The following is a 56,354-nucleotide window of genomic DNA, read 5'->3' on the forward strand; positions in this document are numbered from 1 at the left end:
AACAACATCAGTTATGAAATCATCAAAAAGCGCATAGACAAGGCCAACGTGATGGGAACGCAGGAGCGCCTGACGCAGCCGGGTAAGATCGCCATTGTGTATACCCAGCAGAAAGCAGCCCAGGAATACCTGCGCTACCTGGAGTTTCTCCGCTCGGAGGGATACATTCAGGATGAGGTGGAGCACCTGGACGTGGAGGATTTGCAGGGGGTGCAGGGACTGAAGGCGCTGCGCGTTACCGTGAACCTGAAAGAAGAATTACGCCATAATATCGATGCCGGCGACGAGCTCCTCAACATCGCCCAGTCTGCCAGTTTAAACTAAAAACACGAAAGTATAAAATATTTAGAATATCATATTTTTATAAAAAAGACAAATTTTTATAATTTTTTATTCCAGCCAAGTAATGATACTAATTAATTAATAAACAACAACTTGAATAGTTATAACATACTTCCATAGCGTCACCGCCTACGAATTTATTTAGCCTAAGTGCAATTATTTAAAATCGATTAGCGTTCTCAGGAAAACTTGCAGGCAAAGGCAGCCGGCAAGTGTTGTTTCATCAAATCAACTTTTAGCCCACATGAAACTGAGAAACAAATTTATGCCTGCCATGCTGATGTTAGGCGTGGTGGCGTTTAGTTCCTGCGAAAAGCAGGAAGGAGAAGCATCGATTGAGCCAATGCTGGAGCAGGGTATGATCTCGCACATTATGGCAGACTCTGCCGAAGTAACCTCTTATAATTTTTCCGGCAAGCAGCTAAGCCAGGTAAACCACTACGACGTGGAGACCGGTGACCTGGAAAGCTTCGAGAAGTATGAGCGCGACTCCAAAGGCCGCATCCTGAAGAGCAGCACCTACACCGGCGACAGCAAGGCCCTGCTCTCGCAGCAGACCTTTGCCTACAACACCAGCGGCGAGCTTACCAAAAGCACCATGGCCTACTACAGCGGCAGCAAGCTGGAGTATACCGCCTACGCCACCTACGACTACGACAGCAACAACAAACTGGAGAAGAAATCGCTGTTTGAAGGCGCAGACTCCGGGGAAGAAGGAAAGCTGAAGTCCTTTACGACCTACGAGGTACTGCCAAACGGCAACTATACGCAGGAGAAGCAGTTTGTGATAGACGATAACAACGACTCTAAGCTGTTCTCTACCACCACCAACTCTTTCGATGCCAACGCAAACCCTTTTGCGGCACTGGCCGAGCCCGGCACCGCCAGCAGCCCCAACAACCTGGTGGCCGCTACCACGGTGGTGCACGCCAGCAAGAAAACCTACAAGTATAGCTACGCCTACACCTACGATGAGCGCGGCTATCCGCTGACCCAAACGGTCACTTCACCGAACGGGGAGCGCAAAACGTACCAGTACCTGTACAGCAACTAATACCGTATAAGGTTCTTTTATTTTATACAGTGGCCTGGGGTGTTTGTCCCGGGCCATTGCTGTTTATACCGGTCATGGCTGCCCCGCGCGTTTTGTAGAGATGTCCGCGGAATTGAGTATATTGGGATACCAAAACAACACAACACCATGGCAAAAACAAAGATTACAGTAAACAACAACGGATCGCTGCGGATAGAAGGCGATGATTTTGAGATCGTGGACAAGGAGGGCAACAGCTACGGGCTGGGCGGCCGCACCCTGGTGTCGATCTGCCGCTGCGGCCTGTCTAAGAACAAACCCTTCTGCGACGGCTCGCACAAAGGGCATTTTGAGCACGAGGCAAAGGCTTTTGACCTTCCGCCAAAAAAATAACCCCTCATGGCTGAACGCTTCGTAACCATTGCCACATTTAACGACCTCACCGAGGCGCATATCCTAAAGGGGCGCCTGGAGGCCGAAGGCATCCTCTGTTTTCTGGGGGATGAGCACATTGTGGGCGTGCAGCCCTTTTACTCGGTGGCGGTGGGAGGCGTAAAGCTAAAAGTAACCGAGGCCGACGTAATGGAGGCCAAGGCCATACTTGCCCGGATTCAGGAGGGCTCCGGCCATTTCGACTACGATACTATTGAGATGGCCCCGCCCATGCAGGAGCACACGGCCCAGCTTACCTGCCCTGCCTGCGGCTCCGACCATGTGGCTGTGGAGAAGTACAACAAATCGGTGTTCTCCATCAGCTACCTGCTGCTGGGCTTCCCGGTGCCGTTTATGAGCCGCAAGTATAAATGCTACGACTGCGGCCACCTCTGGAAAGTTAAAAAGTAAAAAAGGCAGCTCTTTGTAGCTGCCCTTTTTGATTCGCTATCCCAGCATAGGCTTAGCCCACCAACTCGTTTACAAACTGCACATACTCCTGGCGGGCCTCCTCCTGCGGTTTGCCTTCCTGCTGTTTCCAGGCATCCCACTTGGCAATGTTCTTAAAATCGAAGCCGCCCGGGCGCTCAGTGTTCACGTCGCCTTCGGTGGCCTGCTTGTACAGGGCGTACAGCTTCAGCAGCACGTCGTTGCTGGGGCGCTGGGTAAGGGTTTTAGATTTAGCTACTGCACTCTCAAATTCTTCTTGTGTGGCCATAGGTTACTTGTTGTTCTGTTTTAAGTTGATGAGCTCAAGATACAGAAAAATACGCTGCATGCATAACTTTATACTTCTTTTGTTTACCGCAGAATTTCTATAAATTTAGAGACCTGTGGCGGCACCAGCCTCCCGATTAAACAGTATCTACCTTAACCAAATGCATACGATGAAATACCTAAAACCCAAGGCCTCTGCCGTGCTGGCGCTGGCCTGCCTGGTGGCCGGCTCCGGCTGCTCCACAAGCAACCAGAGCAGCCCTTCCGCCGCCGATACCACCCAGGAAGCGACAGTTGTCAGCACTGCGCCACAACCTCCGGTAGCCGCCAAAAAGCCCAAGCAGCTCACCACCCACGGCCATACCCGCGTGGATAACTACTATTGGCTGAACGAGCGCGAGAACCCGGAGGTGATTGCCTACCTGGAGGCCGAGAATGCCTATACCGACACCATGCTGGCCTCTACCCAGGAGCTGCAGCAGCAACTATACGATGAGATCGTGGGCCGCATCAAGCAAAATGACGAGTCGGTGCCTTACAAAGACAACGGCTACTGGTACTTTGTGCGCTACGAGCAAGGCAAAGAGTACCCGATCTATGCCCGAAAAAAAGGGACGCAGGAGGCCGACGAGCAGGTGATGCTCAACGCCAACGAGCGCGCCGAGGGCCAGAGCTACTATGCCGCCACCGGCCTGAGCGTGAGCCCGAACAACCAGATCCTGGCCTTTGGCGAGGACACCGTGAGCCGCCGCAAGTATACTATCCGCTTTAAAAACCTGCAGACCGGCGAGCTGCTGGCAGACGCTATTCCCAACACCACGGGCGGGGCCGTGTGGGCCAACGACAACAAGACCGTTTACTACTCGGTAAAAGACCCGGCGCTGCGCTCTTTCAAGATTTTCCGCCATACCTTGGGCACGCCCGCCGCACAGGACAAGGAGATCTACCACGAGGCCGACGAGACCTTCAGCACCTACGTGTTCAAAACCAAGTCTGATAAGTATATCATGATCGGGAGCTACAGCACCATGGCGCAGGAGTACCGCTACCTGGACGCTGACAAGCCCAACGGCACTTTTCAGGTAATCCAGCCACGGGAGCGCGGCCTGGAGTACAGCGTAGACCACTTCGGCGACAACTTCTACATTGTAACCAACAAGGACGGGGCCACCAATTTTAAGCTGATGCAGACGCCGGTCACCAAGCCGGGCAAGGAGAACTGGAAAGAGGTGATCCCGCACCGCGAGGACGTGCTGTTGGAAGGCATCGAGATCTTTAAAGACTACCTAACGTTGCAGGAGCGCAAAAACGGCCTCACCAATATCCGTATCAAGAGCTGGAAAGACCCCAACACTGATTTCTACATTGATTTTGATGAGGAGGCCTATACTGCCTACATCGGCAACAACCCTGATTTTGACAGTAAAGAGCTGCGTTTCGGCTATACCTCCCTCACCACCCCCTACTCTACCTACGACTTTAACATGCAGACAAAGGAGCGTGAGCTGCTGAAGCGCGACGAGGTCGTGGGCGATTTCGCCCCGAGCAACTACGAGGCCAAGCGCATCTACGCCACGGCTGAGGACGGCACTAAAATCCCGATCTCGCTGGTATACCGCAAAGGCCTTGCCCTGAACGGCAATAACCCGACTCTGATCTACGGCTACGGCTCCTACGGCAACAGCATGAACCCCAGCTTTAGCTCTGTGCGCCTCAGCCTGCTGGACCGCGGTTTCGTGTATGCCATCGCCCACATCCGGGGAGGGCAGGAAATGGGTCGCCAGTGGTATGAGAACGGCAAGCTGCTGAAAAAGAAAAACACCTTCACCGATTTCATCGACGCCTCTGAGTACCTGATCGAGCAGAAGTACACCAACCCGGACAAGCTGTTTGCCATGGGCGGCAGCGCCGGCGGCCTGCTGATGGGCGCCGTGGTGAACATGAAGCCAGAGCTCTATAAAGGCGTGATCGCGGCCGTGCCGTTTGTGGATGTGGTGACCACCATGCTCGACACCAGCATACCGCTGACCACCGGCGAGTTCGATGAGTGGGGCAACCCGGCCGAGAAAGAGTACTACGATTACATGCTGTCTTACTCGCCCTACGACAACGTGGAGGCAAAGCCTTACCCGAACATGCTCGTTACCACCGGCCTGCATGACTCGCAGGTGCAGTACTGGGAGCCTGCCAAGTGGGTGGCCAAGCTGCGCGAGATGAAGACGGATGACAACATGCTGCTCCTGCACACCAACATGGAGGCAGGCCACGGCGGTGCCTCGGGCCGTTTCCAGCGCTACAAGGAGACTGCCCTGGAGTATGCGTTTATGTTAAACCTGCTGCAGCAGGAGAATCAGTAAGGATTTACCAGATTTAGCAAGTATAAAAGAGGGGAGTCGGCTTAACAGCCGGCTCCCCTCTTTTATACTTTATACTTGTGCAAACAGTCCTCTTAAGGGAGCGTCATACAACATCACTTTAATAGGAGTATTTGATATGCTCCAACTTTAGGAGGATGCCTTTGGAGAACCTTTTAAGCCCAGATCCGCTGTTCTTTTCCGTATCTTTTTCATGAAGGCTTTTCCCGGGTCTACTTTCTGCGTTCTATAGCCTGCGTCCGCCTCTTTCCAGAGCGGGTGGCCCTCAAAGTCCTGGTACTCGTAATGCCCGATCAGGTACTCAATGTCATACTTGCGCACCAGGTAGCGCACCAGCGCCTCGTTGGCTTTCAGCTGCGCCTTTGTCAGGCCTTCCTTTCCTCCTCCCACATTCTCTACCCCGATGGCGCAATGGTTCAGGCCGATCACGTGCCGGGCAAAAGCTGTGTCCGGCAGTTGCCTGAAGATGGTCCCGTCGCGGTCTATTAGAAACTGGGCGGCCACGTTTAAGCTGCTGGCAGAGCCGATGGCGGTTCTGGAGCCGGGCAATAGCGTAGGGTTCATGGCATCGAAAGAGCTCTCCAGCGTGGGGATGGCCGTCCAGTGCAGCACGATCATCTTCGGCTCAATGGAGGCCACTTCTTTTTGCAGATCATACCTGCTTTCCATGTACTCCAGCGAAAGCTGCTGCCGCTCCTCGTCAAAAACAACGGGCTTCTCCAGTATGCGAAACGTCGGACCCGAGCAAGCACTTAAGAGCAAAAATCCTACGGCAATGATTCCTTTGCAAGGCAAGGTATGATACGTCATGTTGGGGTATGGTTGGTTCCGGTAAGTATGCTGCGCCAATGGCTGCCCCAAATTAAGTATTTATACGTATACTTCCTGCCCCACCTGCAGCACGATCTTGCCAAACTGCTTGCCTGCCTCCATGTAGCGCATGGCCTCCTCGGCCTTCTCCAGCGGGAACACAATGTCTACCACCGGCCGTATCTCTTTCTCCTCCACCAGCTTAACCATACTGGCAAAGTCCTGCATGGTGCCCATGGTGCTGCCAAAAACAGAGAGCTGCTTCCAAAACAGCTCGGCTGGGTTTATTTGCCCGATCATGCCGGTGGTGCCGCCGTAAATGCCGATGCGCCCTCCCGGCTTGGCCAGCTTTACCAACTGCACAAAGCCCTCGCCGGCCGCACTGTCTATGATCACATCAAAGCCGCCAGTCAGCGCCTTCAGCTCCTTTCCCCAGTTTTCCTGCGTATAGTTTATGCCTCCTGCCACGCCCAGGTCTTTGGCCAGCTCAATTTTCTCCTCCGTCCCGGACGTAACCCATACCTGGGCACCTGCCGCCAGGGCAAACTGTATGGCGCACAAGGCCACTCCCCCGCCGGCACCAGTCACCAGCACCCGCTCGCCGGGCTGCAGCTGGCATTTGGTAAAAAGGGCGCGGTAGGCAGTTACGCCGGCCAGGGGCAACGCAGCGGCTTCGGCAAAGCTCAGGTGCAGCGGCTTCTGGTACAGGTTGGCGGCAGCCACTTTCACATATTCTGCAAAGGCACCATCGCCGGGCATGCCCATGATCTTATACTTCTCGGAGTGCGCGCGCGGGTTATCGCCCCAGTCGGTGGAGGGGTCCACGATCACCTCCTGGTTTTGCCAGTCCGCATCCACACCCTCACCCAATTCTGTCACCACGCCGGCACAGTCGGAGCCAAGTATGGCGGGATATTTTTTGATGAAGTAGCGGCCCTTCTGTATCCACACATCGCGGCGGTTAAGGGCGGCGGCCTTTACCTGCACCACTGCCTCGCCCGGCCCCGGAACCGGCTTCTCCTTTTCTATGATGGTAAAGGGCTTGTTGATATCCTCTAAGTATACTGCTTTCATACTTTCTGCTTTTTTTGAGTTGATACGCACGCTTACCAGACAAAGATAGGATTTCCGGGGTGAGTTGAAAGTATGGCCTCCGTTGGCATTTATACCCGCAGCCCTTATCTTGCACCTGTCGCTAACCTATACCCATGAGCAGCTCAACCTACCGCATCCGCCCGGCCTCGGAGGCCGACATCCCTACCCTGATCCAACTGGCAGAGGCCACCTGGGAGCCCACCTACCGCAGCATCCTCACCAAAGAGCAGATAGACTATATGTTTGAGGTGATCTACAGCCACGATGCGCTGGCAAAGCAGATGCTGGAAGGCCAGACCTTTCTGCTGGTAGAGGATGCCCGGCAGGCCCTTGGCTTTGCTTCCTTTTCGGAAAAGGACGCAAGCGCCAAGCTTTATAAGCTCAACAAGATCTACCTGTTGCCGCAACTGCAGGGGCAGGGCATGGGCAGGCAGCTGCTACAGGCCGTGGAGCAGGAGGTACAGAAACGCGGCGCCCGGGCACTGGACCTGAACGTGAACCGCTATAACAAGGCTAAAACCTTTTATGAACGCTGCGGCTACCAGGTGCACGAGCAGGTAGACATCGCCATAGGGCCCTACTGGATGAACGACTACGTGATGCGGAAGCAGCTAAAATAAAAAAGGGCGGCCAATGGCCGCCCCTCTTAAAGCTCACTTTAAACTTTATACTTAGTGGTGTGCGATCGGGTCTGCGTTGCCGTCCGGGTCGTTTTTCACATACCCGTCGGTGGCGATGTTGCCGAGCAGTAACAGACCTGCCACGTGCGGCGAAGCCATAGACGTACCGCTGATGGTGTTATAGCCTCCGTCTTTCCAGGTAGAGTTGATGTTCACGCCTGGAGCGCAATAGTCTACCGGCGGGTTGCCATAGTTAGAGAAGTAGGCAAAGGTATCGGTGTTATCCATGGCAGACACGGTGTAAATGTTAGCATGGTTGGCACGTGCCGGAGAAGACTCGCCTGCGTGCGCGCTTTCGTTACCTGCCGCCAGGGCAAACTTAATGCCTTTAGAGGCCGCTGCCACCACGGCGTCATCCAGCGCCTGTGATATCGGCCCGCCAAGGCTCATGTTGGCAGCGTCGCCAGACTTGCCATTAGAAGCCACATAGTCCACACCGGCAATTACACCGGAGTAAGAGCCGCTGCCGCGGGAGTCCAGCACCTTCACGGCCACTACGGTAGCGTCGTAGGCCACGCCTAACACGCCTTCGCTGTTATTTTTGCCTGCAATGGTTCCTGCCACGTGCGAGCCGTGCCCGTTCATGTCGTCGGCTGTGCCTGCATCTCTGCCTGAGGTGAACATACTGACGCTACGGGCCACGTCAACATTCAGGTCTGGGTGGTCCAGGTCGATGCCTGTGTCGATTACCCAGGCTGTTTTGCCTGCACCGCTGGCGCTGCCCACGCGGGTAATGCCGTAAGGCACGGTTTGGCCGGTAGAGCCGCCGCCGCCACCTGGCTTGGATGGCTTCGCCAGCATCACGATTCTGTCCGGCTCTACGTAGGCTACACGCGGGTCCTGGCCCAGTTTGGCAGCTTGCTCAGCCGTAATCTTCAGGGCTACGCCCTTAATCGCTTTTCCAAAAGCCTGCTCTACTTTATAGTTGCTGATGCCGTTCTCGGCAAGGATGCTCTTGCTCGCCTCGCGCACCATTTCCACGCGCTTTTCATACGATGCGTCATCGCTGAGGCGCAGGTTGGCACCATCCTTATATACAACTATGTACTGCCCCTCTATAATTGCACCATTCTGACTTTCAGCCTGAAACTCAGCCATCGGTTCAGCCACATCTCCCGACTCATTGTCGCAAGCCGTGAAAGTGCACGAAAAGGTTACGGCAGCTGCTCCCATCATCATGGAGCGCATTAAACTTTTGAAGTGTAATTTGTTTTTCATGTGAGAAAAAAAATTAAGGTGAGATAATAATTTAGTAATAGAACATAATTCTAATGTAACAATATAGGATGTTATCACCAAACCACCTCCTGAAAATAGTTATCCACATTTGAGCAAAAATGCCCTGGCTCCCCTGACGGCTATATTTTCTTGTTAAAATATTTGCACTCACAATTTGTGTTTTATCCGCCTGCCTTGCCTGCTGCACCCCCTGTTACAAACACCGCAACCGCATCTGTACGTGTTTGCATTTAATTGGGATAACATCAATTTAAAGATATTAGATGGGTACAATTTGTAAAGTATACACCTGCTGCGCCCGAGGTAAAACCTGCTGCTGTGTGGGTAAAAAAGCTTATATTTAAACACACAAGACCATCGTAGCACCATGAAAAAAACACTTTCATCCTGTTTTAGCCGGGCACTACTGCTGGCGGGCTGCCTGCTGCCGCTGCTTAGCTGCCAAAACTCCTCCGATAAGGCCGACGCTGAGGCAACAGATTCCGTGGCCGCCGAAGAAGAGCCGGACACCCTGGAGCCGCTGACAACCGAAAACGTGGTGGAGAAGCTGGAGGCCTACGGCCAAAGCCACCCCGACAGCCTGGCCGTGATCAGCACCCGCCACGGCGACATAAAAGTGCGCCTGTACAAAGACACGCCGCTGCACCGGGCCAATTTTGTCCGGCTCACCAAGTATGGCTTTTACAACCAGGGCGAGTTTTACCGGGTGATTAAAGGCTTTGCCATCCAGGGCGGCGACTCCGACGGGCGCACCATGAAACAGGGCGCCTATAAAATTCCGCAGGAGTTTAACCCCAAACACATCCATAAGCGCGGCGCACTGGCCATGGCCCGCTACGGCGACGACCGAAATCCTGAGAAGGAGTCCTCGTCGCATAACTTTTATATTGTGACCGGGGAGCCCGTTAGCAAAGAGCAGCTGCTTGCCTACGAGCAGAAGCATGGCATAGACTATACGCCGGAGCAGGAACAGGCCTACCTGACCCTTGGCGGAGAGCCCGGCCTGGATACGGAGTATACTGTTTTTGGGGAAGTAGTGGAAGGCATGGATGCGGTAGAGAAAATAGAGAAGGAACCCGTAGATGGCTCTGACTGGCCGCGCCAGGTAGTGCCCCATACTATAAAAACCGTGACCGAGTAATTTATACTTGCGCCAAATAAAAAAGGAGCTGCCCCAAAGCAGCTCCTTTTTAGTGGTGTACTTCTTACGTTTACCAGATCTTGATGCGTTCCTCGCCGTTGCGCACCATGGCATCAGACTCCTTGCAGCCAAAAGCCTCGTAGAACTGCGGCATGTTCGCCACCGGCCCGTTGGTACGGAAGCGGCCTGGTGAGTGCGGGTCTGTCAGGATCTGCTGGTTCTGCGCCTCGTCGCGCATGTTCACGCGCCAGATCTGTGCCCAGGCCAGGAAGAAACGCTGCTCCGGCGTCAGGCCGTCTATCTTGCCCGGGTTCTTTTTCTCCAGCGCCTTCTGCAGCGCAGTGTAGGCGATGTTCAGGCCTCCGATGTCAGCAATGTTCTCGCCCAGCGTCAGTTTGCCGTTTACATGCAGGTTGTCCAGCACCGTGTACTGATCGTACTGGTTCGCCACGGCCTCGGCGCGGGCGTTAAACTTCTCCAGGTCCCCTTCTGTCCACCAGTCTTTCAGGTTTCCTTCAAAGTCATACTTGGCCCCCTGGTCGTCGAAACCGTGCGTCAGCTCGTGGCCGATCACGGCGCCCATGCCCCCGTAGTTTACCGCGTCATCCGCGTTCGGGTCGAAGAACGGCGGCTGCAGGATACCTGCCGGGAACACGATCTCGTTCATCGTAGGGTTGTAGTAGGCGTTCACCGTCGGCGGCGACATGAACCACTCCTGGCGGTCAACCGGCTGGCCTATTTTACCGATGTTATCCTCAAACTCGAATTGGCTGGCGCGCATCACATTCGCGGCATAAGAGTCGCGGTTGATGTCCAGGCCTTTGTAATCCTCCCACTTATCCGGGTATCCGATCTTCACGGCAAAGGACTCGAGCTTTTGCAGGGCGCGCTCCTTTGTCTCCTCTCCCATCCAGTCCAGGTCGCGCACGTGCTCCTTAAACGATTCCTGCAGGTTGGTTACCATGTCCAGCGCTTTCTGCTTGGCCTCCGGCGAGAAGGTCTTCTCTACGTACAGCTGGCCCAGCGCCTCGCCCAGGGCCCCGTCGGTGGCACGCAGCACGCGTTTCCAGCGAGGCTGCATCTCCTTGGCTCCGCTCAGCACTTTGCCGTAAAAGTTGAAGTTCTCCTGCACGAAGTCCTGGCTCAGGTAGGGCGCCATGGTGCGGGCCAGGTGCCACTGGGTATAGGTTTTCCAGTCCTCCAGCGATACGTTTTTCAGCATGCCGTTCAGTTCCTTAAAGAAGGCGGGCTGGCCCACGATCACTTCTTTGGCAGCCGTGGCCCCCATGCCGTTGAGCAGCAGGTCCACCTTCAGGTCCGGGTTTTGGCTGGTAAACTCCCGGATGGTCATTTTATTGTAGTTGGCGTAAGGGTCGCGCAGCTCCACGCGGGGCTTGGAAGCCTGCGCCAGCTTTGTCTCGATGCGCATCACGGTCTGCGCCTTTTTCTGTGCCGCAGCCGCGTCGTCGCCCATCAGTTGGAACATGTTCTGCAGGTGCTTGGCATACTCGGTGCGGATGGTTTTGGAGCGCTCGTCGTCCTTCAGGTAATAGTCGCGGTCCGGCAGGCTCAATCCGCCTTGCCCGGCCTGCAGGGCATACTGCGTGCTCACCTTGTCATCCTGCGACACATACATGCTAAAAAAGCCGCTGACGCCTTTGGTTTTCAGGTCGGCCACGGTCTTCACGAGCTCATCAGTGCTCTTAGCCGCCTTTATTTTCTCCAGCTCCGGCTTTATAGGCGTCAGGCCGGCGTTGTTGGCTGCCACAGAGTCCATGCCCGAGGCGTAGAAATCGCCCACCAGTTGTGCGGCAGAGCCTTTGGTGGAGGCGGCGTTGGAGGAGGCCTCAGAGAGAAGCTCGCGCAGCACCGCGTTGTTCTTCTCGGCCAGCTCGTTAAAAGAGCCCCAGCGGCTCTCGGAGGCAGGAATCGGGTTGTTTTTGACCCAGCCGCCGTTGGCGTACTGGTAAAAATCCTCGCAAGGGCTTACCGTGGTGTCCATGTTGGCTATGTCCAGGCCGCGGCTCTCCACGGTTTCGGCCGTATCGGTATTCGCCCCCTCGTTGGCAGAGGAGCCGCAGCCCCCCAGCAACAGGCCGGTAAGCACTGCCGAAAACGGCAACAAGTATGTTTTTTTCATAAAGTGTATGTAGGTTAGATAATACATTTAAAGTATAAATTGCAAAATCAGTTACAATAAAACAAGCCTGGGCACTTCGTTTTCAACTTCGCAGCTATCATACGGGAACGTCGGCAAACAGTAGGACATAAGCTTAGGCCAAACCGCCCTCCCTCCTGCCATCAAGAATTTCCATACGTAAATATGTTTTATACTATATAATTAGTATCTTAAGTACCAGCAAGCACCTCCCTAAACCCCGCAACGCATGAAAAACGAGCTACTCCTTTTTATAGCCGCCGCTTTTATCTCTGCTTCAGCTTTTGCCCAACGTATGCCTAAGCTGGAAATCGGGTATGGGGAAGTATACACCGTAGCAGCGGAAAACACCCTGTATGTAGACACGCTCGTGCTTCGGGATAAGGCCAGCATTAAATTTGCCCCTGCCAAACAAGGTGTGCTGGAAGCGAAAGTAGCCTATGTAGGCAAGGACTGCACGGTAACGGCAAAGGGAGCAGATGGCGCGGCTGGAAGCCGGAAAAGCGCCGGTGAAAGCGGCGAGGACGGCGGCAGTTTAAGCGTGGTGATGCATTTCGCGCAACTGGGCAGCCTCACGCTTGACACGCGGGGCGGAAAAGGTGGCAGAGGCGCAGACGGGAAAGACGGCAGGCGCGGCAAGCGCGACAGCCATGAGAAAGTTGTGAGCCGTGGGGCTAACGGCTAGCCGGTCGCCACCTTAGTGCATCATCCGGGCACGCCGGGCACCAGTGGTACTGATGCGACCATGGGCGGCGGAGGCGGTAACGGCGGAAACCTGATGCTCCTTTACAGCACGCAGGGCTTTATTGCCAATATCAACCGCGCTAGCCAGGTGCACAGTATCAACATACTGCATACCGCCGGAGAAAGTGGCCAGCCGGGCACCCCGGGCAAAGGCGGCTACTTGAGCACGGATGGCACGCTCATCCTGTCGGAGTTCACCCCCGGCAGAAATGGCAACATACAGCTGAGGAACTTAAATCAGCCACAGTATGGGCAAAGCAACCAGCCCTAAGGCAAAGGGATTGCGCCCAGGATTTTCTAGGTTATACTTTATAAGCTTACCCATGTAGGCTTCATCAAGCCATTTATACTTATACCAACGCCAGTAGCTCTTCAGCCATACTTTGCTTATCTTTGATGAGGCAAAAGCAGGCCTGATGCATGACAAAAATAGCTGAACTTACATCCTCCACCGGTAAGGTGTACCTTACCATTACCTACGATGAAGCCAATCACTGGATCTGCAACGAGTGGGAGGGCTATGTGAGCCCTGAGAACGTAAAGCAGGGCTCTTTGGCTGTGCTGGAAGCCTTCCGGAAGTATAAAACCGCCTACGGCCTGAATGACAACACCAAACTCGTGGGCCGCTGGGACGACTCTGTCAACTGGATTGAGAAAGAATGGATGCCCCAAGCCATTGCAGCCGGCCTGCGCTACTACGCCCATGTGGCCAACCAGGAGTCGTTTGCCGCCGCCTCTGCCGCCGATATGGAGACCCGTACGCACGGGCTGTTTGAAATGCGCATATTTGATGACGTTGAAAGTGCCAAAGACTGGCTGAAGGCGTGCCAGAAGCCAGACCAGGGATAGGATATTTTCTGATTCAGAGGCTGGCGATACTCCCGCTTCCCCACAGACCATCAAAACGACCTTCGAAACTAATCGGCCATACTTCAGCTTATAGAGGCCGCATTCCCGTATTCTTACCCATGAGCAAAAGTTTTAATACACCAGATAAAGTGATTTATGTGTGCACGGGCAGCAAGTGCAAAAAGAAAGGCGGCAAGGACCTGAGCAAGCTCTTCAGGGGGATGATAAAGGACTTGGGCCTGAAGGGGCAGGTGGAGGTAATAAAAACCGACTGCACCGACCGCTGCGACTACGCCCCCGTTACCTGCATGCAACCCGACAACGCCTGGATGCCCTACACGGATGAACGGAAGGCGAAAGAAGCTTTCCAGGAGCACATCCTTAATAACACACCTAAACAGGAAAACCCATAAAAAAAGCATCGCGGCCCCGGAAATACGCCTGGGACCGCGATGTTTATATTTATCTATACTTTAGAGGCAGCTTAGTCCTCGTAGGTATCTTCATAGGTGATCTTCGGCACGCGCTTGTCTATCTCGTACTGGCCGGTACCTTCCTCGCCGATCACCTCGAACAGCTCCAGCGCACGGCGGGCCACATACTCTTCCTCGATCTGCTCTGTCAGGAACCACTGCAGGAACGTAAAAGTCACGTAGTCTTTCTCTTTCTGGCATTTGTCGGCCATGCGGTTAAACGACTGCGTAACCGAGATTTCCTGCTGCAGGGCCTGCTCAAACACGTTTCGGAAAGAGTCAAACTCCACCTGTATGTTGGTCACGCTCGGTGAGACGGCGCGGCCGCCCATATCAGAAACATACTTAAACAGGCGCAGCATGTGCTCCCGCTCCTCGTCCGCCTGCTTTTTAAAGTAGCCGGCGCTGCAGTCAAAGCCGTTGCGGTCGCACCAGCTGCTCATGGCCAAATACATCGCCGAGGCCTCTGCCTCCATTTTTATCTGATCGTTCAGTATCTGCTCTATCGTTTCGCTTAGCGATGTTCTAAGTCTTAGTAAGTCTTTCATAATTTCGGGCGTTTAGTAGATTTGGCTTAAGGTGATGGTTTTCACCTCCTCTTTCATACCTGAATATAGTTGCTTTGGTTGTGCTTTTGCAACAGCGCCCGCAAATTCGGAAGAAGTCTAAATTAAAAAAGCACCGCCTTTTGGGGCCGTGCTTTCCATACTGTTATGATAGGCTAAATTCTCTATACCAGCGTGCCGCTCAGGCACTCGTGCAGCATGCGGTTGAGCTCCAGCACAAATTTGGTTCCGGCCAACAGTTCCTGCAGCGCATGCAGCTCGGTCAGCGTCAGCACAAAGCAGCGGTCGCAGCCGCACACGGTGATGATGCTGAAGTCGGAGGAGCGGTCGGGGTTGCTGGCCATCGCGTCCAGGTCTATACTATCCACCGCGCGCTTCAGGCGCAGAAAAGCATCAAGTTTCAGCACTGTCAGCTCGCCAGCAAAGTTTAGCATCAGGCGGTTATGGCGGTCGCACTGGTAAACGGTTCCTGCCTCAGAAGTATAAATTTCGGGTAATGGCGTGGCTGTATGCATCATGTGGTGTAACTTAGCTAACCGGCTCTGCGATTGTACTGCAAATCTAAATACTATTTAGAACCAGTCCAAATAAAACGCAGTGTTATTTAGAATAAGTTCAGATAAAGTGTAAAAGCATGAAAGATCATCTGGAAAAAGTAAACCTGGCCGAGAAGTTCAGCCAGTTCTCCGACCACTGGAACCCGCGCATCGTAGGCGAGCTGAACGGACAGCAGGTGAAGATCGCTAAGTTTATAGGCCCTTTTGAGTGGCACCACCACGAGCACGAGGATGAGTTTTTCCTGGTGATAAAAGGCGAGTTCGAGATGCACCTGCGCGACAAGGTAGTAACGCTGAAGCCGGGCGAATTCATGGTTGTGCCGCGCGGCGTGGAGCACAAGCCCGTGGCCCATCAGGAGGCGGAGGTGCTCATGTTTGAGCCGGCCAGCACCGTAAACACCGGTAACCTGGAAGGCAGCGAGCGGACGCGAAAGGACCTGGAGCGGTTGTAGTTTGGTTGCTAGTTGCTGGTTTATACTTTGCTGCGTCCAACCTCCGCTTCTCCTCTGCTCTTTCGGATTTGCAATCCGAAAGCATATTATTTATTATTAAGATTTGTAATCCGATTTTATACTTTGCCAGCTGTGGGGCTGTGGCCAAAAAGGTAGAAGTCAGATTGTAAATCCTCGTATTATGTGCTTCGGGATTGCAAATCCCGAAGAGCAACTGGAATAGGGGTGGTTGATATTCCACAACACCTAAAACCCCTTCACCTTATGGGCTTTGGCAAGTATGACTTTGAGGTTGAGGCGCACGAGGTCGCCCATGTTGCGGCACCTCAGAAAAATGTCTGATTTGTGGTGCTCCGACAGCTCCTGCTTTAGCTGTGCTACCTTTTCCGGCGTGGAGATGGTGTCCTGGCGCATGCAGTCGATGAGGTCTTTGAGGCGGTAGCGGGCTGATTTGAGGCGGCGGAACATGAGCGTGCGCTCCTCGTTCTGGTACTGCTTTACCACATCCGGTTTTAGCAGCTTCAGCACCAGTTCCACAATCATGTTGTTGTCTTTAAAGAACTGCGGCAGGTACATCGTCTTTTTGCCCTCGTAGGACTGCTGGTCGAAGTCGATGGGGCGCACGCGGTACTGCTCGTCCTCAAAATCCGGCGTTACGTCCACCACATAGTTATAAGAGCGCATATCGCCCAGCAAACGCACAAAGCAGCGCTCGTTAAACTTCACAAACTCCTTGGCAATCCGCACCTTGTTGGTGGAGGGCCGCGCTATAAAATCCTTGATAAACACGTCGCCGGGGATGCCCGCGATATGTTCTTCTATCAGCGTGTCGCCGTCTACCAGGTAATTGATGCGGCTCGGCGACAGGATGTGCTCCAGCTCCAGCCCGTAAATCCGCGAGGCATCGGCGCGCTTCACATAAAAATAATCGTAGTTGTCGTTGAGCTGGTTCATGATCTGCACCCGGAACGGATTGGAATTGCCAAAGGTGCAGTAGTCTATCCGGGACACGTACAGGTGCTCCATCACCGACATATCACCGTCCGTTTTCAGCAGGGCATAGATCATCGTCAGCCCCTCGTTCAGCTCCTGCTGCGTCTGCTGGTCATACATCACCGACTCCCACAGCGTGTCGTGGCCCTGCTTATCGAAGTATGGAAAGGAATCGGAGTAATGCAGCAGCCCCTCGTACAGCACCGGCAGCTTCGTTTCTCGGTCGTAGTGGCGCAGGTACTTGCGCAGCCCTTTGCTGATGGGGTAAAACTGCTTCTTTTTAGAGATGTACACCTTGGAGTTTAGGAGTTAAAGAGTTTGGGAGTTGGAGAGGTATTCATTTAGAACCAGCCATACTTTAACCTCTTTTATTACCTGCAGATAAGTTACGGGTAAATTCAGTAAATAGCTATACCTCCTTATAGCCCCACACATTTAACTCTCTAATTCTCCAGCAGGTTATTTTGGTTGAGCACCTGCAGCACTTCGTTTTTGTAGAAGCGGCCGATCGGGATCTCGGTTTTGCCGATGTCTACGGCAGAGGCCGAAAAAGCCTGCACTTTGTCCAGGGCAATGATAAAGGAGCGGTGGATGCGCAGGAACTTCTCCGGCGGCAGCTTCTCCTCCAGAAAGGATATTTTCTGGTACGAGATGATCTCTTTTGTCTCGGTTTTCACGCGGATGTAGTCTTTCAGGCTCTCGATGTAGAGAATGTCGGACAGCATCACCTTCACCATTTTTTTATCGGCTTTCAGGTAGATAAAGGCATCCTTGTAATCTGGCGGGGCAGCGGCAGGAGCTGCGGCTGTTGGCGCCGCCAGAGCTGTTTGCTGCGCCTCCGGCGCCGATACTTTGGAAACAGCCTTCAGAAAGCGCTCAAAGGCGATGGGCTTGAGCAGATAGTCCACCGCATTCAGCTCAAAACCCTCCACGGCATAGTCGCGGTAGGCGGTGGTAAAGATCACCTTGGGCGGGTGCGCCAGCGACTTCAGGAAATCTATGCCCGTCAGCTTGGGCATCTGAATATCCAGGAACAGCAGGTCGATGTGCTCGGTTTGCAGGCAGCTGTAGGCCTCCACGGCGTTGTTGCAGCGGCACGCCAGTTCCAGGTTGTCCAGCCTTTGGATGAAGGTTTCCAGCACGTCCAGCGCCAGCGGCTCGTCATCCACAATCATGCAGCGGATCTTATTCATAGTTTTGATGAGGTACTAGGTGTTAGATATTAGATGTTAGATGTTAGATGTTAGATGCTAGATTTTATGACTATGAGCCACACAAGCTATACTTTCGTCTATTAATTATCAGCTACATTAAAATCTTCTAACCTTCGGAGATCTAATATCTAGTGTCTAAAATCTAATGTCCATTTAAAACGTTATTTCCAATCTGGCGGCGTAGCTGTCCTGTTCCTCCTCCACTTCCAGCTCGTAGCGGCCTTCGTAAAGCAGCTCCAGGCGGCGCTGCAGGTTTTTCAGGCCAATGCCCGAGGCCATGTCGCGGGAGCTGCTGCTGGCTTTGTCCGTGCATTTGCAGTTCTCCACGAGCAGCACCAAATGCTCGTCCGTTACCTTCACGTCAATTCTGATCCAGGCGCCCTTGGTTTCGGTGCTCACGCCGTGCTTAAAGGCATTCTCCACGAAGGGCAACAGCAGCATGGGCGCAATCTGCTTGCCGGCTATACTTCCGGTAGCCGAAAACTGCACCTCCACCCGCTCGCCGTAGCGCATTTTCTCCAGGGCAATATAGTTCTTTATATACTCCAGTTCCTTATCCAGCGGTACCATGGCCGCATTGGCATCGTGCAGCATGTAGTCCATCAGCCCCGACAGCTTCAGCACCACCTCGGGCGCATTGTCCGACTTCTTGAGCGTGAGCGAGTACAGGCTGTTGAGCGTGTTGAACAGGAAGTGCGGGTGTATCTGCCCTTTCAGGAACTTCAGCTCCGCCTCCAGCTTGTCCTGCGTCAGGTCGCGGGCAGCCCGCTGGTGGCTGTACCAGTTTTTGAGCAGTGCTATCACCGCCGTAATGGCCACCACATAGTTGATGTTAACGATGTTCTTGATAAAGCGGTACAGCGTCAGGTTATCTTCGGTGCAGGTGGTGGGGCAGAAAATCGGGTGGATCAGGAAGGGCAGCAGCACAAACTGCATCAGACCGGCAATGGCCCCCATCAGCAAGAGCAGGTACACAAAAAACTCCAGGTAGCGCTTTTGCAGCAGGTAGCGCGGCATCAGGTAGTACATGTTAAAGTATACCAGCGCCATTTTAAACGGCAGCTCCACCAGCTCCACCATAAAGGCGTTGTAGTAATCATCAATGTAACTGCCGTACAGCAAGCCAAAGAAAACCACATACACCGTCCAGAACGCCAGGTGCAGCAGCATACGGTTCTGCGTCACGTTACGCACTTCGGGCAGGCTCCAGGTGGCGCCGGTTTCCAGGGTATTGGCCGTGCTCAACTTTATCTCCATAGTACAAAGGTATTGTTTATCCTGCAGTGTGCTAGTGACGACGTATGTCTTTTAGACGGTTGGCAATTGTCACAGGTTAAGTAACAGTTTCTGCCAGTTTAACAGTTCTCAGTCAAAGTAAGGTTCTAGTTACATAGCATGACATGGGACTACTAAGTAAATTTTCGATAGAAGGGATGTACTTAATGAGGTTCCTAGAGCTTCTAGTGTTGGTGGGTTTTGGTTAAAGTTATTTTAGCCAACTTTAATGAATGGGAAGTAGCACTTATAATATTCTAACTATATAGTATATTCGTTAGACCAGTTACGTTTATCCTCCTAACGTTGGCTAAACGTAATAATTACTTATACTCAAGTTAGCTCTTAGTCAAAACAAGTAAGGAAATGATCGCTGTGTTATTTAGACTGCTTTCCATTATTATGGTTTCATGGTTATTCGGCCTGCTGCTTACTTCTTATCTTAAAAGACAGAACTTTTACCACAAATTATCAAGCCTAAAGCTCATTGGCAACGACAGTATCTACAAAGCAATTGGAATAGAGTTGTTCAAGTGGTCTGTAACGAAAACGTTTTATCGGCATCTAAATAAAAACATTAAATTCAGCCGAAGACCCTCTTTGGGTGAGCTTGTGGCAGTTCGTAATGAAATGACAAACTCTGAAATTCTACATGCCATAGCCTTTGTGCTTGTACTAATCATTGGTATACCTTTTACTGTAGTTCAGAAGGGGCACAATTCAGTAGTGTTACTCCTTGTACACAATATTATTTTTAATCTTTATCCTACATTACTACAGCAGTACAATAAAACCAATCTGGATAAGATAATAGACAAAATAGACCATCAGCTAACCACAGCTAAACTTTAGCTACGCCACAGTTTAGCACAGTACGTTACTCCCACCCACACCTCAATCATTATGATACTTCTCCCCTCTCAGGATGGTGAAGCCGCGGTATAGCTGCTCAAAAAAGAACATGCGTACCATCTGGTGCGTGAATGTCATTTTGGAAAGGGAGAACTTGTCGTTGGCGCGCTGGTATACCTCCGGGGAAAAACCGAAGGCGCCGCCCACCGCGAAAACCAGGTTGGTGGTCACAGCATTGAGCCTTTTCTGCAGGAATGCTGCAAATTCCGGGGAGGTGAAGCTCTTGCCCTTCTCGTCGAGCAGGATGAGGTAATCGCCCTCCTGCACCTTGCCCAGTATCAGCTTGCCTTCCGCCTCTTTCAGTTTATCGGCCGTATACTTTCCGCCCTGCTTGATGTCGGGGATAACGATGAACTCGACTGGGTGGTAGTGCTTCAGCCGGTTCAGGTATTTCTGAATCCCCTCCTCCAGAAACTTCTCGTCGGTTTTGCCTATTACTAGGAGCTTAATCTTCATCTCAGCGTGGTTTTGCGCCAATATCGGGCTAAAACAGGGAGTTTACAAGAAGTTAGGCCGACACAGGCAGTCCTGCGCTCAGGCTCTGTACTTTCGTTTCAGCCTTACCACCTTATACTTTACAGTGTCGTACACGAGGCCGGCTATAAGTATGGCGGCGGCCAGCAGCAGGGTTTTCATGGCGTAAATGGCGTACAAAAAGCCGCCGGCAATGATCCCGAGGAAAAAGAAACTGATGATGGTGAGGCGCAGCCGGATGGAGTTTTTTAGGTTTTGCTGCTGCTCGGGCTTGTGGTAAAAAAGAAGCTGCGCTATTTCAATGCCCAGGTCGGTGAAGAGGCCGGTGAGGTGGGTGGTGCGCACCACGGCGTTGGAGATGCCGGTTACCAGCGCGTTTTGCAGGCCCATGGCAAACAGCAGGCTACAGGCCACGGCAACAGGGTTGGCACGTATAACCTCCTGGCTCAGCAAGGCCACCCCTACCAGCAGCAGCACCTCCAGCCCCACCGGCGGCAGGTATACCAGGCGCTTATCCCGTCGCAGCATTGCCTCCAGCAGCGCCCCCGACACCACAGCCCCGAACAGAAAGGCAAGTATAAACAGCAGATAGCCCCAGGCGCTCTCAAAGTTGCGGCGCGCTATTTCATCGGCAAAAAAGGAAAAATGCCCCGTAACGTTGGTGGTAAGCTGGTGCAGCGCAAAAACGCCTGCCACGTTCACAATACCCGCCACAGCCGACAGCAGCGAGGCCAGCTTCAGGTTATGCTTCAGGGTGCGGTGTTTGCCTCGGTGTCGGAACATGGCGGGTGCAGGGCTTAAAAACCGCTGCTAAAGTATAAAACCCCGCGGAAGCAGGCTATACTTACAGCAATTCTTTCGCCGGGTCCCAAAACAGTTTTTCAAAATCCTGCACCTGCCCGCTCTCCACGCGCACGCCCTCCTCCTCCAGTCGCTCCTGCATGGCTTGGGGCGTGTCAAAGTGCTGGCTGCCGGTTAGCATGCCGATGCGGTTCACCACGCGGTGCGCCGGAATCCGGGCCATCGGATGGGAGGCAATCAGGGCCCAGCCCACCATGCGGGCAGAGCCTTTGGCCCCCAGGTAGCTGGCAATAGCGCCATAAGAGGTGACACGCCCGCGCGGAATCAGCTGCACTACTTCGTATACATGCTGGAAAAAATTCTCTTTGCTGTCTTTTTTTGCCATTTTCGATCTATGCTGTTTAAACCTTCGCCCCTGTTGTCTGTCTTTTAATTGTGCCAGTTTGTAGCCATTAAGTTACGGCAACTTTTATACTTCGCCATATTGGCTGTATATTTAAGCTGGGGCCTATTACCGCCCCGGTACATCAGCTTGCTTTTAGCATAACAGACACCTACCTATCTAAACCTGTGTTAAAACACAAATGAACAAAACGTTAAAGACTATTTTGATTTTAGTAGCCGTAACAGCAGTGGGCTACTTTGTTTACAGGCAGCTTTCGGCAGAGCCGGAGAAAATGGCCGCCCAATCCGGCGGACCGATGGCGCAGCAGGTTGCAGTGGATGTGTACGTGGTATCCCCTAGCGGGTTCCAGAACCGGATTACGACCACCGGCACCGTGCTGCCTAACGAGGATGTGGAACTGCGCAGCGAGATTTCCGGCCGCGTGACAGGCATCAACTTTGAGGAAGGCAGCCGCGTGCGCAAAGGGCAGCTGCTCTTAACCGTGAACGATGCTGACCTGCGGGCCCAGTTGCAGAAGCTGGAGTCGAACCAGAAGCTGTACCGTGAGATGGAGGAGCGTCAGCGCACCCTGCTCGAGAAAGAATACATCAGCGCCCAGGAGTATGACCAGGTGAGCAACCAGCTGGCCACTGCCACCGCCGACATCCAGGCCCTGAAAGCCACCATGGCCAAAGCCTACGTGCGCGCTCCCTTTGATGGCGTGGTTGGCCTGCGCCAGGTAAGCGAGGGCAGCTACGTGTCGGCGACCACCCCTATTGCCCGCATAGTGGACGTGAGCCCGGTGAAAATAGACTTTGCCATCCCCGGCCGCTACAGCAGCCAGGTAAAAGAGGGCACCAAGATCAACTTCACCGTAGAAGGCGACCCCAATACCTACCAGGCCTCAATTTACGCTATTCAGCCAAGTATAGACCCTGCCACCCGCACCCTGCAGATCAGGGCACTGTATGAGAACGCAAAGCAGGAGGTGAAACCAGGCGCCTTCGTTAACGTGAGCCTGGCGATAAAAGAATCCGATGACGCCCTCCTGATACCGACCGAGGCTATCATACCGGAGGCTACCGGCCACAAGGTGTTTTTGGTTAAAGACGGCAAGGCGGCCCCGCAAATGGTGAAGATCGGGCAGCGCTCCGAAACACTTATCCAGATCATGGACGGCATTGCCCCCGGCGACACGATCATCCGCTCCGGCATCTTACAGGTGCGCAACGGCTCTGCGCTGGACATCCGCAAGGTCATGACGGCCTCCGAGGCATTGGCAGGTCCTGAAACGCCGCAGCCACCTGCTAAAGATACAGCCCTGTAGGGATGCGGCTGTAACCCGGCAGCGCGTTATACTTTTACTCCCCGAAGCTTGGTGCCGAAAAGCACAGGTTGCCAAGTTACCCCTCCTGCCACCAAGCGGCAGGTGATGTAAGGCTTAAAACATACTTAACTCTGCTTATAAGCGATGGGCAGAAGGCGAACCGGAACGCTCCCAGCGAGCTTCCGCCCCGCCAGCTCCCGGACCTGAGACCACATAATATATGGCAAGTTTATCAAACATCAGTATAAAACGACCCGTGCTGGCCATCGTGATGAGTATCGCGATTATCGTGTTCGGGTTTATTGGCATTACTTACCTGGGCGTGCGCGAGTACCCCAGCGTGGACCCGCCTATCGTGAACGTGCGCACCTCCTACACGGGTGCCAATGCCGAAACAATAGAGTCTGAGATCACCGAGCCGCTGGAAGAATCCATCAACGGCATTGCCGGCATCCGGACGCTTACCTCCACCAGCAGCGAGGGGAGCAGCAACATTACCGTGGAGTTTAACCTGGACGTGGACCTGGAAACAGCCGCCAACGACGTGCGCGACCGCGTGGCCCGTGCCCAGCGCCGCCTGCCCGAGGATGCCGAGCCACCCACGGTGGCCAAAGCCGACGCCGACGCCAACCCGATCCTCTTCCTGGGCATCCGCAGCGAGAACCGTACGCTCCTGGAGCTTTCTGACATTGGTATGAACGTGTTTAAAGAGCAGCTGCAAACCATACCGGGCGTGAGTGAGATCATGATCTGGGGCGACAAGCGCTACTCCATGCGCCTGTGGATGGACCCCGACAAGCTGGCTGCCCTGCGCGTGACGCCGCTGGAAGTACAGAATGCCCTGGCGCGCCAGAACGTGGAGCTGCCCTCGGGAAGTATAGAAGGTGCCACCACGGAGCTTTCGGTGCGCACCATGGGCCGCATTTCCACGGCAGAAGAATTTAACAACCTGATCGTGCGGCAGGACGCGGACCGCCTGATCCGCTTCCGCGACATTGGCTTCGCCCAGCTTTCGCCGGAGAATGAGAAAACGGTGCTGCGCTACAACGGCATCCCGATGATTGGCGTGGTGCTGGTGCCGCAGCCGGGCTCTAACCAAATAGAGATTGCCGACGAGTTTTACCGCCGCCTCGAGCACATCAAAAAAGACATCCCCGAAGACCTGCAGCTGACCATTGGCTTTGATAACTCCCAGTACATCCGGGCTTCCATTGCCGAGGTGCAGGAAACTATCTTCGTGGCTTTTGGCCTGGTGGTGATCATTATCTTCCTGTTCCTACGCGACTGGCGCTCTACCCTGATTCCGGTGGTGGCCATACCCGTGTCGCTTATCGGCTCCTTCTTTATCATGTATGTGATGGATTTCTCCATCAACGTGCTCACCCTGCTGGGCATCGTGCTGGCCATTGGCCTGGTGGTGGATGACGCCATCGTGATGCTGGAGAACATCTATACCCGGATCGAGAAAGGCGAAAAACCGCTGCAGGCCGCCAAAAACGGGGCGAAAGAAATATACTTTGCCATCATCTCGACCACAGTGGCCCTGGCGGCGGTGTTTATGCCGGTGGCCTTCCTGGAGGATACCACGGGTCGCCTGTTCCGGGAGTTCGGTATCGTGGTGGCCGGTTCGGTGATCATCTCCTCCTTCGTCTCGCTCACGCTCACCCCGATGATGTCCTCGCGCATTCTCAAGCACCGCGAGCGGCCTAACTGGTTCTACCGCAAAACAGAGCCTTTCTTTGTGGCCCTCAACAACGGGTACCGCAGCAGCCTGGAAGCCTTTATGCGCGTGCGATGGATGGCTTTCGTGCTGATTGTGGCGGCGGCCGGTGCCATCTGGTGGCAAATGACCACCCTGCAGTCGGAGTTGACGCCGGACGAAGACCGCAGCGGCTTGCGCATTAGCACCACCGGCCCGGAAGGTGCCTCCTTTGAGTTTATGGACGGGTACATGAACGAGCTGACAGCCCTGGTGAATGACTCTGTTCAAGGCATAGAAAGCATCACCTCCATGACGCGTAACTCCAACTCGGGCTTTATCCGCCTGCGCCTGGTAGAACCGGACCAGCGCGAAAAAACGCAGCAGCAGATTGTAGAGGACCTGCCCAGCCTGATCAACACCATTCCGGGTGCCAGGGCTTTTGCCTCCGGCGACAAAGGCCTGGGCGGCGGCCGTGGCTCGGGGCAGCCGGTGCAGTTCGTGGTGCAGTCGCAGAACATGGACAAGCTGCGCGAGATCATCCCTCCGTTCCTGGAGGCTGCTCAAAGCGACCCGACCTTCAACTTCGTGGACGTGAACCTGAAATTTAACAAGCCCGAGCTGCGCGTGGAGATAGACCGTGAGAAGGCCCAAAGTATGGGCGTGACCGTGCGCGACATTGCCCAAACCATCCAACTCGGCCTCAGCGGGCAGCGCTTCGGTTACTTTGTGAAAGGCGGTAAGCAGTACCAGATCCTGGGGCAGGTAGCCCGCGAGAACCGCAGCGAGCCGCTGGACCTGCGCAGCCTGTACGTTAAAAACAACACAGGCCAGCTCATACAGCTTGACAACCTCATCGACCTGAAAGAGGAAAGCGCCTCGCCGCAGGTATACCGCTTTAACCGCTTTGCCGCCGCTACCTTCAGCGCCTCGCTGGCCAAAGGCAAAACCATCGGCGACGGAGTGGCCGCCATGGACGCTATCGCTGACAAAGTACTCGACGAAACCTTCCAGACATCACTCACCGGCCAGTCCAGGGATTTCTCTGAAAGCTCGGGCAGCCTTCTGTTTGCTTTCCTGCTGGCCCTGGGGCTGATCTACCTGGCGCTCTCTGCCCAGTTTGAGAGCTTCCGCGACCCGGTGATCATCATGTTTACCGTGCCGCTGGCCTTGTCAGGTGCCCTGCTCAGCCTTTGGGCTTTCGGGCAAACGCTCAACATTTTCAGCCAGATTGGTATGATCATGCTGGTGGGTCTGGTTACGAAAAACGGCATCCTGCTGGTGGAGTTTGCGAACCAGCGCAAAGAAGAGGGCCTTTCGAAACTGGAGGCAGCCACCGATGCAGCCGTGTCCCGCTTCCGCCCTATCCTGATGACCTCGCTTTCCACCATACTGGGTACGCTGCCTATTGCGCTGGCCCTGGGTACGGGTGCTGAGAGCCGGGTGCCGATGGGTATTGCCGTGGTAGGTGGCCTGGTGCTGGCCACCGGACTGACGCTTTACGTGATTCCGGCGATCTACTCCTACTTCTCCTCTGCCGAGGCCAACGTGCTCGAAGGCGAAGAAGAGGAAGAGAAAGCCGCCGCCGAGAAGCCGCGCCCGGAGTATGCCTGATCATACTTCAACCAGCCACCTCATTAATTTAGCTAAAGGATTTTAACGCACACTACGAGTATACATGTTTTCATACAGAGCCGCGGCGCTATTCCTGATCGGACTAGCCATACTTATGCCAGGCAAGGCCCTGAGCCAGGAGCAGCTTTCGCTCGAGCAGGCTATCCGCATAGGACTACAGACCAACTATGACATACAGATTGCCAGCAGGCAGGAAGCAGTTTCTGAAAATAACGTCACCCTGGGCAATGCCGGGTTTCTGCCTGCTGTAGACGGCAGGGCTACCCGCACCTTCAGCGAGAACACCTCCCGCCAGGAGTTCCAGACCGGCCCTGACCGGGTGCGCAACGGGGCCAGCTCCAACAACATCGGCTATGGCGTGAGCTTAAACTGGGTGGTGTTCGATGGCTTGGGCATGTTCATCAACCTAGAGCGGCTCAAAACACTGGAGAAATCGGGGGAGCTGTTTACCAAGCAGACGGTGGAGAACACCGTGGCCGACATTACCGCCAGCTACTTTGAGGTGGCGCGCCAGTCTTTCAAGATCAAGGCCCTGCAGGATGCCATCGCTATTTCAGAGGCCCGGGTGGAGATTGCGCAGGCCCAGTACGAGGTGGGCGTGAGCGCCAAGGTGGAGATCCTGCGCGCGCAGGTGGACTATAATGCCGATAGATCAGAGCTGCTGCTGCAGGAAGAGGTGCTGCAGAACGCCAAAATCAACCTCAACCAGCTGCTGGGCCGCGACCCGGACATTGACTTTACCGTCACCGACAGCATCGTGGTGGACCCTACCCTGGAGTATGGTAACGCCAACACCAACCTGTACGCCGCTAACCCGCTGCTGCAGCGCCTGCAGCTGGACAGGCAGCTGGCCCACCTCGACCTCAGGTCCATCCGCGCCAGCCGCTTCCCGACCATCGGCGTGACGAGCAACTATAACTTTAGCCGTAACGAGGCCGAGCCGCTGAACGAGTTCCAGGCAAGGTTTAACCAGAACAGAGGCTACAACTATGGCCTGACACTGAGCGTGCCCATCTTTAACGGCTTTAACCTAAACCGCCAGGCGCAGAATGCCCGCATTAACCTGGAAACCGCCGAACTGGAGTTTAAAAGGGAAGAGAACCGCCTGCAGGCTGACCTGGCCCGGGCCTACAGCCAATACGCCAACCGCCTGAAAATACTGGAGCTGGAGGAGGTAAACGTAAACCTGGCCCAACAGAACGCTGAAATTGCGCTGGAGCGCTATCGGCTGGGGCTGCTGACGGCCATCGAGCTGCGCGAGGCGCAACGCAACGAGCTGGTTGCCTCTAACCGCCTGATTGACATACAGTACCAGGCCAAAGCGGCAGAGGTGGAGCTCAAGCGCCTCTCCAGTACCCTGCTACAGGACCAAGAGCCATAAGGAGCACTTCCCTATCTATTTACAGTATAAAAGTATAGCCGACTGCTATACTTTTATACTGTAAGGCAGTACCTTCAGGGAGCAAAAAAGGCAATGGAATTAGAACTGTTTCAGACACTCGGGATATCGTTGGGCCTGGGCCTGCTCGTAGGCCTGCAGCGCCAGCACGACCAGTCGGAGCTAGCGGGCATCCGTACCTTTCCGCTTATTACGCTGTTTGGTACGGTTAGCGGCTTGCTGGCGCAGGCGTTTGGCGGCTGGATACTGGCCATAGGCCTCCTGAGCCTGGCAGCGCTGGCTGTGGCTGCCAACTTTATCCGCAGCAGGTCCCCTCATTATGATGCCGGCCTAACCACCGAAACGGCGGCCCTGCTGATGTATGCGGTGGGGGCTTACCTGGTGCTGGGCAACAGCACGGTAGCCGTGGCCGTGGGCGCAACTGCCGCCGTGCTGCTCCACCTGAAGGCCGCGCTCCACAACCTGGTCGCCAAGATCGGGGCCGCTGACCTGAGGGCGATCATGCAGTTCGTGGTCATCTCGCTGGTTATCCTGCCTATCCTCCCGGACAAGGCCTACGGCCCTTACCAGGTGCTGAACCCGCACAATATCTGGCTGATGGTGGTGCTGATCGTGGGCATCGGCCTGCTGGGTTATTTTGCTTACAAGGTTTTTGGGCAGCGGGCCGGCACGCTGCTGGGCGGAATACTGGGAGGGCTTATTTCCAGCACGGCTACCGCCGTGAGCTATGCCCGGCGCACCAAAGGCCACCAAAACACCAGCACCATGCTGGCCGCCCTGGTCATTTACATCGCCTCCACCGTTTCTTTCTTCCGCATCATCGCTGAGGTTGCCGTTGTGGCCCCTAAAACGCTGGGCACGGTGGCCCCTCCTTTAGCCGCGGTGCTTCTGCTCATGCTCCTGCTTGGCGGGGCGGTATACTTTTTCAAAGGATCGGATGCCGATAAAATGCCTGAGCAGGGCAACCCGGCCCAGCTTAAAACAGCCCTGGTTTTCGGGGCAGTGTATGCGGCGGTAGTGCTGGCGACGGCTTTTGCCCAAGATAAACTGGGCCGCGACGGACTCTACATAGTGGCTGTTATCTCGGGGCTGACAGATGTGGATGCCATCACGCTCTCCGCCTCCCGGCTGATGCACACAGGTAACATCGAAATGCGCAGCGGGTGGCGGCTCATATTGGTGGCCGCTATGGCAAACCTGGTTTTTAAAGCGGGGCTGGTAGGCATGTTGGGTAGCAGGGCCGTTTTTGCCAGGGTGGCGCTCTTGTTTGCCCTCGTGCTGGCTGCTGGCCTGCTCATCCTTTGGCTGTGGCCGGAGAGCCTTCAGCTGCAACTGGGTATGGCACTGGGCGATGAGCACTAAAGCGATGCCTGCGCTCAATTTGAGGGTTATAACAACAGAAAGCAGATAAGACCTCGGATAATTTCAAAATAAGCTTATCTTGCATATCAGAAGTTCATGTGCCTGCGCCTGCGCTTAGGCTCCAACGAAGCTTCGGAAGCGAAACGATTAACCCTTATACAAACACACCATAACCATAAGCATTCATAATCTCTATGGCAAACACGTCCACACAGTCCAGGCAAGCCACCACCGCGGAGCTTGGCCACAAGTCCGGCTCTAGCAGCGCGATGGCCATCATTGGCTCGCTGTTCTTCATCTTTGGCTTTGTTACATGGCTCAACTCCCTGCTGATCCCCTACCTGGAGATCGCCTGCGAACTCACCAAGTTTCAGTCCTTTTTTGTAACATTCGCCTTTTACATCGCCTACCTGCTCATGGCACCGATCTCTACAAGAGTGCTGAGCAAGTTCGGATTTAAGAACGGCATGTCGGTGGCACTGCTCCTGATGTCTGTGGGCGCCATGCTCTTTATACCTGCCGCCATGACGCGCGTTTACCTGCTTTTCCTGGCCGGTTTGTTTATTCTGGGTAGCGGCCTGGCCATTCTGCAAACGGCTTCCAACCCTTACATCACGATCGTGGGTCCGCCGGAGAGTGCCGCCAAGCGCATCAGCATCATGGGTATCTGTAACAAGCTGGCTGGCGCCGTGGCCCCTATCATCCTGGGCATGTTCCTGCAGCTTGAGAACGCCGACAGGCTCCGCGCCGATATCGCCGGCATGACGACGGCGGCCCGCGAGGCAGCCCTGGACGAGATGGCCCTGCGCGTGATTCCGCCCTACATTGGCATTATCGTCGTATTGGCTGTGCTGGCGATCTGGGTATACAAATCCAGCCTGCCGGAAGTAGACACCGATGAGGAGGATGAGGCAGTGGCCGCCAGCAATACCGGCAAGAAAAGCGTGTTCGACTTTCCGCATGTAATGCTGGGCGTATTCACGCTGTTCCTGTACGTTGGCGTAGAGGTTATTGCCGGCGACTCTATCATTAGCTACGGCTCTTCGCAGGGCATCCCGCTTACCACGGCCAAGTTCTTTACCAGCGCCACGATGGTGTCTATGGTAGTGGGCTATATTATCGGTATTATCGCCATTCCAAAGTATATCAAGCAGGAAAACGCCCTGAAGCTATGTTCCATTGTAGGGGTTGTCTTCTCTGTAGGGGCCATCATGACCTCGGGCTATGTATCGGTTGCCTTTATTGCGCTGCTGGGTCTGGCTAACTCGCTTATGTGGCCGGCTATCTGGCCGCTGGCGCTGGCCGGCGTGGGGCGCTTCACGAAAGCCGCTTCCTCGCTTCTGGTGATGGGCATTGCCGGTGGCGCTGTGTTGCCGCTGGCCTATGGCGCCCTTGCCGACAGCTGGGCACCGCACCAGGCCTACTGGATCATGGTGCCATGCTACCTGTTTATCCTGTTCTATGCCACGGCAGGCCACAAGGTAGGACGAAAACTATAAGGATTATACTTCTTATACTTGAGAGAGGACGGCTCTGCACACGCGGGGCCGTCTTTTTTTATACGTTCCCTTTAGCGATTATACTATCCCCCTTAAATGAGTGGCGGTTAACAGGCACCTCCTAACCTATACTTAACCCAACTTAACTCCGCACAGGCCTCGTATAGCCCTAGAAAAAAGCGATGAAAGAAAAGAATGAAGGGCGCGTCAGGCAAAACACCTCGGAAGCAGTAAACAAGGGAATAGACGCGCAAACGCTTCAAAACATAGACCATTACGGGCACAACGGGCCGGAGCAGATCGCTGCGCGGCTGGAAAGCTTAAACAAGGAGTGGGACGTGGAGCGCATGCTGGAGATACACGGTTCGGCTCTCACGCTGGCTGGCCTGCTGCTCGGCGCTAAAAAAGACAAGCGCTGGCTCCTGCTTGCCGGCATCGGGGCGGGATTTGTGCTGCAGCATGGCCTGCAGGGCTGGTGCCCCTCACTCCCCATCTACCGCAGGCTAGGCTTCCGGACACGCGCCGAGATTGATGAGGAACGGTATGCCCTGAAAGCACTGCGCGGTGACTTTAACCGGGTATTGGGTGCCACTACCGCCGAAGGCGTGATGAACGTCGTCAGGTCCTGACGCTGTCGCGCTGCGACAATTTAGCGCAGGCAAAAAAAGAACAGGGCTTGCCACGTAAGTATGGCAAGCCCTGTTCTTTTAAACGTGAAGTATGGCTACAGCAGATTCTCTTTGATATAGGTATAGCTCTGGCTGATACTCTTGAAAGGATCCATGGAGAAGTTTTCCTGCTCTACGAGCGCATGCTTCAGGCCGGCTTCTTTGGCGTGCTCGAAAATCTCCTTATAGTTGATGGAGCCAGACCCAACCTCGGTGTTCAGTTTCGGGTCGTTCTTATCCATGTCTTTTACGTGCCATAGCTCAAACCTACCCGGATGGGCCTTGAACATGTCTGCCGGCTTTTTATTGCCTCTTACGGCCCAGTACAGGTCCAGCTCAAACTTTACCAGCTCCGGGTCGGTTTCCTGCAGCAGGATATCGTAGCCGGTGGTGTCGCCAAACTGCTTAAACTCAAAGTCGTGGTTGTGGTAGCCCAGCACCAGCCCTTCTGCCTTGCACGCCTCAGCCGCTTTGTTCAGGCGCTGGGCAATGCGCTTGTAATCATCTGCGCTCTGCCGCAGGCCCTCTCCCAGGTAAGGCACGACCACATACTCCATCCCCACTGCCTTGGCGGCGGCAATGTAGCTTTCCAGGTCCTCGTCTTTGCCCTCGCCAATATAGGCGTCCATGCCGAAATGGCCGCTCGGGGATGTCAGGTTATTCTCTTTCAGAAGCTTTGCGAAATCCTCGGCACTGAGGCCCCAGAAGCCGCCCTCTTTAGAGTAGCCGTAGGTTTCCACCTCTCTGTAGCCTGCTTTGGCTACTTTCCCTATCACACCTTTTACATCGTTCGGCAGCTCGTTGCGCAGCGTGTACAGCTGTATACCCACGTTCTTGTTGCCCTCGGCCATTACACAGCCGGGCAGCAGCAGTACGCCGGCCGTCAGGAGGCTTGCCTGCTGCAAAAAATTTCTTCTTGTTGTCATCTTTGGTCTTGCTTGAGGTTGTTTATTTAGGATGAGAGGTTAGAACATAAGCAACGTTTATACATCGCAGATGCGGATGGCTTCCCGCAAAGAGCCCAGTTTGTCCTCGTGGGTTGGGCTGAACTCCTGTGCCACAAAGCCCTTGAAGCCGGTCGCCGCAATGGCTTTCATAATGGCCGGGTAATTCAGCTCCTGCGTGTCGTCTATCTCGTGGCGCCCCGGTACCCCTGCCGTGTGGTAGTGGGCAATGTAGGGGTGGTTATCCCGGATGGTCCGGATCACGTCGCCCTCGTCGATCTGCATGTGGTAGATGTCGTAGAGCAGCTTGAAGTTATCGGACCCGAGCCTTTTGGCCAGTTCCACGCCCCAGGGGGTCTTGTCGCATTGGTAGTCCTGGTGGTCTACTTTGCTGTTGAGCAGCTCCATCACCAGCGTTACCTTGTGCTTTTCGGCCAGCGGCAGCACCTGCTTCAGCCCTTCCTCACAGTTCTGCCAGCCTTCCTCATCGGTTTTGCCCCGGCGGTTGCCGCTAAAGCAAATCAGGTTCTGGTAGCCGGCCTCTGCCACTTTGGGTATCATCTCAGTATAGTTCTTGATGAGTTGGGCATGGAATTGCTTGTCATTCCAGCCGTCCACCAGGTTCAGCTCGGCGCCGTTGCACATGCTCGAGGTGAGGCCATACTTCTGCAACACAGGCCAGTCTTTCGGGCCAACCAGGTCAATGCCTTTCATGCCCATTGCCTTAACCTGCTGGCAAAGCTCCTCCAGCGGCAGATCGCCAAAGCACCAGCGGGCCACCGCGTGGTTGATGTTCCCTTTGAGTTCGCTCATACTTTCTTTGCTGTTTTGGGCGCAGGCCGTAAGTGTCGGCAGTATGCTGGCCGCCGTAAGGGAGGCGGTGCCGGCCATAATCTTTCGGAGCGTGCTTCTGCGGCTCGTGTTGTGTGCCATACTTCTACAATGCTGGTTAAGGTAAGCTGGTCAGTTCCTGTCTTTCCGTTTCGGCGCCGTAGGGCTTGTCTGTCGCCAGGCTGGCCGTGTCTTTTTCATCCCTAAAGAAGATGATGAACAGCACGGCCACGACCGCGGCAATGCCCGCCGGCACCAGCCACACGCTCTGCCAGAAGTTCTCTGCGCCAGCCCCTTTGTAGTACTCACTGATATAGCCGGCCACCCAGAAGCCGATCAGCATGCCCACGCCGTAGGTAGCCAGCGTTACAAGGCCCTGCGCCGAGCTTTTATACTTCTCCCCTGCCCTGGCATCGGTGTAGATCTGTCCGGACACGAAGAAGAAATCGTAGCAGATGCCGTGCAGCGCAATGCCGATGATGAGCATAAAGGAAAGTTCGCCGGCGTTGCCATAGGCAAACAGCACATAGCGCAGCGCCCAGGCCAGCATACCCACCAGGATGGTTTTCTTAAAGCCAAAGCGGGAGAAGAACACGGGCAGCAGCAGCAGGAAGAGTACCTCGGAAATCTGGCCGATCGTCATCTTGCCGGTTGGGTTCTCCAGGCCGATGTCCGTCAGGAAGGGGTTGGCGTTCTGGTAGTAGAAGGCCAGCGGAATGCAGATAAGGATGGAGGCGATAAAGAAGATCAAAAAGTTCTTGTTCTTGAGCAGCTTTATAGCATCCAGGCCCAGAATCTCGGAAATAGAGTTGGCCTTCTCCTGGTTTTTAACGGGCGGCGTTTTGGGCAGCATAAAGCTGTAGATACCAAGTATAAGCGAGGCGATGCCGGCCATCATAAACGTGTTGCGCAGCAGCCCGTCTCCTATACTTGCCGCCGAGTCCCAGTGAAAAATGTAGCTGATCGACAGGCCCGCCGTGATCCAGCCGATGGTGCCCCATACACGGATCACCGAAAACTCTTTCTCCGGGTTCTTCATCTGCCGGAACGAAACAGAGTTCACCAGCGCCAATGTCGGCATGTAGGCGATCATGTAGGCCAGCACGTAGGGGTAAAACTCGCTCACGTCAGCCGAGTTATACATCTGGTACATCAGGAAGGCGCCCACCAGGTGCAGCAGGCCCAGAATCCGCTCCGCGTTAAAATACTTATCGGCAATGAGGCCGATGATGAACGGTGCGATGATGGCCCCAAACGACTGGGTGGAGAAAACACTGGCAGTTTCCAGCTCAGTGGCCTGCAGGTTGTTGCCCAGAAAAGTGCCTAAGGTTACAAACCATGCGCCCCAGATAAAGAACTCCAGGAACATCATGAACGATAATTTAATGCGGGTCAGCGAATTCATGGCGAATGCGTTTAGTGTGAAGGGTAGAGAAGGTGAAAGCTATAGTCGCTTGATGCGGATGTTGCGGTACCATACATTGTCGCCGTGGTCCTGCAGGGCTATTTTGCCGGACTTGAACGTGCCCCAGTTCGGCATGTCTGCAAACTTGCTCTTGGACACCATCTGGCGCCAGTTGTCGTCCCACAGGGTGGTTTCCACTACTTTCTGCCCGTTCTGGTAAAGCTCCAGGTGTCCGTCTTTGCTGATGATCTCTACCTGGTTCCACTCGCCGGCCGGCTTCACGGTTTCTGGGCTGCTGGCAATCAGGTCGTACAGGTCGCCGGCGCGGTGCTTCTCAATCTTGGCGTCCGGGTGCCCCTCGTTGTCGAGCACCTGCATTTCCAGGCCGGTGTTCCAGGTGTAGTGATACTGGGAGGTATCCTCCTGCACATAAAAGATAATGCCGCTGTTGCCGTTCTTGGCTACTTTCCACTCCAACTGCAGGTCAAAGTCGCCGTACTCCTCCTCTGTTACAAGGTCGCCGCCATCGCTGGTTTGCCAGTCTTTTTTATTCGAGGCGTCCAGGTGCAGGGCACCGTCGTCTATTACCCAGGCCTTGCCCACGGAGTCGCGGCCATAGGTGTGCCAGCCTTCGGTTGTTTTGCCGTCAAAGAGCGTGATCCACGCTCCGTTTTCGGCCTTGGTGCTGTCGGCGGATACCTCGGTCATGGCTTCGGATGTGTTTTCAGCGTTTTCGGATTGGCAGGACCACAGCGCGGCCACAGCCAGTATCGGAAGGAAGATTTTTTTCATGTCAGTGGGTTATTTCTTTAAGGATAGAATATAGCGTACCATCTCTTTGGCGTCGTCCTGGCTCAGGTCCGGGTGCGGCGACATAGGCACCTGGCCCCATACGCCGGAGCCGCCCTCTATGATCTTGCCAGCCAGATAATCTATGTTTTTATCGTTGGCCTCATACTTCTCAGCCACCTCTGCGTAGGCCGGGCCCACCAGCTTCTTTTGCTCCTGGTGGCAGGCCAGGCAGTCCGACATGGCGATGAGCTTCTTGCCGTTTTCGTGGTTTTCGGCAGTTGCGGCCTCGCCCTCAGCGCCAAGGCTTCTGTCCGTGCCGATGTTCATGCGGTTGGTGTCTACCTCCGACTGCTTGGCAGCTGCGCTCACAGCCGCCCCGGAGGCCGAGTCCTGCTTGCCGGTAACACTGTAGGCGCCGTCATCTCCTGCTTTGTTTTCCTCAGAGGCGTTGCCGCAGGCCATGGCAAAAACCAAGCAGCCTATCCATAGTATATTCTTTTTCATGCGATGTAGGTGTTGTGGTGGTATGTTATGATAAGCCCAGTATATTTTTGTTCATGCTTTGGTCGATGCCGGAGGCGGCAAAGTCGTCGAAGGCCCGCTCGGTTACCCGGATGATGTGGTCCTGGATAAAAGGCGCGCCTTCGCGGGCGCCGTCTTCGGGGTGCTTCAGGGCACACTCCCACTCCAGCACCGCCCAGCCCTTGTAATCATACTGGGTGAGCCTACTGAATACGCCGTTAAAGTCAACCTGCCCGTCGCCGAGCGAGCGGAAGCGGCCGGCCCGGTTTACCCAGCCCTGGTAACCGCCATACACGCCCTGCCTGCCCGATGGGTTAAACTCGGCGTCTTTCACATGGAACATGCGGATGCGCTCATGGTAAATGTCGATAAACTCCAGGTAGTCCAGCGCCTGCAGTATAAAATGCGAAGGATCGTAGAGAAGGCAGGCACTCGGGTGCTGGTTCACCTCGTCCAGGAACATCTCGTAGGTGATGCCATCGTGAATGTCCTCGCCGGCGTGGGTTTCGTAGCAAAGGTCCACGCCACAGTCCTGGTACACATCCAGGATCGGTGTCCAGCGCTTGCCCAGCTCCTGAAAGCCCGTCTCTACCAGGCCAGCGGCACGCTGCGGCCAAGGGTATACGTAGGGCCAAAGCAAGGCCCCGCTAAAGGTGGCGCAGGCGTTCAGTCCCAGGTTTTGGGAGGCTTTGGCGGCATATTTTAGCTGCTGCACCGCCCACTCCTGTCTTGCCTTCGGGTTGTTGCGGTACGCTTCCGGGGCAAACCCGTCGAACAAGGTGTCGTAGGCCGGGTGCACCGCCACCAGCTGTCCCTGCAGGTGCGTCGACAGCTCGGTTATCTGCACGCCCGATTCCCGCACGATGCCGTTGATCTCGTCGGCGTAGGTTTTACTCTCGGCTGCTTTCTGCAGGTCGATGAAGCGGGGATCGTGTGTCGGGATCTGGATACCTTTATACCCTAAATCAGCGGCCCATTTACTGATGTCTTTCAGGTTGTTGAACGGGGCCTGGTCCTGTACGAACTGGGCGATAAATACAGCGGGTCCTTTTATGGTATTCATAGTTGATGATTACATTTTAAGTGTGGGAATGAGCTTGGCGTGAAGTTCCAGTTACACGTTGCCTCACTCCCTTATGCTTCTATGCTAAAGTTTATCCACTTCTGGTCTGACTTACCGGAAGCGATCACGCCTTCGATAAAGGCCATGCCCCGCACTCCGTCTTCCACGCCCGGGTAGTCTTCCCACTCCGGTTGGGTGGGCTGGCCGGCCAGGTCTGCCTTTACGCAGAGGGCAAAGTTGCGGTACAGGTTGGCGAAGGCCTCCAGGTATCCTTCCGGGTGACCTGCAGGGGTGCGGCTGTTGTGCTGGGCGTAGGAGCTGACGTAGCCCGTGCCGGTGCGCCGGATTTCAGCAGGCTTGTCCAGCCACCTTACTAGCAGCGTGTTCTCATCGCTCTGCTGCCACTCCACGCCGCCGTGCTCGCCGTACACGCGCACTTTCACGTTGTTCTCCTCCCCTGCCGCTACCTGCGAGGCCATCAGCACACCGCTGGCTCCGTTCGCAAACTTCAGCAGCACGGCGCCGTCGTCGTCCAGCTGGCGACCCTCTACCACCGTGTTGATGTCTGCGCAAAGCTTGGATACGGTCAGGCCGCTCACATACTCGGCCAGGTTAAAAGCGTGGGTGCCGATGTCGCCCATAGCCCCCGCTTTGCCGCTTTTGCTGGGATCGGTGCGCCAGGAGGCCTGCTTGTTGTCGCTGCCCTCCTCAAAGCGGCTCAGCCATCCCTGCGGGTATTCCACGTATACTTTCCGGATCTTGCCCAACTGGCCGGATGCCACTACCTGGCGGCCTTCCTTCACCATGGGGTAACCGGTATAGGTATGGGTCAGGCAGAAGCGCTTGCCGGAGGCTTCCACCACCTTTCGCAGCGCCAGCGCCTCCTCTAGGGTAAAGGTCATGGGTTTGTCCAGCACCACATGAAAGCCATTCTCCAAGGCCAGTTTGGCCGGCTCAAAGTGCACATGGTTAGGCGTCACGATGCTGATGACCTGCACCCGCTCCTGCTCGGGCAGTTGTCGCTCCCGTTCAAAAAGCTCGTGGTAAGAACGGTAGACCCGCTCAGGGCTTAGGCCCAGCTCCATGCCACTGGCTTTAGACTTTTCTGGATCGCTGCTGAAGGCGCCGCATACTAATTCATACTCCCCGTCGAGTTGCGCGGCGATACGGTGCACGCCCCCGATAAAGGCACCGGGGCCGCCTCCAATCATACCCAAACGTAATTTATCTGACATGTTTCTTTATCCAAATTTCAACTCCATTCCAGGAGCACGTTCAACAGAAAAACAAAGTATACGCTGCGGCTCATGCCCTGCGTTATACTTTGTCTTGAGTTATACTTCTGCGCTGCCACGATGGTCACGGCGCGAGCAGTTTATACTTAAGTGGCCCAGGCCCGGTCGCCTTTCTTGTAAGGCATGCAGCCGTCGTAACGGCCCGGGGTTTCTACGTAGCGCAGGGCTTTGGTAGCGCCTACTTCCGAGGTAAAGAACCCGAACAGGGTCAGCTCCTTCATCATCCGGAAGTAGTGGTTCGGGGCCTCCGGCGCCTTCTCCGCCTGGTATTTCTGCTGCTCCTGGTCCAGGGCCGTGAGCAGGGCCGTGCGCTGCTTCTGGTCAAGCTTCATGAATTTCTTGCCATACTTGTCTTCGCTGGCTTCGTCTATCTGCGAGATGCCTTTGAGGAAGATGTCCTGGTCCTCTTTGGTGTAGCAGTCCTGCACCATCACCGCCATCAGGCTGCCCACATCGGCGGCCTTTGCGCCCGGGGTGCTGGTCTCAGGCAGTATCGTTTCGCCTACCTCGTTCAGGAAAGCCACCTGGTCTACATCAAACAGGTCGTTTACCTTGGTGGGTTTGGATGTACAGGCTACCAGCAGGTCGGCGCTCACCAGGGTGCCGCCCAGTATCCAGCCTACAGCACTTAATGCTTCTCTTCTGTTCATGTGTTTATACTTAACAGGGGTTCGTTCTTTTCTTAAAAACAGGCTTTATCAGACGCCCAGGGTCCAGCCGCTGCGGTACTCCCGCTTCACGAACTGGTTCGCCTCGTCAAAATTGGTCACGCGCATCTGGTCGTTGTCCCAAAGCAGCGTCAGGTCGCGGCCCGGGTAGCTATAGCCTTTTCCGTCAGCTTTCGGCACGCGGATGTCTATGCCCCTAATGGCCAGGTTTGCCATCAGCAGCGCCTCGGTCAGCGGACCGGCGATCTCAAACGGAGAGCTGACCGCTTTGTTGCCGTACCCTGCCTGGCAAGCCTCCACCCATTGGTTGTAGTGGCCGCCCGCGCTGCCGGGTACGCGCGCTAGTTTATACTTGTCTTTTACCTGAAAGCTTTGGGTGCGGCTTGTTGGCAGCAGTTGCGGGTTTTCGCCGTAGCAGCCCGCCATCATCTTGCCCTTGGTGCCGATAAATAGCGTGCCGTTCTCGCCGTCTCCAAACACTTCATCGGCTCCCAGTTCCTCGGGACGCGTCGGCTGTATGCCGCCGTCCATCCAGTGTACCGTTACCTCGCCTTTTGTCTTGTCTGTCTTTGGGAAGGTAAGGGTAACGTGGCTTGAGGGCGGACAGCTTTGCGGGAAATAGCCCCGCTTAAACTCATCCACGTATACGCTGCCCACGCTTGCCTGCACATCTTTGGCATACTTCAGGTTGAGCACGCTGAACGGCGCCTCCACAATATGGCAACCCATATCGCCCAGGGCGCCGGTGCCATAGTCCCACCAGCCGCGCCAGTTAAACGGCACCAGCTTGTCTACATAATCGGTATAGGGGGCGGTGCCCAGCCACAGGTTCCAGTCCAGTTCCTTCGGCACTTCGGCTTTGGTGCTTGGCCACGGAATGCCCTGCGGCCATACGGGACGGTTTGTCCAGCAATAAACGGTGTGCACATCGCCAATGGCGTTGGAATCGTACCACTCGCGCATTTGCCGCACGCCGTCGCCCGAGGAGCCCTGGTTGCCCATCTGCGTCACCACTTTGTAGCGCTTGGCGGCATCGGTCAGCATACGGGCCTCGTAAATGTCGTGCGTCAGGGGCTTTTGCACATACACGTGCTTGCCTAGTTGCATGGCCGCCATGGCCACCACGGCATGGTTATGGTCCGGTGTGGACACGGTGACGGCATCAAAGTTTTTCCCTTCCTTTTCAAACAGCTCGCGCCAGTCTTTGTAGTACTTGGCGTTCGGAAACTTCTGCCGTGATTTTTCAGACCTGCGGTCATCCACGTCGCAAAGGAAGCCGATGTCGGCCTTGCCGCTGTTAAACACGCCGGCCACATCGTTGCCGCCCATGCCGCCTACACCAACGCCAGCCACCACCAGCTTATCGCTTGGAGCTATAAAACCTTTGCCCAGCACATGGCGGGGCACAATAAAGAAACCGGCTGCGGCCAGTGCGCCGGCTTTCATAAAGTTTCTTCTGGAGCTGTTAGGGGTGTTCGGGTCTTTGTTCTCAGACATAGTTGTGTCGGCTAAGATGCATAATAGGAAGTATAGAAACGTCCTGCCGGCTAGCGCCCGCGGTGGGCGCTAGCCGGCAGGAAATTAAAATCAGATATTCTGGCGTTTCAACTCTCCCACCGCGTGGTCTACCGCCCGGGCTGTGAGGGCCATGTAGGTCAGCGACGGGTTCTGGCAACCGGCCGAGGTCATGGCAGCGCCATCGGTCACGTATACGTTTGGCGCATCCCATACCTGGTTGTGGGCGTTCAGCACGGAGGATTTAGGGTCGCGGCCCATGCGCGCCGTGCCCATCTCGTGTATGCCCTGCCCCAGCGCGTAGCCGGCATCGTAGGTATGCACGTCCTTCAGACCGGCGGCCTCCAGCATTTCCTGGGCATCGGCCATCATGTCCTTGCGCATCTTCTTCTCGTTTTCCTTTATCTCGGCATCGATGGCCAGCACCGGCAGCCCCCACTTGTCTTTTTTGTCTTTGTCGAGGGTGACTTTGTTTTCGTGGTAGGGCAGCGTTTCGCCGAAGCCCGTGATGCCCATGGTCCACTGTCCCGGCTCGCTTAGCGCATCTTTCAAATCGCCGCCAATGCCCAACTCGGCAATCTCACGGCCCCAGCCCTCACGGCCCGCACCGCCCTGGTAGCCAAAGCCACGCAGGTAATCGCGCTTGTCGCCGTTCACGTTTCTGAAGCGCGGGATGTAAATGCCGTTTGGCCGGCGGCCGTACACATACTTGTCCTCATAGCCTTCGGCAACGCCGGAGGCACCGGCACGGAAGTGGTGGTCCATCAGGTTGTGGCCCAGCACGCCGCTGCTGCTGCCCAGGCCACCATCCCATACATCAGTGGCCGAGTTCATCAGCACCCAGGTGGTGTTCAGGGTAGAGGCGTTCAGGAAGACGACTTTGGCAAAATACTCGTAGGTCTGGTTTGTCTCAGCGTCCAGCACCTCCACGCCTTTGGCGCGTTTGGTATCCTTGTCGTAAATTACTTTGGTTACAATAGAGAAAGGGCGCAGCGTCAGGTTGCCCGTGGCCATCGCGGCCGGCAGCGTGGAAGACTGCGTGCTGAAATACCCTCCGAACGGGCAGCCCAGCCAGCACTTGTTGCGATACTGGCAGTTGGCACGGTTGTGGTGCGGCTGCGTGATGTTGGCCACACGCCCGATGATCATGTGGCGGTCGCCTTTGTAGTGGTCTTTCAGGCGCTGGGCCACGTCTTTCTCAACGCAGTTCATTTCCATGGGCGGCATAAAATCGCCGTCCGGCAGCTGCGGAATACCGTCGCGGGAGCCGGAGATGCCGGCAAATTTCTCCACGTAGCTGTACCAGGGAGCCAGGTCTTTGTAGCGGATGGGCCAGTCCACGGCAATGCCGTCTTTCAGGTTGGCCTCAAAGTCGAGGTCGCTGAGGCGGTAGCTCTGGCGGCCCCACATTAGGGAACGGCCTCCTACCTGGTAGCCGCGGTACCAGTCAAAGCGCTTGATCTCGGTATAAGGGCTCTCCTTTTCATTCACCCAAAAATCCAGGTTGGTCTCCTGCAGCGGATAGTCGCGCTTCAGCACCGGGTAATCTTCTATCATCTGCTGCGTGCGCCTGCCGCGGTGCGGAAAGTCCCAGGGGTCTTTTCGGGCATTTACGTAGTCTTTCACGTGCTCCACGTTTCGGCCACGCTCCAGCAAAATGGTTTTCAATCCTTTTTCAGTAAGCTCTTTGGCAGCCCATCCGCCAGAAATCCCTGAGCCTACCACAATCGCATCATATACGTTATCCGCCATATGGGTGAATGCTTATAACTAGTTTGGTGGTTAGATTAAATCAAACGAAGAACAAACGATAAGGACCGGCTCCTACAAAGTATAAAAAGCAAAGACAGAAGAAGGTCCAGCTATCGATATGACAACATCAGAGATCAATATATCTGAAATTCAATTTAAAATCAAGTGAGTGATCAGTTTTTTATATGATATTAATTTAAGCCCCTACTGCTATAAGCCTCTTGGTTAGCGGTTAAACATTGTTTTTAAGCAGGGGCCTCCCAATTGCCAAACCTAGCCCAGCCCCGAAAAAAAAAAACAGCCCTGCCTGGCTGAGTGCCGGGCAGGGCTGTTTTTTTATACTTTATACCTGTCAAAGGTTGATCAGGATATTGGCCTGCAGGATAGACTCGTTTACTCCCTCCAGCCCGATTACATTGTGCCAGTAGCGCCACTCGGTGCCGCCGTAGATCTTCCCCGGTTTGCCCCCCAGGTTGCCCAGGTCTAGCAAGAGCTGCGGCTGCGTGAGGTACTGCGTGGTGCCCGGGCCGCGATCGCCGATAAAGTCCATGAAGCCGCGGAAGCGGAAATGTACTTTTTCGGAGGCTGGCAACGGAATATCCCAGCTGGGCGTGAACTGATACGTGCCGCTGTACTCCCCGCCGTGCTGCTTATAGTAGAAAGTCTCCAGTTGCAGCAGGCCCTGCCCCGGCAGCTTAAACTTGAAGGCCGGACCGAGCAGGTACACAAAAAAGTCTTCGCTACCGCCAAAGAGCACGTTTACACCGCCGCCTACCAGCACATCGCTCACAGGGCCAAAGCTCACCTCGCTGCCCGAGGCGCGGCTCAAGCTCAGTTTCGGGTACCACTCCATGTACAGGTCCGGGTTGGCCAGGCTCACGTCATTGGAAAGATCGGCAAAGCCAAAATGCTCAAAAGCCCCCACCATACCGAAATGCTCCACGGTAATGGTAGCCAGATCGGCCGGCTGGTTCAGGTGACGGCCGTAGAGCAACTGCATGTTGGAGCCCCCGGTATAGATTACCTGCGCCTGGGTTTCCTGCTGCGGCAACAGCCACAGGCTCAGCAACAGTAAAAGCAAAGAAACGCGGCCGTGCTTTAATCCTGGCCCGGAAAGAAAGGAGTGCATGAAGTATGGATTTTAAGTATGGATTGATTCAAGCCGCTAAATTATAAGCTTCAGCCATACTTTCAGCATGCCCTGCAAAGTTTGTCTTCTCTTTGGCAGGCAGGAATTACCGGCAGAAAGCAAAAAATCGCCTGCAGCACAAAAGCCACAGGCGATTTTTAGTCGCTATCCTAGCCGTCTATTTGATCTTGATCACGCGCATGTAGTCCACCATCGCCTGGTTTACCTCCACGTTCATGTTCTCGTTGTTGGGCTCAAAACTGAGGGAAATGGTATGGCTGCCTTTCTCGAGCGGCACTTCCACTGAGTTGGTGAAGCCCCAGTTGCTCCACTCATCCACCCCGCGCTGCGGCAGCACAATGGTGCCCACAAAGTTGCCGTCTTTCTGAAGCGTGCGGATGGCGGCCTTGTTCTCGGTGTTGATCGGGCCGTTGCCGTTGGCGTAGCGGAAATCGATGGCATACACCCCGTCTTCCGGCACCTCTACCTTCACCTGCACCTGCTTGTTGTGCTGCTTGCTCAGCTCCACAAAGCCGGTTCCGGAGTAGTCGCGGTAGGCATAGCTGGCTTTGGGCGCGGATTTCTCCACCTCGTACACTAGTTTATACTTGTCCGGCACCACGACCACCGGCTCACTGCCGAAGGAGGTTACGCCGTTCCCGTCCACGGCCAGCACCATGTATTCGGCGTAGCTATTGGCGTCCACGTTCAGGCTGGTGCTCTCGGTTTTCTCCAGCTCCTTTCCGTTTCGCATCACCTGGTAGGCCACGGCGCCTTCCACGGCGGGCCAGCTGAGCTTGCCGGAAGTATAACTTACCTTCGGCGTCTCCGGCGAAGTATACATCGCCACATGGTTCACCTCTCCGCCTGCCTCGTTGTTGGCTAGCTCAATTTTAATGCTATGCTCGCCGGTTATACTTGCCGGAATCGTTGCGTTCTCCAGCGGTTTGCCGTCCATCATAATGGATTTGATCTCGTTGCCATAGCCGCTCATCTCCAGGTTCAGCACCGCATTCCGATACTTGTAGTTGGTCAGTTTGCGGTTACCCGCGAAGGCTTTCGGCACAAAGGGCTTCAACACCAGCTGATTGGCCTCAAAGTTCATCCCGAAGAACACCTTGTAGACCATGCTCAGGTTACCGGCCAAGCTCCACAGCATGTTGCTCGAGTTGATCTGCGTGCCGGCATAGTCGCCGGTGCTGGCCACGAAGTTCTCCTTGTTCGTCAGGAAAAGGGCAGCCGGGCGGTAGATGGCGCTGATGCTCTCGGTGAGGGCTTTCTCGTTGCCGGCCTTCGCCGCCGCCAGGCTCCAGTAGGACTGCACAAAGGGCCAGATGCCGTTGTTGTGGTAGGGCGGGATGCCCGGGATCTGCGGGAATATGTTCGGGGTACCGTAGTCTGTGACCGGCGTGCTGGCCACAATGGTTTTGCTGCGCTCCGCATCGGCCACCCCGAACAGCACCGTCAGGGCCTCGCCCAGCGCCTCCGCCTTCGGCGAAAGGACTTTATAGTTGCGGCCGTACAGGTACTGGCCATAATAGCCCCGCTCCTCCTGCCACAGCTGCTGGTTAATGCCTTCTTTGATGCGCTCGGCAGTCTTTTTATACTTCTCAGCCGCCTCCTGCTTGCCCAGTTCCTCGGCCATCATCGCGGCCACCCTATTGGCCTGGAAATGCACGGCGTTCGTGCCCAGGTTCTCCGACTCGTAGATATCAGCCGGCTGCATCCAGCGTGGGTAGGTCTGCTCGCGCCAGTCCAGGAAAGAGGACTCGCCGCTCACCAGCCCCGTCTGCGGGTTAAAGGCGTTGAGCAGGTCATCTTCGATCGAGTTGGTGATGATCTCATAGGTATCGCGCAGCCAGGTTTTGTCGCCGGTGGCCTTGTATACTTCCCAGGCGGCGGTGGCCCAGATCATGCGGTCGGTGGAGACAGGGTAGGCGCCCCCGGTGCCGGTATCCTGTATAATTTTACCGTTCTGCACCTTGCGCATCAGGCTATACTTGGATACCTGCGGCTGCAGCTGCGCCATGCTCAGGATGATACTGTAGCTGATGTCGCGCGTCCAGACGCCGGCCCACTCCTTGCCGGTACGGAAAGTGCTGTCCGGCTCCACGGCGTTGATCATCTCCTCCAGCGCCAGGTTGTACAGGGCGTCCGTTACCGCATAGTCGGAAGAGTACTGCGGGAAAGCCGACACGTCTTTGCTCATTTCCCAGTGCGTCGCCGTGGATTTGTCGTCTGCAGGGGCATTCAGCGTAAGGGTGATCTCGTAGATGCCGTCTCCGTCGGTGTCCTGCATCTTGGCGCCCTCGTTGCGGTGCATGTTGTCAAAGTCCCAACTCAGCGGAGCGGTGCCGCCGGCGATGTACACGCCCCGGAAATCCTCTTTGTATATCTTGTCGCCAGTCTTGGTGGTATAAAACCCCTGCTTCTCGAAAGCCTCCAGCACCGGGCGCATGTCCAGGCGCACCGTCATTTTAGAGTTAGGCTCCAGGTAGGTGTTGTTGGGCACCTGCGTCTTGTCCACGTACTGCTCCCCGAAGGGGATCAGCGGTGTCTGGCAGTTGCCGCTCAGGCAGTTAAAGAAGTGGTCTGAGCCGGATTTCATCTCGTTGTCGCGGCCGTTGATGGCGAACTTAAACGTGATGCCCGGGCTCTTGAACGCGTTGGCCTGGCTTTTATAGTTGGAGGTTAGCTCGGTAGGCGACACCACGCGCGCCACATACTCCCCCTGCACCACGCTGTCGGGGTAAACCGCGTACGTCTCCGACTGCCAGATGGCGCTGCCGTTTGTGCTCGCGCTACCCGGCTTCTGCGATTGGCAGGCGCCCAGCATCAGCAAAGAGAAAAGTATACTTGATTTGAAGGTATGGTTTGTCATTGTGGAAGTAGTTGCGTTAACGGATTGGAATTTTCTAGCTTTCACACCTTTTTAAAAAAACGCTTGAAGATGCGCAGCAATAGGCATTCTAGACAAAGCATGAACAGGCTTATACTTGAGCGACTCACCGTATTCTACGATAGAAAACACTTCGTACAATATACTATGCTTTTCAACGCTCCTAGATTCTGGGCCAAAGCCGCGTTGTCTATGGAAGGCTGCAAAAACAAAAAAGCCTGCAAACTTTCGTTTGCAGGCTTTGCAGAGAGTGAGGGACTGCACTTTTTAAACAACTACTTACAACTCTAAACTCAAATAAAATAACAATCTATTGAATATCAATATATTATCAATCAATAAAACGATAAATACCATTACAACTATATACAACTTATTATTTGTTTTTTGACTAAATTTTGACTAAATTGACGAAAATTTGACGAAAGAAAATGGCACGTCTGGACGAGCATACCTCGCTTATTGTTGTCAAGGAAGGTAGCAAACTTCACATTAAAATATACTATTCACGTGATGGTATAAAAAGGTATAAGACCAAGGTTTATGTAAAGGACAAGGCTCAGTTCACTAAGGACAAAGGGTTCAAAAAGAACAATGCCCTAAACCCATCATCCTTTCAGGACGACAAAAAGAAACTCGATGAACTTCAACTCAAGATAGAAACTATCATCGAAGATTTTGAGCGAGAACACTTAGTAAAGCCTACCGCAGCACAGTTGGACTCACTACTTACCAACTTCAAGGGTAAAAGCCAGAAAAGCTACACCTACATAAGTGATTACCTATCTGAGTATACCAGTGGCTTTGACGAAAAACCACGAAACAGTAAGAGCGTTGTCAGGGCATTAGATTCCGCACTAACCCAATTCTGGGCATATAAAAACAGACAATACTATTTCAACGAGATTGATGAGAAGTTTATAGGGGACTTCATTGACTTCCTGCTCTTTTACAAGCCTAAGCGGTTAAGTGATAACATTATTGTTGCTAAACCTAAGCATAGGCTATCAGAACCAGTTTCATTTGATGCTCACTTTGGCATGAACAACAACACGCTGCTCAAAAGGCTGGACGCCCTAAGGTCATTCATAAAATGGGTCATAAACGAAAAGAAGTTAAGCACCGACTATAATAACATTAAAGATGCATTGAGGAAAAGCATAAGAGATTATAACTTGACCGAATATAGCAATGTAGAGTTCGCTTTTCGGGAAATGAGCGAAGTGAGGCTCTTGGCGTCAAACAATTTCGAAGATTCCATAAAGGATGATTACTATCCAGAGCTTATTGACTCTGTGGAGAAGTTGAAGGGAGTAAGTCGAGATGTGTTGATTCGGGCAAAAGATTATTTCCTCGTTAGCGTACTAACAGGTAACAGGGTCTCTGATTTGCGAGCTATAAAGAAGCATCATATAGGTCTGGGGAAGCAAACAGCAAAAAAAACAAAAGGTCAATTTCTCTTAAACTCTAATGAGTCTGTAGTTAAACTGTTGCAGAAGCATAACTTTGATATGAACATGAGCGATTCAAAATACAATAAGTGTATCAAAGTATTTTTGAAGCAGTTCTATCGTGACTTCTTAAAACAGGAAGATAAATTAGTTTATATCACAGAGCGAAGAGGCAAGTATGAGCAAGTTAAACAAGTAGTGTACTTTAATCTTGCAAGTAGTCACAGTGGCAGAAGGTCATTCGCCACAATTGCTTATCATTCTGGCACTAAGACCAAACGCTCAATCATGCAATTCACAGGGCATACCAGTGAGAAGGAGTTCGATAAGTATATACAGCTTGCCCCAGAGGAAGACATCAAAGATTTTGCAGATTTAATGAGCATTTAAACGAAAGGCAGTGATTAAAAAAGAAATATACAGTGAACTATTAGAGAAGTATAGCCTGCAAAAGTCAGAGGCTATCTCTTTTGTAAATCAGAGGATTGGGGTAGCTGTGGACAAGGCAAAGATGCTGGAAACTATATCAGCCAACATAGACAAACTAACTATCCTTTGTAGTGACCTAAAACTGGAAATAAGATTACATGAAGCAAATCCTCTGTTCTCAATCAACAGCCAACAGTTTTACACCACCAAACAGGCTGCTGAGATATTGAATGTTTCACCAGATAAAATCAGGCAGCTTATTAAAAATGATATTCTCAAAACGAAGAAAATAAACCAGAGGAATTGGAAGATTCCGAATTGGAGTCTGGAAGCCTATAAGAATGACCTCTGTAATTTCTTAGCAAATGCAAAAGAACTTGTTTCTGAGTTTGCAGTCGTGGATGTTATGGATGATGAAAACCAACTGCTTATCAGTCTGATTACTGAAGTAGGTATACATCAGGTTCACGAACATGAGACAAGATTAAAAAGAACAATTACTGGCATTCGTTCTGAACTATAGAACTCACCTTCCATTATAAATCTTAAAATACCCATCAACGTCCCATTGACAAGCCTGCTTTGACTTATCAATGGGGCGTTAACTTATACGTTATCTCGAATGAGCATTCGGGTGTGTGGGCATTGAACAATTACTATTTTCTTCGATTGAGATACAGCAGCCTTTCTGCCAGAAGCACTGAGTACAAAATTGATATTTTTTACTATATTCAATTCCTGTTTTATTGGATTGACAGCATATCCCTGTATCCACCTATAAATGAGGGCGGTAACAACTATTTCCATAAAATTTAACAGTGGTAAGGAAACCCCTCTATATTGAAACCAGCATTGCATGCAGCCTCGAAACACTGTGGTCTTATACGCAGGAGCCTCATATTCACCAGCAATGGGATTTAAGGTTCTCTGAGATAAAGTACCTTCCCAAAGACGAGGCGGTTGACTTGCAGAGGTTTCATTACTCCACCGACATTGGCTTTGGAATAAATGTAAGCGGAATTGGTGAAAGCGTGGCGACCAAGACGAAAACAAACGGAGAAAGCACGTCTGTCCTTAGGTTCTCATCCGACAGCAGTATATCGCTTATCAGCCAAGGCTCAGGTTACTGGAAATACAAACCAGAGGCAAACGGAGTAAAGTTTTACACGGGTTATGACTATGAAACCCGATGGGGAACGCTTGGACAAACCATCGACAAGCTTATCTTCCGACCTCTGATGGTTTGGGCTACGGCTTGGAGCTTTGATTGCCTCAGGAACTGGATTGAGAAGGGTATACACCCGAAACAAGCAATCACCTCACACATTACAGTCCTGCTTTCTTCCATCATACTGTCGGTTATCTGGCTTTACCAAGGCATCGTGCCAAAGCTGCTCTTCACCGACACGGGTGAATTGGAGATTCTTCGGCAATCTGGCTTGTTCTCGGGCTTTGAAGAAAAAATTCTGATGGCTGTCGGCATAGCCGAAATAGCCTGGGGTCTTATACTGCTACTCTCACAAACAAAGCTGGTACATGGCATAAACATCGCTGCCCTGACCCTACTTGGCTTGGGAGCCTTGCTCAGTGATGCCTCTGTCTATGCGCTACCGTTCAACCCCTTCTCCCTCAACATCGCCATGATAGGGCTATCATTAGTTGCCATCATAAACATAAAGCATGTACCAAGAGCCTCCAACTGTATCACCAAACAACGGAAATGACGTCAATCTATCAGAAAGCACTGGGAAAGGAATTTGAAAAACTGCATCCCCAGATACAGAAACGATTCGGTTTCAGCAGTAAGGATGGAATAGCCTCCATCGGCACGGGTACCATGCATGAGGTTAGCTACGGGAAGCTATACACCCTACCCTTCCTGTATGTCGGCACGTGGCGCAACATCATGTTCCCGCAGAAAGGCAAGAACATCCCCTTCACCATTGAGAACTACGCTTACGTTGACAGCTTCGGCAGGGAAACGGTGACATGGGTACGGAAGTACCAGTTCCCCTATAAGGTAAGACGATTTGATGCCACCATGATATACAGCGAGAAACGGAAGCAGGTAATAGACTATCTTGGCACACACCAGCACCTGGCTGTGAACATAGATTTCTCGGTAACAGCGAACGGAGGTCTAAGGCTCCGCTCTGGTGAGCAGCGCTTCTACGAGGGTATCATCGGCTTTAAGTTCCCGATGCTGTTTTCGGGCTATGCGGATGTGTGCGAGTGGTATGATGATGCGGAGAGCAGGTTCAAGATATCTGTCGAAGTAAAAAACAAAGTCTGGGGCAGGCTTTTCCACTACCAAGGCTCGTTCGATGCAGCGTACATTCCCGTGGGTTCCGAAGCTGATATACCACAGGATGTAAAGCCTGTAAGAGAAGAAATCCGAGATTAAACTATCACACCAATAACCATGATTTTTCACCAGAAGAAAAACAAGAACAACATCTCCATTGAGCTTGGGGAAAACTACCTCACCTATTGCATCAAGGACGATACCACCAACAGAACTGAGAAGGTGCCATACGAGAACATCCTAAACGACAAGTACGAGTTCTACGAAAGCAATAAAGCTTTTAAGAACAACGCTATCTACGCTGGTGTGGTGGGTGCTTTGTTCCTGGCGATAAACATCTTCTACGGCACCAAATTTTGGGCGTGGATGTTCATGCTCGCCTGCCCCACTTTCTTTTTCCTCTACCACAGGTCGAAGGCTGCCTTCACCGTAATCAAGACCGCTGGCGACATCAACATGTTCATCCTGCAAGACAAACAGCATGATGAGGTGGTTGAGCGCATCTACAAGAGCAGGAACAGCTATCTTCAGGACAAGTACCTGAGCATTGATTACGATAATGACCCGCAGAGAGAAATGAGCAAGTTCGCCTGGCTGTTTAAACTCGGGGTGATTAATGGGCGTGAGTTTGAGGTGATACGGGAGGAAATCGAGAACAGTATAGCCTAAGCGAGCATGAAAAGCATCCTGAACGAGAACGCCTTCGAAGACGAGGGAAGGAAGCCTGGTTACGGCTTATGGCTCTACCTCCTGCTGTTTATGGTAGCATATAATGGGTTTAAAGCAGCCAAGGGGCTGATTCAAAACGCCACATTTGATTTGGCTAACCTGATATATGCGCTTCTTTTGGTCGTGATAGCAATTGCGACAGCGGTAGGCTTCTTTACAAGAAAACGGTGGACTCCTTTGCTTTTCATCTCGTTTTTCCTGCTGAATCTGGTCTACATTGTGTTTATCTCTATTGCCCTGTCCTCGAAATTCTCAGAGCGGATTGACTATTTTTCTCTGGTAAGGGTAGCCGTGATGTGCATCATCGTGATTCCATATATGCTGCGTTCAGAGAGGGTAAAAGAGGTTTTTAAAAATTAAATCAACGCTTACCCAGAGAGCTAAGCCTATGTCCATTATCCGCCTTGAAACACCCATAAACGCACCAGTAGAAGTATGCTTCGATTTATCCAGAAGCATAGACTTACATGTTATCTCAACCAAGCATACTGGTGAGCGTGCGATTGCAGGCGTTACTTCGGGGTTGATAAGCCTTGGCGAGTCCGTAACATTGAGGGCAAAGCATTTTGGTGTCTGGCAGTACCTTTTCACATAAGGCGCATGTTGAAAGTTATAGTTGCTCGTCTAATTTGAGATAGTCTTCACTATGATTTGCTAAAGACTCCCAATGGCGATTAAAATTATAATCAACGCTATTGAACCAGCGGTGATATTTCTTACTCTCTTGGAAGAACGGTCATAGGGTCCGACCATCTCATCATTGAATTTCCCCTTAAACCCTTTCAAAGCCCAAAAAACGAATGCGCCTGTTGCTATTAAAGTGAAGTTGAGGACGTTTGGCATTTAGTGATTAATTTGGGTAGCTGTTTAGACAGGTTGCTGGCGAGGCGCAAACAAGGATGAAGCCTGTGCAGGTTAAGGTTACTTTATTTTGTTATGGTCTTATGTTTCCTGTCGATAATTTATACTTCCCTGATTTGTCTGCTGTCACTTCATTGAAGTTTTCTGCTTTATCAATTAGGATGAAGTCTTTCGGCTCTCCCACTACCTGCCATTCACCCATATTTGTTATTAAGTATGATTCATCACCGTTCTGATGAAGATAACAAACATAGTAGTTATCCAAACCTGATAACGGTGAAATGTAAGCTTCAGGCTCTTCTTTCTTATTGTAGTATGAGTTTACAAAGTATATTTTATTATCAAGCACCACCTTCGTTATTACCTTCTCCTCATTTCCATTATCGGGGAAACGGTAGTAGGTAAATGTTTCTTCAGATTCACCGCACCCTTGACTTAGCCATAGGAGCATAAGAACGTAAAAAATTCTGAAGATGCTTTTATTCATAACTCCAATGTACGCCAACGTAGTTCGTGCAGCCGAAGCCCGTAGCGTAGCAAGGGTTTAAGCTGCACCTTGTTCTCTGAAGCTTTTTTCTCATGGTTACTCTTAGTCAGTGAGAAGCCATGTAGGTTCAAGAAAAGCCTTTCTAAGTAGAGAATCCTTCGGTATCTCTCCATATAATTCTCCTGTTGTATCAGCAAACACTACATTTGCAATTTCTGGCTTTGGGTCACCCATTGGAAGGCGTAATAAGTACTTTCCATCTTTTGAATAACCTATCATTGAGGTGTCAATTACTGTTCTGTCACCTTTAACTACTCTTAGACTCACTTTAAAGGTATCAGTATAATCAACACAAAGTCTGTGAAGACCCAAACCACCTTTTCCATTATAAGTACTCTCAAATATTTTTTTTGAGTTAAAGCTTACACTTACCTTTTCCCCAGGATAAATCACGTTCAAAAACTGGAAATTTTCACACTCTTCTTCTAAGCCTTCACCTTCTTGCTTGCACCCAAAGAGGAAGAGCAAGAAAGGCATTATCAAAAGTGTAAAAACTTTTTTCATAAATTAAGTTACAGAGAACGGACTTGGCTATGCGGCTGCGTAGCTGCCGTATAGGCTTGGTTACCAGTTTGTTATTTAATAAAGTTCTATTTCTATACCGTTACCTTCTTCTCTTAATTCCTTGTAGGTATCAGAATATAAAATCCTTGGCTTTATATCCTTTGAACCTTTTTGATTATAAAAGAAGTGTTCAATAGAGTTAACAATCACAGTACCATTTTCACAAGTTGCAACGGCTCTAAAATAAGCATCAAAGCCGCTTAAACCCCTGTAAATAAGAAAATCATTTGTTGGCAGATTTTCATGTTTCCCTTTTGCTAAAATTACCCCACGTTCACCAGGTTCCCAATAAATGATTGCTGTTAAATAGCTGTTCTCACAATCATTCAGTTTATAGTAATGGTAATCATATTCGGGTTTTAAAATAAGCCAAATCACAAATCCAGAACCTATTAGTAGCAATGGTAGCGATAGTAGAAACCTTTTTTTGAAGGGTATTTTCTTTTTCAAATATGATTCTTTATAATTTTAATTGCTGGTAACGTTACTCGTGCAGCTGATGGGCGAGGCGTAGCTGAGCCTAAAGGATGCACTTTGTTGGCAACTGTAATTTTACCTTTTTCTATCTATTAGCAAATTTAAAAAGAGATAATTCAATGGTATAAAAGCTCCTGACAAGATGATTATCATGAAGCCATAAGCAATATCCCATTTTAGAATTTCCACATATAAGTAGATTTCCGCAGCCAAAAGGACCAAGTTCAATAATGAATACACCAGTACCTTCACATACTGCTTCCTTAATCTGTAATAGCTGTAGAAAATTGTAGCGAGAACAGGAGGAATGGCAAAAGCTTCTACCCAACCTTCCATTGTACTTTCTGGTCCCATTCCAACTACTATACCTACGAATAGCATAAGTATGAACTGAACTATAACCAAGGTTACCATATGTGAGACGACTACCAACACTTGCTGTGCAAAACTATGGAGGCTTTGATTGTCAGTTTCTATCATTCTCTTTTCTATGACTTTTTATTTTTGCCAACTATTGGATAAGCGTAAACATACGCTTATCTGCACTATGTACGGAAGTGGTTCTGACCTTTCCCAAGGGTGAAACTGGCTTTTTGAGGGCTATTTCGAGGTCGTCTTCCATAATATTACTCCTATACAATATAAAGAATAATGTGGTAAACCAGCTTTCTCCCACCACTTTTTAGAGTCGGCATACCAAATAATGAGATGATTGAAAGTCATGAGCCTGCTACATCTGGGCAAACCAGCAGTACTTATCCGCTCTTCCTTAGCTGTTGGCTTATTTAAACTTGCTGTCACTGGTAAAAAAAGAGGTGTTTCAGTGCAATTTAGCTATCCAATTATATACGTATTATCCGTTTATAAACGGGTATACTCGTGTTAAAACTCGGCTACGATGGCAAAAGGTGCTTTGGTAGCATTATTACACCTGTTGAGATTTTGCTCCCTTGTTAGTCATCGCTTGGAATGCATGAGATTTTATGCAATTCCATGTGATACGTTGCGGTGATTGGTCTGATATGGGATAGTAAGAAATACCAAGACTTCCTTAACCGTGTCGGTTCGCAATCACTTATCCGTTAGCGCCAGATTTCGGTGATAAAGAAAGCCACTCAATAAATCATCGTCAATCACCTTTACTTATAGACGAGATAGTTTACTGCCTATGAACTTTGGACCATAACTGCTCTCATCCTACTGAAACGATAGCTATACATCCCTACCAAATGAAATTATTGTCAACCATCATTTTTATGCTCCTTTCATTCCGAGGTGTCGCACAATCTGATTTCTCTTTCCTTACGAGGGAACAGTTAGTCACTCTCAACAGGGAATATGCCAGGGTTTTACAACAGGAAAGAAGCAGACGTATAGGTAGGCAGGTAGAAGTTATTTTTGATGAAAACCTACTCTATGCCACCTACATATTCAACCACGAACTATATGAGGCAAAAGACATCTATCATTATGGTGATAGACACAGCGAACCTATATGTGAGGAATGCGCAATGGTTGCAGAATTATGTGGATACTCTACACGGGATGATTACAAGGACATAGCTGAATTGGCAAAAGCGATATTCATGAATTTTCAGGAATCGGCTCGTCACGGAGAGCTTCAGATGAATGAATTCTATACTTATGTTAGTGTAAGTTATGTTTCGAATACGTATGTTGTTCGGATGGCAGCACTGCCACACAATATTGTAGACCAAGAATCACCAATCATAAACTCTTTTAATAAGTTGATAATAAACACCCCGCAGCGAGGGAAATACGACAAGCGATGAGTACTAATTTATTTAGGTAGCTTATTTTATATTTTAAAAGACAATTATATAACATATTTTCAAGCCACATAAGCATAGTACAAACTAATAAAATGCAAAAATAGACTATTTTACTTTAGAGCGGAATTACCATATTTATAATACAATAATTATTGCTTTTCCCAATATTATATAGTATATTTGCAATATGGAAAATAAACTAAACCGCAGTCATGAAACACCTGAAGAAGAAGCTGCAAGAATAGCTCAAAGAAAAGCAGAATCTAAAGCTTATAATGAAAGAATATTATCTGAAGTAGATAATGAAGAGTTAGGTTTAACTGTAAGAGATGTATTAGATTATATAGTACATGAGTTAAAAAAGCTTGATTGGTATCGTGATGGTGAAAAAGAAGAATACACAAACATAACATACTTCTTAACCGAAGAAAATTACTATGGTTATTTTGTACTACTGTTTCATGATATAAATGAAGATGGTGAAGAAGATTACAATACTGATGATACTCCTTACTATTGGTATTACGAAAGGGAAGATGAAGCAACAGCTTTAAAAGTAAATTACTCAGGTTATCCTTCAATTATACCTTTTAACCCTAAAACAAAAATGAAGGGGCGGCAAGCACTAAACGATATAGTGATTGATTTATCATATAGAAAGCAGCGTATAGAAAGTAAAAGGAAACTTAATAACCTGTTGAGCGATGAACTTATGACTGAAGAATAAAATGTAAAACATAAGATTCTACAGTACTTTATGAAACTATCCGCCCATAGTTCATTTTTTCGTTGTTCCAGTGGCTCTGTACGTATATCCAACATCCATCTACTGAAGGTAAAAACTCAATCGCTTTGAAGAAGACTTGACTGAGGCTGTCCTTGGCGACCACCAGTTCAAACTCGAAGACTCCGCTGTCGGTCCTGAGCGTAGGCGACAAATTGTTTAGCAATCAATTCATAATCATGCTCGTCTTCGCCCGTTGCTTTGACAACATCCACTGGTGGGATAAACTCCTTGTCTGGGTCACTTAAGGGGTAGGAATAGGTGGTGTTTCGCACATACACTATATCAGAGAG

The 56,354-nt window shown here is 52.4% G+C and carries 57 protein-coding genes (2 of these 57 cut by a window edge); 27 read left to right on the forward strand and 30 right to left on the reverse strand.

All coding sequences use genetic code 11. The annotated features are described in order from the left end of the window. The 4 genes from FJM65_RS12310 to FJM65_RS12325 form a co-directional block, all read left to right on the forward strand. Positions 1–324, forward strand: partial view of a GAF domain-containing protein gene (locus FJM65_RS12310; protein WP_140621838.1) — the end only. 2,118 nt of this gene lie to the left of the window's left edge; 324 of the gene's 2,442 nt are visible here — the last part of the coding sequence; the start codon falls outside the window, past its left edge; its stop codon occupies positions 322–324. Between the two features lie 262 nt (positions 325–586). After that, complete coding sequence (locus tag FJM65_RS12315; RefSeq protein WP_140621839.1) at positions 587–1,396, forward strand: hypothetical protein; 810 nt, start codon at positions 587–589, stop codon at positions 1,394–1,396. A 147-nt stretch (positions 1,397–1,543) separates the two neighbouring features. Then, the gene (locus FJM65_RS12320) at positions 1,544–1,768 is read left to right on the forward strand and encodes a CDGSH iron-sulfur domain-containing protein (RefSeq protein ID WP_140621840.1); all 225 of its coding nucleotides are present in this window, start codon (positions 1,544–1,546) and stop codon (positions 1,766–1,768) included. Between the two features lie 6 nt (positions 1,769–1,774). Further along, on the forward strand, positions 1,775–2,218 hold the full coding sequence (locus FJM65_RS12325) for a putative signal transducing protein (protein WP_140621841.1): 444 nt from the start codon (positions 1,775–1,777) through the stop codon (positions 2,216–2,218). A gap of 52 nt (positions 2,219–2,270) precedes the next feature. On the opposite strand, the gene FJM65_RS12330 is transcribed toward FJM65_RS12325, so the two are convergent. Further along, on the reverse strand, positions 2,271–2,525 hold the full coding sequence (locus FJM65_RS12330) for an acyl-CoA-binding protein (RefSeq protein WP_140621842.1): 255 nt from the start codon (positions 2,523–2,525) through the stop codon (positions 2,271–2,273). A 169-nt stretch (positions 2,526–2,694) separates the two neighbouring features. On the opposite strand from FJM65_RS12330, the gene FJM65_RS12335 reads away from it, so the two are divergent. Further along, positions 2,695–4,881: a S9 family peptidase gene (locus FJM65_RS12335; RefSeq protein WP_140621843.1), complete on the forward strand. Its 2,187-nt coding sequence runs from the start codon at positions 2,695–2,697 to the stop codon at positions 4,879–4,881. Positions 4,882–5,028: 147 nt separating this feature from the next. Here FJM65_RS12335 and FJM65_RS12340 read toward each other — a convergent pair whose 3' ends face one another. Both FJM65_RS12340 and FJM65_RS12345 read right to left on the reverse strand, forming a co-directional pair. Then, on the reverse strand, positions 5,029–5,709 hold the full coding sequence (locus tag FJM65_RS12340) for an N-acetylmuramoyl-L-alanine amidase (protein ID WP_140621844.1): 681 nt from the start codon (positions 5,707–5,709) through the stop codon (positions 5,029–5,031). Positions 5,710–5,769: 60 nt separating this feature from the next. Then, positions 5,770–6,783 carry a quinone oxidoreductase family protein gene (locus tag FJM65_RS12345; RefSeq protein ID WP_140621845.1) on the reverse strand — a complete coding sequence of 338 codons (1,014 nt, stop codon included), beginning with the start codon at positions 6,781–6,783 and terminating at the stop codon, positions 5,770–5,772. Positions 6,784–6,917: 134 nt separating this feature from the next. On the opposite strand from FJM65_RS12345, the gene FJM65_RS12350 reads away from it, so the two are divergent. Beyond that, positions 6,918–7,424 carry a GNAT family N-acetyltransferase gene (locus tag FJM65_RS12350; RefSeq protein ID WP_140621846.1) on the forward strand — a complete coding sequence of 169 codons (507 nt, stop codon included), beginning with the start codon at positions 6,918–6,920 and terminating at the stop codon, positions 7,422–7,424. Positions 7,425–7,475: 51 nt separating this feature from the next. On the opposite strand, the gene FJM65_RS12355 is transcribed toward FJM65_RS12350, so the two are convergent. Continuing rightward, positions 7,476–8,702 (reverse strand): S8 family serine peptidase, encoded by a 1,227-nt coding sequence (locus FJM65_RS12355; protein WP_140621847.1) that lies wholly within the window; start codon positions 8,700–8,702, stop codon positions 7,476–7,478. Between the two features lie 388 nt (positions 8,703–9,090). Between FJM65_RS12355 and FJM65_RS12360 the strand changes: the two genes are divergently transcribed. Beyond that, positions 9,091–9,864, forward strand: coding sequence for a peptidylprolyl isomerase (locus FJM65_RS12360; protein ID WP_140621848.1), 774 nt, complete (start codon positions 9,091–9,093; stop codon positions 9,862–9,864). Between the two features lie 70 nt (positions 9,865–9,934). Here the strand turns inward: FJM65_RS12360 and FJM65_RS12365 are convergent, their stop codons facing one another. Continuing rightward, positions 9,935–12,004: a M13 family metallopeptidase gene (locus FJM65_RS12365; protein ID WP_140621849.1), complete on the reverse strand. Its 2,070-nt coding sequence runs from the start codon at positions 12,002–12,004 to the stop codon at positions 9,935–9,937. A gap of 247 nt (positions 12,005–12,251) precedes the next feature. Here FJM65_RS12365 and FJM65_RS12370 point away from each other — a divergent pair, with 247 nt between their 5' ends. The 4 genes from FJM65_RS12370 to FJM65_RS12385 all read left to right on the forward strand — a co-directional run bounded on the left by FJM65_RS12370 (position 12,252) and on the right by FJM65_RS12385 (position 14,028). After that, positions 12,252–12,707 carry a hypothetical protein gene (locus tag FJM65_RS12370; protein ID WP_140621850.1) on the forward strand — a complete coding sequence of 152 codons (456 nt, stop codon included), beginning with the start codon at positions 12,252–12,254 and terminating at the stop codon, positions 12,705–12,707. A gap of 15 nt (positions 12,708–12,722) precedes the next feature. After that, the gene (locus FJM65_RS12375) at positions 12,723–13,037 is read left to right on the forward strand and encodes a hypothetical protein (protein WP_140621851.1); all 315 of its coding nucleotides are present in this window, start codon (positions 12,723–12,725) and stop codon (positions 13,035–13,037) included. Between the two features lie 149 nt (positions 13,038–13,186). After that, entirely contained in the window at positions 13,187–13,615 is a 429-nt protein-coding gene (locus FJM65_RS12380; protein ID WP_140621852.1) for a hypothetical protein, read from the forward strand. Between the two features lie 119 nt (positions 13,616–13,734). After that, positions 13,735–14,028, forward strand: a complete 294-nt coding sequence (locus FJM65_RS12385) for a (2Fe-2S) ferredoxin domain-containing protein (RefSeq protein WP_140621853.1) — start codon at positions 13,735–13,737, stop codon at positions 14,026–14,028. A gap of 71 nt (positions 14,029–14,099) precedes the next feature. On the opposite strand, the gene FJM65_RS12390 is transcribed toward FJM65_RS12385, so the two are convergent. Together FJM65_RS12390 and FJM65_RS12395 are read right to left on the reverse strand one after the other, a co-directional pair. Further along, on the reverse strand, positions 14,100–14,636 hold the full coding sequence (locus tag FJM65_RS12390; protein WP_140621854.1) for a ferritin: 537 nt from the start codon (positions 14,634–14,636) through the stop codon (positions 14,100–14,102). Between the two features lie 182 nt (positions 14,637–14,818). Further along, the gene (locus FJM65_RS12395) at positions 14,819–15,172 is read right to left on the reverse strand and encodes a hypothetical protein (protein ID WP_140621855.1); all 354 of its coding nucleotides are present in this window, start codon (positions 15,170–15,172) and stop codon (positions 14,819–14,821) included. 116 nt (positions 15,173–15,288) lie between these two features. Here FJM65_RS12395 and FJM65_RS12400 point away from each other — a divergent pair, with 116 nt between their 5' ends. Further along, on the forward strand, positions 15,289–15,663 hold the full coding sequence (locus tag FJM65_RS12400; protein ID WP_140621856.1) for a cupin domain-containing protein: 375 nt from the start codon (positions 15,289–15,291) through the stop codon (positions 15,661–15,663). Positions 15,664–15,909: 246 nt separating this feature from the next. Here the strand turns inward: FJM65_RS12400 and FJM65_RS12405 are convergent, their stop codons facing one another. The 3 genes from FJM65_RS12405 to FJM65_RS12415 form a co-directional block, all read right to left on the reverse strand. Then, positions 15,910–16,950: a hypothetical protein gene (locus tag FJM65_RS12405; protein ID WP_140621857.1), complete on the reverse strand. Its 1,041-nt coding sequence runs from the start codon at positions 16,948–16,950 to the stop codon at positions 15,910–15,912. 149 nt (positions 16,951–17,099) lie between these two features. Beyond that, positions 17,100–17,849 carry a LytR/AlgR family response regulator transcription factor gene (locus tag FJM65_RS12410; protein WP_140621858.1) on the reverse strand — a complete coding sequence of 250 codons (750 nt, stop codon included), beginning with the start codon at positions 17,847–17,849 and terminating at the stop codon, positions 17,100–17,102. 174 nt (positions 17,850–18,023) lie between these two features. Continuing rightward, positions 18,024–19,127 carry a sensor histidine kinase gene (locus tag FJM65_RS12415; protein ID WP_140621859.1) on the reverse strand — a complete coding sequence of 368 codons (1,104 nt, stop codon included), beginning with the start codon at positions 19,125–19,127 and terminating at the stop codon, positions 18,024–18,026. 384 nt (positions 19,128–19,511) lie between these two features. Between FJM65_RS12415 and FJM65_RS12420 the strand changes: the two genes are divergently transcribed. Further along, positions 19,512–19,997, forward strand: a complete 486-nt coding sequence (locus tag FJM65_RS12420; protein WP_140621860.1) for a glycosyl-4,4'-diaponeurosporenoate acyltransferase CrtO family protein — start codon at positions 19,512–19,514, stop codon at positions 19,995–19,997. 42 nt (positions 19,998–20,039) lie between these two features. Here FJM65_RS12420 and rlmH read toward each other — a convergent pair whose 3' ends face one another. The 3 genes from rlmH to FJM65_RS12435 all read right to left on the reverse strand — a co-directional run bounded on the left by rlmH (position 20,040) and on the right by FJM65_RS12435 (position 21,717). Next, positions 20,040–20,513, reverse strand: a complete 474-nt coding sequence (gene rlmH / locus FJM65_RS12425) for a 23S rRNA (pseudouridine(1915)-N(3))-methyltransferase RlmH (protein WP_140621861.1) — start codon at positions 20,511–20,513, stop codon at positions 20,040–20,042. Between the two features lie 78 nt (positions 20,514–20,591). Next, positions 20,592–21,314: a YoaK family protein gene (locus FJM65_RS12430; RefSeq protein WP_140621862.1), complete on the reverse strand. Its 723-nt coding sequence runs from the start codon at positions 21,312–21,314 to the stop codon at positions 20,592–20,594. A gap of 61 nt (positions 21,315–21,375) precedes the next feature. Next, entirely contained in the window at positions 21,376–21,717 is a 342-nt protein-coding gene (locus FJM65_RS12435) for an MGMT family protein (RefSeq protein ID WP_140621863.1), read from the reverse strand. A 199-nt stretch (positions 21,718–21,916) separates the two neighbouring features. On the opposite strand from FJM65_RS12435, the gene FJM65_RS12440 reads away from it, so the two are divergent. The 6 genes from FJM65_RS12440 to FJM65_RS12465 all read left to right on the forward strand — a co-directional run bounded on the left by FJM65_RS12440 (position 21,917) and on the right by FJM65_RS12465 (position 31,267). Continuing rightward, the gene (locus FJM65_RS12440; protein WP_140621864.1) at positions 21,917–23,044 is read left to right on the forward strand and encodes an efflux RND transporter periplasmic adaptor subunit; all 1,128 of its coding nucleotides are present in this window, start codon (positions 21,917–21,919) and stop codon (positions 23,042–23,044) included. Between the two features lie 220 nt (positions 23,045–23,264). After that, positions 23,265–26,357 (forward strand): efflux RND transporter permease subunit, encoded by a 3,093-nt coding sequence (locus FJM65_RS12445; RefSeq protein ID WP_140621865.1) that lies wholly within the window; start codon positions 23,265–23,267, stop codon positions 26,355–26,357. Between the two features lie 64 nt (positions 26,358–26,421). Beyond that, complete coding sequence (locus tag FJM65_RS12450) at positions 26,422–27,759, forward strand: TolC family protein (protein ID WP_140621866.1); 1,338 nt, start codon at positions 26,422–26,424, stop codon at positions 27,757–27,759. 93 nt (positions 27,760–27,852) lie between these two features. Beyond that, positions 27,853–29,139: an MgtC/SapB family protein gene (locus FJM65_RS12455; protein ID WP_140621867.1), complete on the forward strand. Its 1,287-nt coding sequence runs from the start codon at positions 27,853–27,855 to the stop codon at positions 29,137–29,139. A 194-nt stretch (positions 29,140–29,333) separates the two neighbouring features. Further along, a complete protein-coding gene (locus FJM65_RS12460; RefSeq protein WP_140621868.1) occupies positions 29,334–30,638 on the forward strand; it encodes a sugar MFS transporter in 1,305 nt (434 codons plus the stop codon). Positions 30,639–30,820: 182 nt separating this feature from the next. Next, a complete protein-coding gene (locus FJM65_RS12465) occupies positions 30,821–31,267 on the forward strand; it encodes a DUF2892 domain-containing protein (RefSeq protein ID WP_140621869.1) in 447 nt (148 codons plus the stop codon). Between the two features lie 95 nt (positions 31,268–31,362). On the opposite strand, the gene FJM65_RS12470 is transcribed toward FJM65_RS12465, so the two are convergent. The 12 genes from FJM65_RS12470 to FJM65_RS12525 form a co-directional block, all read right to left on the reverse strand. Then, a complete protein-coding gene (locus FJM65_RS12470) occupies positions 31,363–32,232 on the reverse strand; it encodes a sugar phosphate isomerase/epimerase family protein (protein WP_140621870.1) in 870 nt (289 codons plus the stop codon). A 57-nt stretch (positions 32,233–32,289) separates the two neighbouring features. Further along, positions 32,290–33,183: a hydroxypyruvate isomerase family protein gene (locus FJM65_RS12475; protein ID WP_140621871.1), complete on the reverse strand. Its 894-nt coding sequence runs from the start codon at positions 33,181–33,183 to the stop codon at positions 32,290–32,292. A gap of 16 nt (positions 33,184–33,199) precedes the next feature. Further along, a complete protein-coding gene (locus FJM65_RS12480; RefSeq protein ID WP_140621872.1) occupies positions 33,200–34,486 on the reverse strand; it encodes a nucleoside permease in 1,287 nt (428 codons plus the stop codon). Between the two features lie 39 nt (positions 34,487–34,525). Continuing rightward, complete coding sequence (locus FJM65_RS12485; RefSeq protein ID WP_140621873.1) at positions 34,526–35,278, reverse strand: 3-keto-disaccharide hydrolase; 753 nt, start codon at positions 35,276–35,278, stop codon at positions 34,526–34,528. Between the two features lie 9 nt (positions 35,279–35,287). Next, positions 35,288–35,782 carry a c-type cytochrome gene (locus FJM65_RS21445; protein WP_219855983.1) on the reverse strand — a complete coding sequence of 165 codons (495 nt, stop codon included), beginning with the start codon at positions 35,780–35,782 and terminating at the stop codon, positions 35,288–35,290. Positions 35,783–35,807: 25 nt separating this feature from the next. After that, on the reverse strand, positions 35,808–36,863 hold the full coding sequence (locus tag FJM65_RS12495) for a sugar phosphate isomerase/epimerase family protein (RefSeq protein ID WP_140621874.1): 1,056 nt from the start codon (positions 36,861–36,863) through the stop codon (positions 35,808–35,810). A 71-nt stretch (positions 36,864–36,934) separates the two neighbouring features. Next, positions 36,935–38,098 carry a Gfo/Idh/MocA family protein gene (locus FJM65_RS12500; protein WP_140621875.1) on the reverse strand — a complete coding sequence of 388 codons (1,164 nt, stop codon included), beginning with the start codon at positions 38,096–38,098 and terminating at the stop codon, positions 36,935–36,937. A 146-nt stretch (positions 38,099–38,244) separates the two neighbouring features. After that, positions 38,245–38,808, reverse strand: coding sequence for a gluconate 2-dehydrogenase subunit 3 family protein (locus FJM65_RS12505; protein ID WP_140621876.1), 564 nt, complete (start codon positions 38,806–38,808; stop codon positions 38,245–38,247). Positions 38,809–38,856: 48 nt separating this feature from the next. Beyond that, on the reverse strand, positions 38,857–40,323 hold the full coding sequence (locus FJM65_RS12510; protein WP_140621877.1) for a Gfo/Idh/MocA family protein: 1,467 nt from the start codon (positions 40,321–40,323) through the stop codon (positions 38,857–38,859). A 90-nt stretch (positions 40,324–40,413) separates the two neighbouring features. After that, a complete protein-coding gene (locus FJM65_RS12515) occupies positions 40,414–42,093 on the reverse strand; it encodes a GMC oxidoreductase (RefSeq protein WP_140621878.1) in 1,680 nt (559 codons plus the stop codon). Between the two features lie 352 nt (positions 42,094–42,445). Then, the gene (locus FJM65_RS12520; protein ID WP_140621879.1) at positions 42,446–43,174 is read right to left on the reverse strand and encodes an outer membrane protein OmpK; all 729 of its coding nucleotides are present in this window, start codon (positions 43,172–43,174) and stop codon (positions 42,446–42,448) included. A 226-nt stretch (positions 43,175–43,400) separates the two neighbouring features. Beyond that, positions 43,401–46,103 (reverse strand): alpha-L-rhamnosidase-related protein, encoded by a 2,703-nt coding sequence (locus FJM65_RS12525; RefSeq protein WP_140621880.1) that lies wholly within the window; start codon positions 46,101–46,103, stop codon positions 43,401–43,403. A gap of 449 nt (positions 46,104–46,552) precedes the next feature. On the opposite strand from FJM65_RS12525, the gene FJM65_RS12530 reads away from it, so the two are divergent. The 6 genes from FJM65_RS12530 to FJM65_RS12555 all read left to right on the forward strand — a co-directional run bounded on the left by FJM65_RS12530 (position 46,553) and on the right by FJM65_RS12555 (position 51,395). Further along, on the forward strand, positions 46,553–47,962 hold the full coding sequence (locus FJM65_RS12530) for a phage integrase SAM-like domain-containing protein (protein WP_140621881.1): 1,410 nt from the start codon (positions 46,553–46,555) through the stop codon (positions 47,960–47,962). Positions 47,963–47,972: 10 nt separating this feature from the next. Further along, positions 47,973–48,524 (forward strand): helix-turn-helix domain-containing protein, encoded by a 552-nt coding sequence (locus tag FJM65_RS12535; protein ID WP_140621882.1) that lies wholly within the window; start codon positions 47,973–47,975, stop codon positions 48,522–48,524. 295 nt (positions 48,525–48,819) lie between these two features. Continuing rightward, positions 48,820–49,725, forward strand: coding sequence for a DoxX-like family protein (locus FJM65_RS12540; RefSeq protein WP_140621883.1), 906 nt, complete (start codon positions 48,820–48,822; stop codon positions 49,723–49,725). Continuing rightward, positions 49,722–50,405 carry a DUF4166 domain-containing protein gene (locus tag FJM65_RS12545; RefSeq protein ID WP_140621884.1) on the forward strand — a complete coding sequence of 228 codons (684 nt, stop codon included), beginning with the start codon at positions 49,722–49,724 and terminating at the stop codon, positions 50,403–50,405. The genes FJM65_RS12540 and FJM65_RS12545 overlap by 4 nt, the downstream gene beginning before the upstream one ends. An 18-nt stretch (positions 50,406–50,423) precedes the next feature. Next, a complete protein-coding gene (locus FJM65_RS12550) occupies positions 50,424–50,975 on the forward strand; it encodes a hypothetical protein (protein WP_140621885.1) in 552 nt (183 codons plus the stop codon). Positions 50,976–50,981: 6 nt separating this feature from the next. After that, positions 50,982–51,395, forward strand: a complete 414-nt coding sequence (locus FJM65_RS12555) for a DUF2569 family protein (protein ID WP_140621886.1) — start codon at positions 50,982–50,984, stop codon at positions 51,393–51,395. Between the two features lie 574 nt (positions 51,396–51,969). On the opposite strand, the gene FJM65_RS12565 is transcribed toward FJM65_RS12555, so the two are convergent. The 4 genes from FJM65_RS12565 to FJM65_RS12580 all read right to left on the reverse strand — a co-directional run bounded on the left by FJM65_RS12565 (position 51,970) and on the right by FJM65_RS12580 (position 53,964). After that, positions 51,970–52,383 (reverse strand): hypothetical protein, encoded by a 414-nt coding sequence (locus FJM65_RS12565; protein WP_140621887.1) that lies wholly within the window; start codon positions 52,381–52,383, stop codon positions 51,970–51,972. A gap of 102 nt (positions 52,384–52,485) precedes the next feature. Then, entirely contained in the window at positions 52,486–52,947 is a 462-nt protein-coding gene (locus tag FJM65_RS12570) for a hypothetical protein (protein ID WP_140621888.1), read from the reverse strand. Positions 52,948–53,022: 75 nt separating this feature from the next. Then, a complete protein-coding gene (locus tag FJM65_RS12575) occupies positions 53,023–53,457 on the reverse strand; it encodes a hypothetical protein (protein ID WP_140621889.1) in 435 nt (144 codons plus the stop codon). Between the two features lie 102 nt (positions 53,458–53,559). Then, the gene (locus tag FJM65_RS12580; RefSeq protein WP_140621890.1) at positions 53,560–53,964 is read right to left on the reverse strand and encodes a hypothetical protein; all 405 of its coding nucleotides are present in this window, start codon (positions 53,962–53,964) and stop codon (positions 53,560–53,562) included. Positions 53,965–54,740: 776 nt separating this feature from the next. On the opposite strand from FJM65_RS12580, the gene FJM65_RS12585 reads away from it, so the two are divergent. Together FJM65_RS12585 and FJM65_RS12590 are read left to right on the forward strand one after the other, a co-directional pair. Next, a complete protein-coding gene (locus FJM65_RS12585) occupies positions 54,741–55,277 on the forward strand; it encodes a hypothetical protein (protein WP_140621891.1) in 537 nt (178 codons plus the stop codon). A 187-nt stretch (positions 55,278–55,464) separates the two neighbouring features. Continuing rightward, the gene (locus FJM65_RS12590; protein ID WP_140621892.1) at positions 55,465–56,004 is read left to right on the forward strand and encodes a hypothetical protein; all 540 of its coding nucleotides are present in this window, start codon (positions 55,465–55,467) and stop codon (positions 56,002–56,004) included. Between the two features lie 167 nt (positions 56,005–56,171). Here FJM65_RS12590 and FJM65_RS12595 read toward each other — a convergent pair whose 3' ends face one another. Next, positions 56,172–56,354 carry the 3' portion of a hypothetical protein gene (locus FJM65_RS12595; RefSeq protein ID WP_140621893.1) on the reverse strand. The gene runs 159 nt beyond the window's last position, so only the last 183 of its 342 coding nucleotides appear in the window; the start codon falls outside the window, past its right edge; its stop codon occupies positions 56,172–56,174.

It is taken from the genome of Pontibacter mangrovi (assembly GCF_006385705.1).
In the GTDB taxonomy this organism is placed as follows: domain Bacteria; phylum Bacteroidota; class Bacteroidia; order Cytophagales; family Hymenobacteraceae; genus Pontibacter; species Pontibacter mangrovi.

Coding starts and splice junctions, on each gene's coding strand:
- FJM65_RS12315 (WP_140621839.1), top strand. CDS start 587: ATGAAACTGAGAAACAAATTTATGCCTGCCATGCTGATGTTAGGCGTG.
- FJM65_RS12320 (WP_140621840.1), top strand. CDS start 1,544: ATGGCAAAAACAAAGATTACAGTAAACAACAACGGATCGCTGCGGATA.
- FJM65_RS12325 (WP_140621841.1), top strand. CDS start 1,775: ATGGCTGAACGCTTCGTAACCATTGCCACATTTAACGACCTCACCGAG.
- FJM65_RS12330 (WP_140621842.1), bottom strand. CDS start 2,525: ATGGCCACACAAGAAGAATTTGAGAGTGCAGTAGCTAAATCTAAAACC.
- FJM65_RS12335 (WP_140621843.1), top strand. CDS start 2,695: ATGAAATACCTAAAACCCAAGGCCTCTGCCGTGCTGGCGCTGGCCTGC.
- FJM65_RS12340 (WP_140621844.1), bottom strand. CDS start 5,709: ATGACGTATCATACCTTGCCTTGCAAAGGAATCATTGCCGTAGGATTT.
- FJM65_RS12345 (WP_140621845.1), bottom strand. CDS start 6,783: ATGAAAGCAGTATACTTAGAGGATATCAACAAGCCCTTTACCATCATA.
- FJM65_RS12350 (WP_140621846.1), top strand. CDS start 6,918: ATGAGCAGCTCAACCTACCGCATCCGCCCGGCCTCGGAGGCCGACATC.
- FJM65_RS12355 (WP_140621847.1), bottom strand. CDS start 8,702: ATGAAAAACAAATTACACTTCAAAAGTTTAATGCGCTCCATGATGATG.
- FJM65_RS12360 (WP_140621848.1), top strand. CDS start 9,091: ATGAAAAAAACACTTTCATCCTGTTTTAGCCGGGCACTACTGCTGGCG.
- FJM65_RS12365 (WP_140621849.1), bottom strand. CDS start 12,004: ATGAAAAAAACATACTTGTTGCCGTTTTCGGCAGTGCTTACCGGCCTG.
- FJM65_RS12370 (WP_140621850.1), top strand. CDS start 12,252: ATGAAAAACGAGCTACTCCTTTTTATAGCCGCCGCTTTTATCTCTGCT.
- FJM65_RS12380 (WP_140621852.1), top strand. CDS start 13,187: ATGACAAAAATAGCTGAACTTACATCCTCCACCGGTAAGGTGTACCTT.
- FJM65_RS12385 (WP_140621853.1), top strand. CDS start 13,735: ATGAGCAAAAGTTTTAATACACCAGATAAAGTGATTTATGTGTGCACG.
- FJM65_RS12390 (WP_140621854.1), bottom strand. CDS start 14,636: ATGAAAGACTTACTAAGACTTAGAACATCGCTAAGCGAAACGATAGAG.
- FJM65_RS12395 (WP_140621855.1), bottom strand. CDS start 15,172: ATGATGCATACAGCCACGCCATTACCCGAAATTTATACTTCTGAGGCA.
- FJM65_RS12400 (WP_140621856.1), top strand. CDS start 15,289: ATGAAAGATCATCTGGAAAAAGTAAACCTGGCCGAGAAGTTCAGCCAG.
- FJM65_RS12410 (WP_140621858.1), bottom strand. CDS start 17,849: ATGAATAAGATCCGCTGCATGATTGTGGATGACGAGCCGCTGGCGCTG.
- FJM65_RS12415 (WP_140621859.1), bottom strand. CDS start 19,127: ATGGAGATAAAGTTGAGCACGGCCAATACCCTGGAAACCGGCGCCACC.
- FJM65_RS12420 (WP_140621860.1), top strand. CDS start 19,512: ATGATCGCTGTGTTATTTAGACTGCTTTCCATTATTATGGTTTCATGG.
- rlmH (WP_140621861.1), bottom strand. CDS start 20,513: ATGAAGATTAAGCTCCTAGTAATAGGCAAAACCGACGAGAAGTTTCTG.
- FJM65_RS12430 (WP_140621862.1), bottom strand. CDS start 21,314: ATGTTCCGACACCGAGGCAAACACCGCACCCTGAAGCATAACCTGAAG.
- FJM65_RS12435 (WP_140621863.1), bottom strand. CDS start 21,717: ATGGCAAAAAAAGACAGCAAAGAGAATTTTTTCCAGCATGTATACGAA.
- FJM65_RS12440 (WP_140621864.1), top strand. CDS start 21,917: ATGAACAAAACGTTAAAGACTATTTTGATTTTAGTAGCCGTAACAGCA.
- FJM65_RS12445 (WP_140621865.1), top strand. CDS start 23,265: ATGGCAAGTTTATCAAACATCAGTATAAAACGACCCGTGCTGGCCATC.
- FJM65_RS12450 (WP_140621866.1), top strand. CDS start 26,422: ATGTTTTCATACAGAGCCGCGGCGCTATTCCTGATCGGACTAGCCATA.
- FJM65_RS12455 (WP_140621867.1), top strand. CDS start 27,853: ATGGAATTAGAACTGTTTCAGACACTCGGGATATCGTTGGGCCTGGGC.
- FJM65_RS12460 (WP_140621868.1), top strand. CDS start 29,334: ATGGCAAACACGTCCACACAGTCCAGGCAAGCCACCACCGCGGAGCTT.
- FJM65_RS12465 (WP_140621869.1), top strand. CDS start 30,821: ATGAAAGAAAAGAATGAAGGGCGCGTCAGGCAAAACACCTCGGAAGCA.
- FJM65_RS12470 (WP_140621870.1), bottom strand. CDS start 32,232: ATGACAACAAGAAGAAATTTTTTGCAGCAGGCAAGCCTCCTGACGGCC.
- FJM65_RS12475 (WP_140621871.1), bottom strand. CDS start 33,183: ATGGCACACAACACGAGCCGCAGAAGCACGCTCCGAAAGATTATGGCC.
- FJM65_RS12480 (WP_140621872.1), bottom strand. CDS start 34,486: ATGAATTCGCTGACCCGCATTAAATTATCGTTCATGATGTTCCTGGAG.
- FJM65_RS12485 (WP_140621873.1), bottom strand. CDS start 35,278: ATGAAAAAAATCTTCCTTCCGATACTGGCTGTGGCCGCGCTGTGGTCC.
- FJM65_RS21445 (WP_219855983.1), bottom strand. CDS start 35,782: ATGAAAAAGAATATACTATGGATAGGCTGCTTGGTTTTTGCCATGGCC.
- FJM65_RS12495 (WP_140621874.1), bottom strand. CDS start 36,863: ATGAATACCATAAAAGGACCCGCTGTATTTATCGCCCAGTTCGTACAG.
- FJM65_RS12500 (WP_140621875.1), bottom strand. CDS start 38,098: ATGTCAGATAAATTACGTTTGGGTATGATTGGAGGCGGCCCCGGTGCC.
- FJM65_RS12505 (WP_140621876.1), bottom strand. CDS start 38,808: ATGAACAGAAGAGAAGCATTAAGTGCTGTAGGCTGGATACTGGGCGGC.
- FJM65_RS12510 (WP_140621877.1), bottom strand. CDS start 40,323: ATGTCTGAGAACAAAGACCCGAACACCCCTAACAGCTCCAGAAGAAAC.
- FJM65_RS12515 (WP_140621878.1), bottom strand. CDS start 42,093: ATGGCGGATAACGTATATGATGCGATTGTGGTAGGCTCAGGGATTTCT.
- FJM65_RS12525 (WP_140621880.1), bottom strand. CDS start 46,103: ATGACAAACCATACCTTCAAATCAAGTATACTTTTCTCTTTGCTGATG.
- FJM65_RS12530 (WP_140621881.1), top strand. CDS start 46,553: ATGGCACGTCTGGACGAGCATACCTCGCTTATTGTTGTCAAGGAAGGT.
- FJM65_RS12545 (WP_140621884.1), top strand. CDS start 49,722: ATGACGTCAATCTATCAGAAAGCACTGGGAAAGGAATTTGAAAAACTG.
- FJM65_RS12550 (WP_140621885.1), top strand. CDS start 50,424: ATGATTTTTCACCAGAAGAAAAACAAGAACAACATCTCCATTGAGCTT.
- FJM65_RS12555 (WP_140621886.1), top strand. CDS start 50,982: ATGAAAAGCATCCTGAACGAGAACGCCTTCGAAGACGAGGGAAGGAAG.
- FJM65_RS12565 (WP_140621887.1), bottom strand. CDS start 52,383: ATGAATAAAAGCATCTTCAGAATTTTTTACGTTCTTATGCTCCTATGG.
- FJM65_RS12570 (WP_140621888.1), bottom strand. CDS start 52,947: ATGAAAAAAGTTTTTACACTTTTGATAATGCCTTTCTTGCTCTTCCTC.
- FJM65_RS12580 (WP_140621890.1), bottom strand. CDS start 53,964: ATGATAGAAACTGACAATCAAAGCCTCCATAGTTTTGCACAGCAAGTG.
- FJM65_RS12585 (WP_140621891.1), top strand. CDS start 54,741: ATGCTCCTTTCATTCCGAGGTGTCGCACAATCTGATTTCTCTTTCCTT.
- FJM65_RS12590 (WP_140621892.1), top strand. CDS start 55,465: ATGGAAAATAAACTAAACCGCAGTCATGAAACACCTGAAGAAGAAGCT.